The organism is Cryobacterium sp. TMT2-17-1 (assembly GCF_004402765.1).
GTDB classification, from domain to species: domain Bacteria; phylum Actinomycetota; class Actinomycetes; order Actinomycetales; family Microbacteriaceae; genus Cryobacterium; species Cryobacterium sandaracinum.
The window spans coordinates 56842-114382 of sequence record NZ_SOGC01000039.1; the positions used below are offsets into that span (position 1 = coordinate 56842).

Annotated in this window: 53 protein-coding genes and 1 riboswitch (2 of these 54 running past the window's edge); of the genes, 25 read left to right on the forward strand and 28 right to left on the reverse strand. The window is 68.1% G+C overall.

Annotated features, from left to right (window positions below):
- The 3 genes in view from rfbB to E3O47_RS11145 are tightly spaced (each overlapping or abutting the next) and all read left to right on the forward strand, a layout consistent with a single transcriptional unit that may run on beyond the window.
- Nucleotides 1-660, forward strand: the 3' portion of a protein-coding gene (rfbB, locus tag E3O47_RS11135) for a dTDP-glucose 4,6-dehydratase (protein ID WP_134420553.1). 327 nt of this gene lie to the left of the window's left edge; only the last 660 of its 987 coding nucleotides appear in the window; its start codon lies off the left edge, out of view; its stop codon occupies nucleotides 658-660.
- On the forward strand, nucleotides 660-1514 hold the full coding sequence (gene rfbD / locus E3O47_RS11140) for a dTDP-4-dehydrorhamnose reductase (protein ID WP_134420555.1): 855 nt from the start codon (nucleotides 660-662) through the stop codon (nucleotides 1512-1514). Before rfbB ends, rfbD begins: the two co-directional genes overlap by 1 nt.
- A complete protein-coding gene (locus E3O47_RS11145; protein WP_134420557.1) occupies nucleotides 1511-2656 on the forward strand; it encodes a glycosyltransferase family 1 protein in 1146 nt (381 codons plus the stop codon). The genes rfbD and E3O47_RS11145 overlap by 4 nt, the downstream gene beginning before the upstream one ends.
- Nucleotides 2657-2706: 50 nt before the next feature.
- On the opposite strand, the gene E3O47_RS11150 is transcribed toward E3O47_RS11145, so the two are convergent.
- From E3O47_RS11150 to E3O47_RS11160, 3 genes are all read right to left on the reverse strand, one after another.
- Complete coding sequence (locus tag E3O47_RS11150; protein WP_134420581.1) at nucleotides 2707-4065, reverse strand: LCP family protein; 1359 nt, start codon at nucleotides 4063-4065, stop codon at nucleotides 2707-2709.
- Entirely contained in the window at nucleotides 4065-4532 is a 468-nt protein-coding gene (purE, locus tag E3O47_RS11155; RefSeq protein WP_104100370.1) for a 5-(carboxyamino)imidazole ribonucleotide mutase, read from the reverse strand. The genes E3O47_RS11150 and purE overlap by 1 nt, the downstream gene beginning before the upstream one ends.
- A gap of 87 nt (nucleotides 4533-4619) precedes the next feature.
- Nucleotides 4620-5756, reverse strand: a complete 1137-nt coding sequence (locus E3O47_RS11160) for a 5-(carboxyamino)imidazole ribonucleotide synthase (protein ID WP_104100328.1) — start codon at nucleotides 5754-5756, stop codon at nucleotides 4620-4622.
- 120 nt (nucleotides 5757-5876) lie between these two features.
- On the opposite strand from E3O47_RS11160, the gene E3O47_RS11165 reads away from it, so the two are divergent.
- Nucleotides 5877-6368, forward strand: coding sequence for a GtrA family protein (locus tag E3O47_RS11165; RefSeq protein ID WP_134420559.1), 492 nt, complete (start codon nucleotides 5877-5879; stop codon nucleotides 6366-6368).
- On the opposite strand, the gene E3O47_RS11170 is transcribed toward E3O47_RS11165, so the two are convergent.
- Both E3O47_RS11170 and E3O47_RS11175 read right to left on the reverse strand, forming a co-directional pair.
- Nucleotides 6365-6922: a PH domain-containing protein gene (locus tag E3O47_RS11170; RefSeq protein ID WP_233191317.1), complete on the reverse strand. Its 558-nt coding sequence runs from the start codon at nucleotides 6920-6922 to the stop codon at nucleotides 6365-6367. The two genes, E3O47_RS11165 and E3O47_RS11170, sit on opposite strands and share 4 nt — an antisense overlap.
- Before the next feature lie 6 nt (nucleotides 6923-6928).
- A complete protein-coding gene (locus tag E3O47_RS11175) occupies nucleotides 6929-7771 on the reverse strand; it encodes a biotin--[acetyl-CoA-carboxylase] ligase (protein WP_104100330.1) in 843 nt (280 codons plus the stop codon).
- A gap of 194 nt (nucleotides 7772-7965) precedes the next feature.
- Between E3O47_RS11175 and E3O47_RS11180 the strand changes: the two genes are divergently transcribed.
- Both E3O47_RS11180 and E3O47_RS11185 read left to right on the forward strand, forming a co-directional pair.
- Nucleotides 7966-9570: an acyl-CoA carboxylase subunit beta gene (locus tag E3O47_RS11180; protein ID WP_134395251.1), complete on the forward strand. Its 1605-nt coding sequence runs from the start codon at nucleotides 7966-7968 to the stop codon at nucleotides 9568-9570.
- Between the two features lie 9 nt (nucleotides 9571-9579).
- A complete protein-coding gene (locus tag E3O47_RS11185; protein ID WP_241973049.1) occupies nucleotides 9580-9873 on the forward strand; it encodes a hypothetical protein in 294 nt (97 codons plus the stop codon).
- A gap of 384 nt (nucleotides 9874-10257) precedes the next feature.
- Here E3O47_RS11185 and E3O47_RS11190 read toward each other — a convergent pair whose 3' ends face one another.
- The 4 genes from E3O47_RS11190 to E3O47_RS11205 form a co-directional block, all read right to left on the reverse strand.
- Nucleotides 10258-11298: a hypothetical protein gene (locus tag E3O47_RS11190; protein WP_104100331.1), complete on the reverse strand. Its 1041-nt coding sequence runs from the start codon at nucleotides 11296-11298 to the stop codon at nucleotides 10258-10260.
- Nucleotides 11295-12593, reverse strand: a complete 1299-nt coding sequence (locus E3O47_RS11195; RefSeq protein WP_134420561.1) for an ATP-binding protein — start codon at nucleotides 12591-12593, stop codon at nucleotides 11295-11297. The genes E3O47_RS11190 and E3O47_RS11195 overlap by 4 nt, the downstream gene beginning before the upstream one ends.
- Nucleotides 12580-13266, reverse strand: coding sequence for a response regulator transcription factor (locus tag E3O47_RS11200; RefSeq protein ID WP_134342694.1), 687 nt, complete (start codon nucleotides 13264-13266; stop codon nucleotides 12580-12582). Before E3O47_RS11200 ends, E3O47_RS11195 begins: the two co-directional genes overlap by 14 nt.
- 79 nt (nucleotides 13267-13345) lie before the next feature.
- Nucleotides 13346-14659: a TRAM domain-containing protein gene (locus tag E3O47_RS11205; RefSeq protein WP_134342664.1), complete on the reverse strand. Its 1314-nt coding sequence runs from the start codon at nucleotides 14657-14659 to the stop codon at nucleotides 13346-13348.
- 45 nt (nucleotides 14660-14704) lie between these two features.
- On the opposite strand from E3O47_RS11205, the gene E3O47_RS11210 reads away from it, so the two are divergent.
- Both E3O47_RS11210 and E3O47_RS11215 read left to right on the forward strand, forming a co-directional pair.
- A complete protein-coding gene (locus tag E3O47_RS11210; protein WP_104100334.1) occupies nucleotides 14705-15358 on the forward strand; it encodes a Maf family protein in 654 nt (217 codons plus the stop codon).
- Nucleotides 15359-15467: 109 nt separating this feature from the next.
- Nucleotides 15468-17291, forward strand: coding sequence for a biotin carboxylase N-terminal domain-containing protein (locus E3O47_RS11215; RefSeq protein WP_134420563.1), 1824 nt, complete (start codon nucleotides 15468-15470; stop codon nucleotides 17289-17291).
- Nucleotides 17292-17378: 87 nt separating this feature from the next.
- Here E3O47_RS11215 and E3O47_RS11220 read toward each other — a convergent pair whose 3' ends face one another.
- Nucleotides 17379-18815, reverse strand: a complete 1437-nt coding sequence (locus tag E3O47_RS11220; RefSeq protein ID WP_104100336.1) for an NAD(P)H-quinone dehydrogenase — start codon at nucleotides 18813-18815, stop codon at nucleotides 17379-17381.
- Nucleotides 18816-19006: 191 nt separating this feature from the next.
- Here E3O47_RS11220 and E3O47_RS11225 point away from each other — a divergent pair, with 191 nt between their 5' ends.
- Nucleotides 19007-19840 (forward strand): purine-nucleoside phosphorylase, encoded by an 834-nt coding sequence (locus tag E3O47_RS11225; RefSeq protein WP_134420565.1) that lies wholly within the window; start codon nucleotides 19007-19009, stop codon nucleotides 19838-19840.
- The gene (locus E3O47_RS11230; RefSeq protein ID WP_233191320.1) at nucleotides 19837-21768 is read left to right on the forward strand and encodes a phospho-sugar mutase; all 1932 of its coding nucleotides are present in this window, start codon (nucleotides 19837-19839) and stop codon (nucleotides 21766-21768) included. Before E3O47_RS11225 ends, E3O47_RS11230 begins: the two co-directional genes overlap by 4 nt.
- A 113-nt stretch (nucleotides 21769-21881) precedes the next feature.
- On the opposite strand, the gene E3O47_RS11235 is transcribed toward E3O47_RS11230, so the two are convergent.
- The 10 genes from E3O47_RS11235 to E3O47_RS11280 form a co-directional block, all read right to left on the reverse strand.
- Nucleotides 21882-22154 (reverse strand): PTS sugar transporter subunit IIB, encoded by a 273-nt coding sequence (locus tag E3O47_RS11235; RefSeq protein ID WP_104100338.1) that lies wholly within the window; start codon nucleotides 22152-22154, stop codon nucleotides 21882-21884.
- A complete protein-coding gene (locus tag E3O47_RS11240; protein ID WP_104100339.1) occupies nucleotides 22151-22615 on the reverse strand; it encodes a PTS sugar transporter subunit IIA in 465 nt (154 codons plus the stop codon). The genes E3O47_RS11235 and E3O47_RS11240 overlap by 4 nt, the downstream gene beginning before the upstream one ends.
- Before the next feature lie 41 nt (nucleotides 22616-22656).
- Nucleotides 22657-23778 carry an adenosine deaminase gene (locus E3O47_RS11245; RefSeq protein ID WP_104100340.1) on the reverse strand — a complete coding sequence of 374 codons (1122 nt, stop codon included), beginning with the start codon at nucleotides 23776-23778 and terminating at the stop codon, nucleotides 22657-22659.
- Between the two features lie 96 nt (nucleotides 23779-23874).
- The gene (locus E3O47_RS11250) at nucleotides 23875-25188 is read right to left on the reverse strand and encodes a thymidine phosphorylase (RefSeq protein ID WP_104100341.1); all 1314 of its coding nucleotides are present in this window, start codon (nucleotides 25186-25188) and stop codon (nucleotides 23875-23877) included.
- Between the two features lie 2 nt (nucleotides 25189-25190).
- Nucleotides 25191-25628 carry a cytidine deaminase gene (locus E3O47_RS11255; protein WP_255409024.1) on the reverse strand — a complete coding sequence of 146 codons (438 nt, stop codon included), beginning with the start codon at nucleotides 25626-25628 and terminating at the stop codon, nucleotides 25191-25193.
- A complete protein-coding gene (locus E3O47_RS11260; RefSeq protein ID WP_233191324.1) occupies nucleotides 25625-26854 on the reverse strand; it encodes an ABC transporter permease in 1230 nt (409 codons plus the stop codon). Before E3O47_RS11260 ends, E3O47_RS11255 begins: the two co-directional genes overlap by 4 nt.
- 62 nt (nucleotides 26855-26916) lie before the next feature.
- On the reverse strand, nucleotides 26917-28140 hold the full coding sequence (locus tag E3O47_RS11265; RefSeq protein ID WP_241977367.1) for an ABC transporter permease: 1224 nt from the start codon (nucleotides 28138-28140) through the stop codon (nucleotides 26917-26919).
- 41 nt (nucleotides 28141-28181) lie between these two features.
- A complete protein-coding gene (locus E3O47_RS11270) occupies nucleotides 28182-29702 on the reverse strand; it encodes an ABC transporter ATP-binding protein (protein WP_104100342.1) in 1521 nt (506 codons plus the stop codon).
- Nucleotides 29703-29879: 177 nt separating this feature from the next.
- Nucleotides 29880-30974 (reverse strand): BMP family ABC transporter substrate-binding protein, encoded by a 1095-nt coding sequence (locus E3O47_RS11275; protein WP_104100343.1) that lies wholly within the window; start codon nucleotides 30972-30974, stop codon nucleotides 29880-29882.
- A gap of 212 nt (nucleotides 30975-31186) precedes the next feature.
- Nucleotides 31187-32308: a mannose-1-phosphate guanylyltransferase gene (locus E3O47_RS11280; protein ID WP_104100344.1), complete on the reverse strand. Its 1122-nt coding sequence runs from the start codon at nucleotides 32306-32308 to the stop codon at nucleotides 31187-31189.
- Between the two features lie 79 nt (nucleotides 32309-32387).
- Here E3O47_RS11280 and E3O47_RS11285 point away from each other — a divergent pair, with 79 nt between their 5' ends.
- The 10 genes from E3O47_RS11285 to E3O47_RS16590 all read left to right on the forward strand — a co-directional run bounded on the left by E3O47_RS11285 (nucleotide 32388) and on the right by E3O47_RS16590 (nucleotide 41296).
- Nucleotides 32388-33542, forward strand: a complete 1155-nt coding sequence (locus E3O47_RS11285; protein ID WP_134420567.1) for a glycosyltransferase family 1 protein — start codon at nucleotides 32388-32390, stop codon at nucleotides 33540-33542.
- A gap of 113 nt (nucleotides 33543-33655) precedes the next feature.
- Nucleotides 33656-34069, forward strand: a complete 414-nt coding sequence (gene sdhC / locus E3O47_RS11290; RefSeq protein WP_104100346.1) for a succinate dehydrogenase, cytochrome b556 subunit — start codon at nucleotides 33656-33658, stop codon at nucleotides 34067-34069.
- Nucleotides 34070-34082: 13 nt separating this feature from the next.
- Entirely contained in the window at nucleotides 34083-34535 is a 453-nt protein-coding gene (locus E3O47_RS11295; protein ID WP_104100347.1) for a succinate dehydrogenase hydrophobic membrane anchor subunit, read from the forward strand.
- Nucleotides 34536-34552: 17 nt separating this feature from the next.
- Nucleotides 34553-36367 carry a succinate dehydrogenase flavoprotein subunit gene (gene sdhA / locus E3O47_RS11300; RefSeq protein ID WP_104100348.1) on the forward strand — a complete coding sequence of 605 codons (1815 nt, stop codon included), beginning with the start codon at nucleotides 34553-34555 and terminating at the stop codon, nucleotides 36365-36367.
- A 67-nt stretch (nucleotides 36368-36434) separates the two neighbouring features.
- Nucleotides 36435-37163 (forward strand): succinate dehydrogenase iron-sulfur subunit, encoded by a 729-nt coding sequence (locus E3O47_RS11305; RefSeq protein WP_134342696.1) that lies wholly within the window; start codon nucleotides 36435-36437, stop codon nucleotides 37161-37163.
- 99 nt (nucleotides 37164-37262) lie between these two features.
- Complete coding sequence (locus tag E3O47_RS11310; RefSeq protein WP_134342670.1) at nucleotides 37263-38354, forward strand: YihY/virulence factor BrkB family protein; 1092 nt, start codon at nucleotides 37263-37265, stop codon at nucleotides 38352-38354.
- A 19-nt stretch (nucleotides 38355-38373) separates the two neighbouring features.
- Complete coding sequence (locus E3O47_RS11315) at nucleotides 38374-39300, forward strand: exodeoxyribonuclease III (protein ID WP_134342671.1); 927 nt, start codon at nucleotides 38374-38376, stop codon at nucleotides 39298-39300.
- 64 nt (nucleotides 39301-39364) lie between these two features.
- Entirely contained in the window at nucleotides 39365-40369 is a 1005-nt protein-coding gene (gene trpS / locus E3O47_RS11320; RefSeq protein WP_134342672.1) for a tryptophan--tRNA ligase, read from the forward strand.
- Between the two features lie 124 nt (nucleotides 40370-40493).
- Nucleotides 40494-41111: an HAD family hydrolase gene (locus E3O47_RS11325; RefSeq protein ID WP_241986182.1), complete on the forward strand. Its 618-nt coding sequence runs from the start codon at nucleotides 40494-40496 to the stop codon at nucleotides 41109-41111.
- Nucleotides 41060-41296, forward strand: coding sequence for a hypothetical protein (locus E3O47_RS16590; protein ID WP_241986183.1), 237 nt, complete (start codon nucleotides 41060-41062; stop codon nucleotides 41294-41296). Before E3O47_RS11325 ends, E3O47_RS16590 begins: the two co-directional genes overlap by 52 nt.
- 545 nt (nucleotides 41297-41841) lie before the next feature.
- On the opposite strand, the gene E3O47_RS11330 is transcribed toward E3O47_RS16590, so the two are convergent.
- The 4 genes from E3O47_RS11330 to E3O47_RS11345 form a co-directional block, all read right to left on the reverse strand.
- Nucleotides 41842-42732 carry a hypothetical protein gene (locus tag E3O47_RS11330; RefSeq protein ID WP_134420569.1) on the reverse strand — a complete coding sequence of 297 codons (891 nt, stop codon included), beginning with the start codon at nucleotides 42730-42732 and terminating at the stop codon, nucleotides 41842-41844.
- Nucleotides 42733-43170: 438 nt separating this feature from the next.
- Entirely contained in the window at nucleotides 43171-44685 is a 1515-nt protein-coding gene (glpK, locus tag E3O47_RS11335; protein ID WP_104100354.1) for a glycerol kinase GlpK, read from the reverse strand.
- A 68-nt stretch (nucleotides 44686-44753) separates the two neighbouring features.
- Nucleotides 44754-45518 (reverse strand): MIP/aquaporin family protein, encoded by a 765-nt coding sequence (locus E3O47_RS11340; protein ID WP_134401231.1) that lies wholly within the window; start codon nucleotides 45516-45518, stop codon nucleotides 44754-44756.
- A gap of 210 nt (nucleotides 45519-45728) precedes the next feature.
- Nucleotides 45729-47417 (reverse strand): glycerol-3-phosphate dehydrogenase/oxidase, encoded by a 1689-nt coding sequence (locus E3O47_RS11345; protein WP_241986185.1) that lies wholly within the window; start codon nucleotides 47415-47417, stop codon nucleotides 45729-45731.
- A gap of 168 nt (nucleotides 47418-47585) precedes the next feature.
- Between E3O47_RS11345 and E3O47_RS11350 the strand changes: the two genes are divergently transcribed.
- Nucleotides 47586-48554: a sugar-binding domain-containing protein gene (locus tag E3O47_RS11350; protein ID WP_104100381.1), complete on the forward strand. Its 969-nt coding sequence runs from the start codon at nucleotides 47586-47588 to the stop codon at nucleotides 48552-48554.
- Between the two features lie 58 nt (nucleotides 48555-48612).
- Here the strand turns inward: E3O47_RS11350 and E3O47_RS11355 are convergent, their stop codons facing one another.
- The 4 genes from E3O47_RS11355 to dhaK form a co-directional block, all read right to left on the reverse strand.
- Complete coding sequence (locus tag E3O47_RS11355) at nucleotides 48613-49758, reverse strand: glycerol dehydrogenase (protein WP_104100357.1); 1146 nt, start codon at nucleotides 49756-49758, stop codon at nucleotides 48613-48615.
- Nucleotides 49759-50096: 338 nt separating this feature from the next.
- Entirely contained in the window at nucleotides 50097-52547 is a 2451-nt protein-coding gene (ptsP, locus tag E3O47_RS11360; RefSeq protein ID WP_134401233.1) for a phosphoenolpyruvate--protein phosphotransferase, read from the reverse strand.
- A gap of 3 nt (nucleotides 52548-52550) precedes the next feature.
- The gene (gene dhaL, locus E3O47_RS11365; protein WP_104100359.1) at nucleotides 52551-53195 is read right to left on the reverse strand and encodes a dihydroxyacetone kinase subunit DhaL; all 645 of its coding nucleotides are present in this window, start codon (nucleotides 53193-53195) and stop codon (nucleotides 52551-52553) included.
- A gap of 4 nt (nucleotides 53196-53199) precedes the next feature.
- Complete coding sequence (dhaK, locus tag E3O47_RS11370) at nucleotides 53200-54198, reverse strand: dihydroxyacetone kinase subunit DhaK (protein WP_134342677.1); 999 nt, start codon at nucleotides 54196-54198, stop codon at nucleotides 53200-53202.
- 208 nt (nucleotides 54199-54406) lie between these two features.
- Between dhaK and E3O47_RS11375 the strand changes: the two genes are divergently transcribed.
- The 4 genes from E3O47_RS11375 to ribB form a co-directional block, all read left to right on the forward strand.
- Nucleotides 54407-55192 (forward strand): IclR family transcriptional regulator, encoded by a 786-nt coding sequence (locus tag E3O47_RS11375; protein WP_134401234.1) that lies wholly within the window; start codon nucleotides 54407-54409, stop codon nucleotides 55190-55192.
- 81 nt (nucleotides 55193-55273) lie between these two features.
- Nucleotides 55274-55405, forward strand: a riboswitch (FMN riboswitch).
- 98 nt (nucleotides 55406-55503) lie between these two features.
- Nucleotides 55504-56520, forward strand: a complete 1017-nt coding sequence (gene ribD / locus E3O47_RS11380) for a bifunctional diaminohydroxyphosphoribosylaminopyrimidine deaminase/5-amino-6-(5-phosphoribosylamino)uracil reductase RibD (RefSeq protein ID WP_134401235.1) — start codon at nucleotides 55504-55506, stop codon at nucleotides 56518-56520.
- A 7-nt stretch (nucleotides 56521-56527) separates the two neighbouring features.
- Entirely contained in the window at nucleotides 56528-57160 is a 633-nt protein-coding gene (locus E3O47_RS11385; protein ID WP_104100363.1) for a riboflavin synthase, read from the forward strand.
- A protein-coding gene (gene ribB, locus E3O47_RS11390) for a 3,4-dihydroxy-2-butanone-4-phosphate synthase (RefSeq protein ID WP_104100364.1) crosses the window boundary here: on the forward strand, nucleotides 57157-57541 show its 5' end (the start). The gene runs 878 nt beyond the window's last position; 385 of the gene's 1263 nt are visible here — the first part of the coding sequence; it begins with the start codon at nucleotides 57157-57159; its stop codon lies beyond the right edge, outside the window. Before E3O47_RS11385 ends, ribB begins: the two co-directional genes overlap by 4 nt.

Consider the following 57541-nt stretch of genomic DNA (forward strand, 5'->3'; position numbering starts at 1 on the left):
CTGCTCGACGCGGCGCTCCGCCACGACCTGGCCCGGTTTGTGCACGTCTCCACCGACGAGGTCTACGGCTCCATCGCCGAGGGATCGTGGAACGAGGAGCGCGCGCTGGAGCCGAACTCCCCCTACTCCGCGTCGAAGGCCGGCAGCGACCTGCTCGCGCGCAGCTACCACCGCACGCACGGTCTGAATATCTCGATCACGCGCTGCTCGAACAACTACGGGCCGTACCACTTCCCGGAGAAGGTCATCCCGCTGTTCGTCACCAACCTGATCGACGACTTGCACGTTCCCCTCTATGGCGAGGGAAACAACATCCGTGACTGGCTGCACGTGGACGACCACACTCGCGCCATCGCGATGGTGCTCGTCGGCGGCCGCGCCGGTGAGATCTACAACATCGGCGGCGGCACCGAGCTGACCAATAAGGAGCTCACGCAGATACTGCTCGACTCCACCGGCAAGGACTGGTCCTACGTCGACCGCGTCGCCGACCGCCTCGGCCACGACCTGCGCTACTCCGTGGATATCTCGAAGATCCAGGCCGAACTCGGCTACGCGCCCCTGGTTCCGTTCGAGCAGGGGCTCGCGGACGTCGTGCAGTGGTACCGCGACAACCGCACCTGGTGGGAGCCGCTCAAGGCCCGTGCGGCATTGAGCTGATGACCCGCTATCTGATCACCGGCGCGGCCGGGATGCTCGGACGCGACCTGCAGGCCGCGCTCGCCGGCCGCGACGTCACAGCGTTCGACCGCACCGAGCTGGACATCACCGACCGGGCCGCGGTTCTGGCTCAGGTCGTCGGCTACGACGTCATCATCAACGCCGCCGCATACACGCAGGTGGACGACGCCGAGACGAATGAGGATGCCGCGTACGCGATCAACGCGACCGGCCCCCACAACCTGGCGCTGGCCGCATCCGCCACCGGGGCGAAGCTCGTGCAGATCTCCACCGACTACGTGTTCGACGGCAGCGCCACCGCACCCTACGCGGAGGACACCGAGATCGACCCGATCTCCGCCTACGGCCGCACCAAGGCCGCCGGCGAGGCGTTCGTAATGCAGGAACACCCGGCGGGCAGCTACATCGTGCGCACGGCCTGGCTCTACGGCCAACACGGCCCGAACTTCCCCAAGACCATGCTGAAGCTGGCTGCAGCCCGCGACACCCTCAGCGTCGTCGACGACCAGGTCGGTCAGCCAACCTGGACCGCCGACCTGGCCGCGCAGATCGTCACCCTGCTCGATTCCGACGCGCCCGCCGGCATCTACCACGGGACCAGCTCCGGCGTGACGAGCTGGTTCGGCTTCGCCCAGGCCGTCTTCGCCACGGCCGGCCTTGACCCTGAACGGGTCACTCCGACCGACAGTTCGCAGTTCGTGCGCCCGGCCCCCCGGCCCTCGTATTCGGTGCTCGGCCACGATGCCTGGGCTGCCGCCGGGCTGTCCCCCATTCGCGACTGGCGCGAGGCTCTGGCCGCGGCGGCCGAGCAGGGGATCTTCGCGGACCAATGACCACACTGAGAGTCGTCCTGGACCAGATGATTGCACCGGTCCCGGGTGGCATCGGGCGTTACACCGAAGAGCTGACCCGGGCCCTGATCGCGGCGGCGCCGGCCGGTTGCGACGTCGAAGGAATCGTGTCGTCATCGTCGGCCGAGCACTACGCCAGGGTCGAAACGTCCCTGCCGGGTCTGGGCAGTCTGCACAAGACCACGTTGCCGCGGCGCGAGCTCACGGCGGCCTGGCAACTGGGCATCGCCAACAGTTCCGGGTCGGGCATGATCCATGCCCCCTCCCTGCTGGCGCCCCTGCGCAAGCACAGCATCGTCAACGACGGCACCCAGGTGACCGTCACCATTCACGACGTGCTGGCCTGGACGCATCCGGAGGCGCTCACTCCGGCGACCGTCGCCTGGACGAAGGTCATGGTCAAACGCGCCCGCAAACACGCGGATGCGATCGTGGTCCCCAGCCACGCCGTGGCCCACCAGCTCGCGAACATCGTCGACCTCGGCGACCGCGTGCGGGTGATCGGCGGCGGAATCGGCAGCGGCCTCCGCCTTCCGTCGAACTCCTCCGCGACGGAGAGCATCGCGGAACGCCTGGCGTTGCCGAACGAGTACATCGTCACCGTCGGCACGCTCGAGCCGCGGAAGGCCATCACGGCGCTGATCACCGCCCTGGGCCTGCCGGGAGCGCCGGATCTCCCGCTGATCGTTCTGGGACCGGCCGCCTGGGGTGAGCTCGACGTGGCATCCGTCGCCGACGAGGCCGGCCTCCCGTGGGGCCGGGTGCGCGCCCTGAACGGGCTGACCGACGAAGAGTTGGCCGTGGTCATCTCCCGGGCGGCCGTGTTCGTCTACCCCAGCCGGGAAGAAGGCTTCGCCGGGCCGATGATCCAGGCGTTTTACCTGGGCACCCCGGTCGTGCATTCGGACGCCCCGGCCCTGGTCGAGGCCGCCGGCGACGCGGGGCTGGTCGTCGAGCGTGAGGATGCATCCGGGTACCCCGAGCGACTGGCTGCGGCCGTCACCCAGGTGCTGAGCGACACCACTCTCGCAAACCGGCTGCGCATCTTCGGTAGCGATCGAGCCCAGGCCTTCACCTGGCGCGATTCCGCCGAGCGCATCTGGCTGCTGCACGCGGACCTGTAACAGCACCACCGAATCCGGGGCCGTTCGACCGACCCTGGACCCAACCGGCCCTACGGGGCCGGTTCCGCCGTGGGCGGCGGAACCAGGGCGGCTTCGATCAGGCTGCGGATGACGTCGTAATCGGGATCCTCCGGGTCGACGTCGTTTTCCGGCACCAACTCGACGGACTGGATCGGCAGCGCCTTCGTCTTCGACGCCAGGTGCGTGAAATAGCCGAGCATGCCCTGAGGGATGTCGGTCTTCACGACCTGGCTGCCGGCCGATGCAACCGCCTGGAACTTCGTCAGCACGTTGGCGGGGCTCGCCTGCTGCAGGATCGCCTCCTGCACCTGCCGCTGCCGCACCATCCGGTCGTAGTCGCTCGTGTCATGGCGTGAGCGCGCGTACCAGAGGGCGTGGTACCCGTCCATGTGCTGCCTGCCGGGCTCGAACCAGAAGGCAACCTCGGTGAAGGTCTCGTCGGTATGCACGGGGACACGGTGGTCGACGTTGATGTCGACTCCGCCGAGCGCGTCGACGAGGTCGGAGAATCCCTGCATGTCGATCAATACGTAGTACTGGATCGTCAGCCCGGTCACGCCCTGGGCCGCGTCGCGCATGCCTTCGATGCCCGGTTCGCTGCCGCTGCCGACAGCATCCGGGTACATCTCCGGACTCTTCACCTCCACCTCGGTGTAGATCGAGTTCAGCATGCACGCGGAGACCTCACAGCCGTCGATCGATCCGTACCCTTCCGGGTACAGGTCGGCGAGTGGCCCCGCAGAGAACGGCACGTCCTCCAGGTTGCGCGGCAAGCCGATCATGCTGGCCTGGCCGGTCTCCGCATCGATGCTGACCACGGAGATGCTGTCGGGGCGTAGACCCTCACGGTCGGGGCCGGCGTCGCCGCCGAGCAGCAGGATGTTGTAGCGGCCGTCGGAGGGCGGCTCCGTCGGGCCTGCCACGAAGACCGAGGAGAGGAACCCGCTGGCCGTCGTGGCCACGTACGCGCCGTACCCGGCCGTGCCGACCACGCCCACCATCAGCACCGTCGCGAGCCCGGCGATGATCGGGCGGGCCTTGGGGGTGGCGCGCACGAGGCGCACGAGGCGCAGCGTGTCCAGGGACAGGATCAGCCAGACCACACCGGAGAAGGCCAGCAGCAGGGCGGCCGCCCACAGGCCGATCGAGTTGGTGAACACGGTCAGAGCGACGGCAGGCCAGAGAGTGTAGACGACCCCCACGACCACCGCGAGGGCGAGCAGCGTGAGCGTCATGCCGAGGCCGAACCGGCCGAGCCGACGGTTGCCGGCCAGCACCTGCGCGGAGCCGGGCAGCACGAAGTTGAGCACGACGAGCCACCAGGCCCGTTTGGTCATGATCGGGGCGGACCCGAGATCCGGATGCCGGATCGGCGTGCGTGCACTGATCATAGTTTTGCTTGGAGGTCCAGGTTCTTCTGCTCGACTTGTGCGGCGAGCATCTCCCGATAGCCGAGCAGCTTGACCCGCAGGGAGTCGTCGGCGATGGCGAGGACCTTGACGGCGATCAGGCCGGCGTTGCGTGCTCCGCCGATGGAGACGGTGGCCACGGGCACCCCGGCCGGCATCTGCACGATCGACAGGAGCGAGTCCAGGCCGTCGAGCCGACCCAGCGGAACGGGCACGCCCACCACCGGCAGGGTGGTCACGGCCGCGAGCATGCCGGGCAGGTGGGCGGCGCCGCCGGCGCCGGCGATGATCACCCGGATGCCGCGCGCATGGGCGCTCTGGCCGTAGGCGATCATCTTCTCCGGGGTGCGGTGCGCGGAAACGACCTGCACCTCGAAGGGAACGTCGAAGTCGCGCAGGAGTTGCGCCGCGTCGCTCATCACCGGCCAGTCGGAATCGGAGCCCATCACGACGCCGACCAGCGGCACCAGGGCGGTTTCGCGCGGGGCGGTCTCGAGCTCAGGGTTGTCTGTCACGCAGTCGATCCTATTTGGTCAGTCCTGAAAAACTGCCGCTGCGGCCCGCGCCTGGTACGCGACGAGGTCCAAATCGTCCCCACCGACGGTCACGTGGCCGACCTTGCGCCCCGGCCGGGGGTCCTTGCCGTAGGTGTGCACCTTGGCGGCCGGGTAGGCCTCGAACGCGGTCGGGTAGCGCGCGGACAGGGGCTCCGACGCCGGCCCGCCGAGGATGTTGACCATGACCGTCCACGGGTCCCTGACGTCGGTCGCCCCGAGGGGAAGGTCGAGCACGGCGCGCAGGTGCTGCTCGAACTGGCTCGTCGTCGACCCCTCGATCGACCAGTGGCCGCTGTTGTGTGGGCGCATCGCCAACTCGTTGACCAGGATGCGCTCATCCGTCGTCTCGAACAGTTCGACGGCCAGCATGCCGGTGGCGCCGATGCCCTCGGCGATGCGCACGGCGATGTCGGCGGCGGCCCGGGCCAGCCTGCCCTCGGACTGGGGTGCGGGCGCGATGACCTCGGCGCAGACGCCGCCCTGCTGCACGGTCTCCACCACGGGCCAGAGCGCGATCTGGCCGGACGGGCGTCGCGCGACCAACTGGGCGAGCTCGCGACGGAACTCGACCAGCTCCTCCACCAGGAGGGCGCCGTCGTTGCCGTCTTCGGCGAGCGCGGCGAACCAGTCGTCGGCCTCGTGCTCGTGGGTGACCAGCCGAACGCCCTTGCCGTCGTAGCCGCCGCGGGCCGTCTTGACGACCCCGCGACTGTTGTGCGCGGCCAGGAACGCGCCCAACTCAGCGGCGTTCTCGACCCGCGCCCAGTCGGGCACGGGCAGACCCAGCTCACTCAGGCGCTGACGCATCAACAGCTTGTCCTGGGCGAAGAGCAGCGCGTCGGGGCCCGGGTGCACGGCCACGCCCCTGGCCACGAGCTCGCGCAGGATCCCCTGCGGCACGTGCTCGTGGTCGAACGTGACGACGTCGACGGTGTCGGCGAAGGCCAGCACCACGTCTCGGTCGCGGTAGTCGCCCACCTGCACCGCGGCCAGGTCGGCCGACATACCCTCGTTCTCGGCCAGCACCCGGATCCGGATGCCCAGGTTGACGGCCGCCGGAATCATCATCCTGGCCAACTGGCCGCCGCCGATAACGCCCACAGTCGTGTTCATCGCTCCACCAATTCCTTGGTACCGGTCATTGCCGGTACGGGTTCTCTCAGGCTGCAGGCTGGACCTCGCCGTAGACTCGGGTTCTCGACCTCTATCTTTGCCCATCATCCGGAGGGATGCATGCCGAGTACACAGCGCCGGTCAGCACGGCTTCTGGCCTTCGCCCACCAACTCGGCAAGTTCGGGGCTGTCGGCCTCGTCGGTTTCGTCGTGGACTTCACGGTCTTCAACCTGCTGCGCACCACGGTCTTCGACCCCGCCGTGGTGGAGTCCGGACCGATCTACGCCAAGGTCGTGTCGACCACGCTGGCCATCATTGTGAACTGGATCGGCAACCACTTCTGGACCTTCGGGGCCAACCGCCAGTCGCGCACGTTGCGCGAGGCGGCCGAGTTCTTCGCGGTCAGTCTCGTCGGCATGGCCATCGGCCTCGTCTGCCTCTGGGTCAGCCGCTACGGGCTCGGCTACACCAGCCTGCTCGCCGACAACATCTCGTCGAACGTGATCGGGCTGGGGCTGGGCTCGGCCTTCCGTTTCGTGCTCTACCGGCACTGGGTGTTCTCCCCGCGGCGCGCGGCGACGGCCGACTCGGAGCGGGCGCTGGCTGCCTAGCGGGAGCCCCAGCGCGCGGTCTCGTCGGCGAGTGCTGACTGTTCCTGGCGGCGCAAGCCCATCAAGGTATGCGAGGACTCCATCAGGTCGTGCAACACCTGTTGCACCAGGGTGGCGTTGGGCACGTCTTTCAAGACGAGCGGATGCTCCAGCCCGGCGTTGATCAGAACGTCACCCGAGTGGGCCAGCGACTGCAGCCAGTTCTGGCGCACCGTCACGTCGTAGCCGCGGCTGTGCAGCAATTCCTGGCGGGTGCGCACGAAGAATCCGTGCCGGAAGATGATGCGCCGGGTGGTGATCGTGTAGCGGTTGTTCAGCCACGACATCAGCGGCAGTAGCCAGAGCAGCAGCACGAGGGCGGCCGCGGCAGCCAGCAGCGCGATATTCTGCCACGGCTCCGGCAGGGAACCGTAGAAGTACCCGGTGGCCGCGGAAATGGCCAGCAGCGCCAGGGTGGGCCAGAACAGGATTCGGGCGTGCGGCCGGAGCCCGGCCACGACCGACTCGGCCGGGGGAAGCACCTCCGCCGCCGCGAAGCCCGCTGTCTTTGTCATAATCTATTAATACCGCAGGTGGGTGACATCCCCGGCGGCGACAGCCTGCAATTCGCCGCTCGCCTGGTCTTCGACGATGAGCCGGCCGCTCCGGTCGAGCGCAATCGCGGTGCCGACCAGGTCGGTGCCACCGGGCAGTTCCACCCGCACGACCCCGCCGAGTGTGCCGCACGCTTCGGTCACCGCGCGCAAAAGCCCGCTTTGGACCGGGTCGCCCTCCGCGTCGAGGAAGGCCCGGGTGAGCTGCCGCAGTTCGGTGAGGTAGCGGGCGAGCACGGCATCCGGATCGGGGGCCGAACCGGTCACCAGCAGCAGCGACGTCGAGGTGAGCGTGGGCAGGTCGTGCTCGTCGAGGGACACGTTCAGGCCGGCGCCGATAACCAGCCCCTGCGCGCCGGGCAGCAGCTCCGAGAGGATGCCCGACACCTTGTAACCGTCGATCAGCACGTCGTTGGGCCATTTCAGGGTGACCTCGTGTCGGGGCGCCTCCTCGCCGGGTTCGTCCACCCGGGCTGCCAGGCTCGCCTCGACGACCGCGCGCACGGCCCGGGTCATCGCGGCTCCGGCGAGCAGGGGGAACCAGCCGAAGTGGTCGATCGGGAGCGGGGCGGCCGAGGCCCTCGGGCGGAGCAGCACCGAGATGGCGAGCGACTTTCCGGTGGGGGCGAGCCAGGTGCGACCCAGTCGGCCGCGACCGCGAGTCTGGTTGTCGGTGACGACCGTCGACAGGTCGGGCCAGGCTGCGGCATCCTCGCCCGCAGTGTGGGCGACGAGCACGTCGTTCGTCGACCCGGTCTCGGGCAGGTACTCGAAACGCGGCACGACCTCGCGGCTGAGCGGAAACTCCATCTGGTTCTCTCTCCCTGTGGCTAACTCCTGTAATTCTGGCGAATACGAGCGCAAATGGCACAATTCCGGCCCGAATCCGCCAATCCTCAGGAGTTGGCCACAGGAAGGCAGACGCACCCGACCAGCAAACCGGCCGGTTTTTGTAGACAATCGTCAACGATCGGGAGCAGGGGCTGGCCGGTAGAGTGAACCGCGTGACTGAGAACTCGCCCCTTGCGGGCCCCGACCTGTACACGACGGCTGGAAAGCTCGCCGACCTCAAGCTGCGCTATCACGAAGCCGTGACCGCCAGCGGCGAGGCCGCGATCGAGAAACAGCACGCCAAAGGCAAGATGACCGCGCGGGAACGCATCGACCTGCTGCTCGACCAGGGCTCCTTCGTCGAGATCGACGAGTTCGTGCGGCACCGCACGCACGCATTCGGCATGGAGAAGAAGCGGCCCTACGGCGACGCGGTCGTCACGGGCACCGGCACCATCCACGGCCGCCAGGTCTGCGTCTACTCGCAGGACTTCACCATCTTCGGCGGCTCGCTCGGCGAGGTTGCCGGCGAGAAGATCATCAAGGTGATGGACCTTGCCCTCAAGACCGGGGTGCCCATCATCGGCATCCTCGACTCCGGCGGAGCGCGCATCCAGGAGGGCGTCGTCGCCCTCGGCAAGTACGGCGAGATCTTCCGCCGGAACACGGCCGCGTCAGGCGTCATCCCGCAGATCTCGATCATCTGCGGCCCCGCCGCCGGCGGCGCCGTCTACTCCCCTGCCCTGACCGACTTCGTGATCATGGTCGACAAGACCAGCCAGATGTTCGTCACCGGCCCCGACGTGATCAAGACCGTCACGGGCGAAGACGTCGGCATGGAAGAGCTCGGCGGCGCGCTCACGCACAACACGATCTCCGGTGTGGCGCACTACCTGGCCAGCGACGAGCCCGACGCCCTCGACTACGCCCGCACCCTGCTCAGCTTCCTGCCGGACAACAACCTGGCCGACCTGCCCGTCTTCGACAGCGACATCGAGCTCGAGACGACGGATGGCGACCGGGGCTTGAACACGATCATCCCCGATTCCGCGCACCAGCCTTACGACGTGAAGACCGTGATCGAGCACATCGTCGACCACGGCGACTTCCTCGAGACGCAGCCGTTGTTCGCCCCGAACATCGTCGTCGGCTTCGCCCGCGTCGAGGGACGCTCGATCGGCATCGTCGCCAACCAGCCCAACGCCATGGCCGGCACGCTGAACATTCCGGCCGGCGAGAAGGCCGCCCGGTTCGTGCGTTTCTGCGACGCGTTCTCGATTCCGATCCTCACCCTGGTCGACGTGCCTGGCTTCCTTCCCGGCACCGACCAGGAGTGGACCGGAATCATCCGCCGCGGCGCCAAGCTGCTTTACGCCTACGCGGAGGCGACAGTGCCTCTGGTCACCGTCATCCTGCGCAAGGCCTACGGCGGCGCGTACATCGTGATGGGCTCCAAGCAGCTCGGCGCGGACATCAACCTGGCCTGGCCGACCGCGGAGATCGCCGTGATGGGCGGCCAAGGCGCCGTGAACATCCTGTACCGTGCCGAGATCAAGAAGGCCGAAGCAGCCGAGGAGGATGTTGCCGCCGTGCGCACCCGGCTGGCCAACGAGTACACCTACAACGTGGCGAGTCCGTTCCTGGCGGCCGAGCGCGGCGAACTGGACGGCATCATCGAGCCGGCCACGACCCGCGTCGCGGTGACCAAAGCCCTGCGCGCCCTGCGCACCAAGCGAGCGAGTCTGCCGCCCAAGAAGCACGGGAACATTCCGCTGTAGGCGGGTGCTATGACCGATTCATCGAATGTTACGAGCGCCCCGAGCGCCCCGAGCTCAGCCGAGGAGACCGAGTCTGCGTCGCCCGAGGTTCCCCCGGTGCCCGGGCTGCGTTTCCTGGCCCGCGGCGTCTCCCCCACCGAGGCGGCCGCCGTGTCGGCCGTGCTGCACGGCCTGGTGCGCGAGGAGGGCGACAACCTGCGCCAGGCGCCGGTGCGCGGCCAGAGCGCGTGGCAGCGCAGCCAGCGCAGTGTCCGGGTGGCTCTGACCCCCGGCGCAGGCCGCTGGCGCGGATTCTCGGCCTGACCCTTCGGTTCCCAACCGTCGGGGGCTCCCGGTCCCCCTAAATGCCGACTTTTTTTACCGAACCGGTTCGACCAGTATTGGCAGTGCTCGGTGATGCTCTTAAGAGTTCACGACTAAAGCCCGTCGACTAGGGTAAGCAGTCGGGTTTTGGGGGCGCGTCAGGGTGACATTCGGGTTGTCGCCCTGGCACGAAAGTCGAAAGGGATCAACCACGGTTGGTCCCTTTCGCATTTGCCGGCGTGGCCCGGGCGTAACCCCGTCTCGAACGAATTCGACGGAGATTTTGAGGGAAACGGCCCCAAACACTCCGAAAAAGTGGTTGCAGACGAAAATCTCCGTCGAATTGGTGCGCCGTCGGCGCACGGTGTTCCGCGTGCTGACCAGCTAGCCCGGGCCGGAGGACGTCAGGACCGGGTTGCGCGGGATCTCCAGCCACAGGTGCACCTCAGGCTCCGGTGACTCCTGGCCGAGGGCGATCAGCTTCGCGTCTGCGCTGCTGAGACCCACCACGGTGACCGCGGTCGCGGACCCGTCGCCGGCGGTCCGGGCGATGATCGTGTCCGCCAGGGTGGAGTCGATCGCGGTCGCCAGAGTGTTGAGCACCGATTCCAGCTCCGCGCCGCGGATGTCGTCGATACTGCCCTCGTCGAGCAGGGTGACGATGGCGCCGCGGCGACGCGCGGCCATGATCGCGTCACGCACGGCGTCATTGAGCAGCTTCCGTCCGCGGATCTCGTCCCGCACAGCCGCCTCCAGGTAGCGGGACTCCTGACGCTGCTCGTCGTTCAGCACCCCGCCCTGGTCGATGATCCGGCGCAGCATCGGGGCCGCAAGCCGGATGGTCTGGGCGAGCCGAACCTGGCGCTCGTAGAGGTGCGCGTCCTGGGCGGCCTGCCACTCGGTGGCCTCCTGCTCGGCCAGGGCGTACTGCCGGGCGTCGCGGCCTGCCTTGGCCAGCGCCCGCGCCAGGATGACCGCGACCGCGACCCAGACCACACTGCCGATGACGCCCATGGAGCCCAGGGCAGCCGGGCCAGCCCAGAAAATCGTGTGCACGACCAGCGTCGCGGCGCCGACCCAGGCCAGGCCTGGGCGCCGGCGGGTGGCGGTAATAGTCATCAGGGTGCCCACGGCCGCGACATTCCAGGTGGCGTAGCCGTTGTCGACGGAGCCGTCGAGCTGGCTCCCCACGAGCAGCGGCAGCATCGCACAAACAGCGACGTTGAAGAACGCCAGCCACACCGGCATCCGCATCGGGCTCGTCGGCCAGAGGCTGAGCACGGTCGCCACACCGTAGACGAGCAGCGCCAGGATCGCCGGCACCGGGCTGCGCGGTTGGCCCAGCGAGTAGAAGCCGAGCACGATGTGGTAGGCGGAGAACATTGCGGCCAGGGAGAGCACGAGTCCGCGCGGAACGGTGATCACTCGGGACGTCCTTTCTGGGCCGTCGGCCACTCGATGGTGATCGTCGTTCCGCGGCCCACCCCGGCGCGCACGCGCACGGATCCGCCGGCGCTGGCCACCCGGTCCTGGATCGAGATGCGCAGTCCGAGCCGTTCCGCCGGCACAAGCTCTGGGTCGAAGCCCACGCCGGTGTCGGCGATCGTGATGGTGCAGCCCCCCCGGGCGTTCCCGCTCATCGTGAGGGCGCGGTCGGGCTCGAAGCTCGGCGTGCCGGCATGCTGGGCGCTGTTCACCATGGCTTGCACGCTCGCGGCGAGAATCGCCTCGCTCGCGTGGACCGGGAGGCGCAACCCGTCGATCTCGCACTCGTCGACGGTGAACGGCACCGGCAGCCGGTCGGCGGCGGCCCGGATCTGCGCACTGAGCTCGCTGAAGGCAACCGTGCTGTCGTCACCGGCAGGCACGATGGCGGCGTCGTTGAGCCGGGTGAGGGCATCAGAGGCCATGCCGGAGGCCAGCTCGGCCGCCTTCGGGCTGCCGGCCGCGGCGGCGGCGAGGAACGTGGCCAGCACGCTGTCGTGCACGATCGAGTCGACCTGCACGCGCTCGACCTCCGTCGCGTGCTGCCGCACGGCGTTCCCATACTGGTGCAGCGCGTTGGTCTGCGCGTTGTCGACCGCGAGGGCCGTCTGCCGCAGCATGAAGATGATGATCAGGATGACCTGGCCGAGGATTATCGCGTAGACCGTGTCCAGAGACGACAGAAGAACATCGGCGTCGCCGCCGGACGGTGTCGACCGCACCACGCCGTAGACGATCGGCACGACCACCGTGTAGATGACGGCCCAGAACACCGGGAAGGCCAGAGCGGCGCAGGCCGTTGCGATGGTGCACATGTACCAGAGCCACGGTTTGCCGTCGAGCACGGCCGCGGGGTCACGCATCAGCATGGGCCAAGCCAGCAGCGCCGCCAGATAGAGCATCGCCACGGTTCCGGCGGATGCCCGCACCCCGACCTTGGTCACGGCGGCCACCACGACCGCCGCCAGCGACAGACCGAGCAGCAGCGGCGCGAGCAAACCCATCACCGGCACCCGCACCGGGGCCTGCGCGAGCATGATCGGCATCGCCTGGAGGGCGAAGACCACGCCGACGCCGGCGACGGAACGCGAGGCCACGACTTCGATCCGGGTGCGGCTGATCGGGTTGCGCGGCTGTTTGGGCCCCACGATCGGGTCGGAATCGAGCAGCTCGGCGTCCGAGTGCGCCGCGGTGGAGCCCAGAGGGCCGGAGCCCGCGGGCTTACCCGCGGGCATCTCCGCCATCCGGGTCGAGGCCCGGCAGGATTCCGTCTTCGACGGCGCGCCGGAGCAGGTCCACCTTGGTGGGTGCCGGACGGCCGACCTCCACGTATTTCACCCGGATCCGGTCGAGGTACTCACGGGCGGTCGAGTGCGCGATGCCAAGCTGCATCGCCACCATTTTGAGGGGGAGCCCCGACGCGTAGAGGTGCAGCACGTCACGTTCGCGCCGGCCGAGCTGGGCCTTGGCGAAGTCGCGGTCGGCGTCGATGGCCGTGGCCCACTCGAGGTTGTTGAGAACGTCGCCGCGGGCCACGGATGCGACGGCCGCCATGACCGTGGTGGTGGGGGACGATTTGGGGATGACGCCGGCCGCGCCCGCGGCGAGCGCCTCGCGCACCAGGGCGACCCGATCGGCGATGCTGTGCACGAGGACCGACGCGCCCGTGCTCCGGGCACGGTGCACATTGTCGGTGACGCGGGATCCATCGCCCAGCGACAGATCCAACACGATGACGTCTACGGCGCGGCCGTCGATGCCGTTCACGAGCTCCTGCACGGTGGGCGCGGTGAAGACGACCTCGTAGCCGACGTTCTCACAGGCCGCCTTGATGCCCAGGCGCACCGACTCGTGATCGTCGGCGATGCCCACCCGCACGGGATGGCCGAGTTCGAGGGCGCCGGGAATTCCCGGGGCCGAGGGGAGAGGTGTTGCTGGCTGGTTCACGGTTCCTACATCCTCACGTTGTCGTACAGGTCAACGATAGCTACCGGGACAGGAGCGCGACGGCTTCGACATGGTGGGTATTGGGGAACAGGTCGAAGGCACGCAGCCGGCGCAGGATGTACCCGTGACCGGCGAGGAGGGCGATGTCGCGGGCCAGGGCGACGGGGTCACAGGCCACGTAGACGATCTGGGCCGGTTCCACGGCGCCGAGCAGGTCGATGACCTCCTTGCCGGCGCCGGAGCGTGGCGGGTCGAGGATCACCGTGGCGGCCGACTGGCGAGCCTTCTCGGCGGCGCTCGAATCGCGCACGAGCGCGTTCAGGAACCGGTCGACGCGGGAGGTCTGCACGCTGGCCCCCACCCATTCGGCGAGGTTCTCAGCCGCGAAGTCCGTGGCCTGCGGGTCGCTCTCGACGCTGGTCATGCGCACCACGCTGCCGAACCGGTCGCCCACGGCGGCGGCGAGCAGGCCGACCCCGCCGTAGAGGTCCAGGTTCGCGGCCCGGGGGTCGAAGGCGTCCGCGTCGATGATGTCCTGCACCGCGCGGTAGAGGGTCTCGGCGGCGCTGGTGTGCACCTGCCAGAACCCAGCGGCGTCGAGGCGGAACTCGCGCTCGCCCACAACCTCGCGGATCAGCGTTTTCGGGGTGTGCCGGCGCCGGCCCTTGTCGTCCTGCTCCGCCACCAGGATCTGCACGGTGCCCAGGCTCGGGGCGACGATGTCGACGGATGCGGCGCCGGGAAACATTTTGTCCAGCGGTGCGGCCGCCTCGAGCAGGCGGTCGGCCAGCGGCAGGTCGCCGACCGGGATCACCCGGTGCGAGCGGGCGGCATAAGGGCCGACAGAGCCGTCCTCGTCCACGTGCAGGCGCACGCGCGTGCGCCAGCCGGTGCCGTCGGCGGCGTCGCCGGGCGAGGCGTTGGGGCCGACCGGGACCGGCTCGACCATGACCTCGGACTCGATACCGGCCATCCGTTTCAAGGCGTCAGCCAAAACCTGGCGCTTCAGCTCGCGCTGGAAACCGAGCTCGATGTGGCCGAACTCGGCGCCGCCGGCGCGGTCGACGGGGTCGCGGTCGAGGGCGGCAGCGGCCCAAATGTGCGGCTGACGCTCCGGTGCCGGGGTGAGCACTTCGACGGTCTCCGCCCGCCAGAAGCTTTTGTGGCTGGCCGAGGTCAGCCGGGCGCGCACGCGCTCCCCCGGCAGTGTGTCACTCACGAAGACCACGCGGCCCTCGTGCCGGGCGATGAAGATGCCGCCGTGGGCTACGTTGGTGACGTCAAGTTCGAGTTCCGTGCCCACTTCTGCGGAGTGCCCGTTCGAATCTGCCTGAATGTCATTGCTGGAGCCCATCCTTCGATGATCCCACACCGCGTGCACCCCCACCGAAGGAAACCCATGCGCTTGTACCTGGCGTCCACGTCTCCGGCCCGGCTTATGCTGCTGCGCACCGCGGGGATCGAACCTGTCACAGTTGCGCCCGACGTCGACGAGGACGTGGTCGCCGCCGACGCGGCCCGGTCGGGCGGCGGACCGCTGACTCCCCACCGGGTCGTGGAGCTGCTGGCGCGGGCCAAGGCGGAGGCCGTGTCCCGCGTGTTGACCGACAGCGGCGACATCACCGACGGCCTCGTGCTCGGCGGCGACTCGGTCTTCGTGATCGACGACGTCATCTACGGCAAGCCGCACACCGCCGAGAAGGCGCGCGAACGCTGGCACCTGCAGCGCGGCCGAACCGGGCAGCTGTATTCGGGCCATTGGCTGATCGACCACTCGGCCGGCGTGGCCGGGCGCGGTGTCGGCGCCGTCGCCGTCGCGGACGTCACCTTCGCCGACGACATCGAGGATGCGGAGCTGGACGCCTATATCGCCACCGGCGAGCCTCTGCTCGTGGCCGGGGCCTTCACCATCGACAGCCTAGGGGCGCCGTTCATCACCCACATCAGCGGGGATCCGTCCACCGTCGTCGGGCTCTCGCTGCCGACGCTGCGCCGGCTGGTGACCGGTCTCGGGCACGCGTGGCCGAGCCTGTGGAACCGCACCGACAACTGACAGATTGCTGGTTTTCGAGGTTGTTTGTAGGCATCCGCACCTTTCTCCGGCCTCTTTTTGTGGGAGAGAACCAAAAACCCGGTCGCTCTGCCCCATAAGCTAGGGCACTGTGCCCCCAATAACGAAGGTCCTCATCGCAAACCGGGGCGAAATCGCCGTCCGGGTGGTCCGAGCCGCAAAAGACAGCGGCATTGCCTCGGTTGCCGTCTACGCTGACCAGGATCGCGACTCGATGCATTCGCATCTGGCCGACGAGGCCTACGGTCTCGACGGAACCACGAGCGCCGACACCTACCTCGTCATCGAAAAGCTGCTCTCCGTGGCCCGACGGTCCGGCGCCGATGCCGTGCACCCCGGCTACGGGTTCCTCGCCGAGAACGCCGACTTCGCCCGCGCCGTGATCGGGGCCGGCCTGATTTGGATCGGCCCCTCCCCCGACGCCATCGAGAAGCTCGGCGACAAGGTCTCCGCACGGCACGTCGCCGAGAAGGTGCATGCGCCGATGGCGCCCGGCACCCTCAACCCGGTGGCGGATGCCGCGGAGGTGCTCGATTTCGTCGACCTCCACGGCCTGCCGGTTGCGATCAAGGCGGCCTTCGGCGGCGGCGGTCGCGGCCTCAAGGTCGCCCGCACCCGCGAGGAGGTGCCCGAGCTCTTCGACTCCGCCACCCGCGAGGCCATTGCCGCGTTCGGTCGCGGCGAATGCTTCGTCGAAAAGTACCTGGACAAGCCGCGCCACGTCGAGACCCAGTGCCTCGCCGACGCATCCGGCACGGTCGTCGTCGTCTCCACCCGCGATTGTTCCCTGCAGCGCCGCCACCAGAAGCTGGTCGAGGAGGCCCCCGCGCCGTTCCTGACCGACGCGCAGCGTAACGAGATGTATCGCGCGTCCAAGGCGATCCTCGCCGAGGTCGGCTACGTGGGCGCCGGCACCTGCGAGTTCCTGATCGGCCAGGACGGCACCGTCTCGTTCCTGGAGGTCAACACCCGGCTGCAGGTCGAGCATCCCGTGTCCGAGGAAGTGACCGGAATCGATTTGGTGCGCGAGCAGTTCCGCCTGGCTGAGGGCGGTCGCCTCGACTACCCCGACCCGGAGCCGATCGGACACTCCTTCGAGTTCCGCATCAACGGCGAGGATGCCGGCCGCGGCTTCATGCCGGCCCCCGGCCCCGTGCACGTCTTCAAGCCCTCCGGGGGCCCCGGGGTGCGCGTGGACAGCGGCGTCACCGCCGGCGACGTCATCTCGGGTTCGTTCGACTCCCTTCTCGCAAAGCTCATCGTCACCGGCGCCACCCGCGAGGAAGCGCTCGAGCGTTCCCGCCGGGCCCTGGACGAGTTCGAGGTCGCGGGTCTCCCCACCGTGCTGCCGTTCCACCGCCGGATCGTGCGCGACCCCGCGTTCGCCCCCGCCGACGGTGAGCCGTTCACGATCTTCACCCGGTGGATCGAAACCGAGTTCGTCAACGACATCGAGCCGTGGAACGGCTCGCCGGAAGTGCTGACCGGCCCCGCTAAGCGCCACAACGTCGTCGTCGAGGTGGAGGGGCGACGGATCGAGGTCAGTCTGCCGGTCCGCCTGCTGCCCGGCGCCGCCTCCGAGAACACGGCCGGCCCGGCACCCCGTCGGCGCGGCGGCTCCCCCTCCGTCAGCTCGGCCACCGGCGACGCCGTACACGCCCCGATGCAGGCGACCATCGTGAAGCTGGCCGTGGCCGAGGGCGACCTCGTCGTCAAGGGTGATCTGCTGCTGGTGCTGGAGGCCATGAAGATGGAGCAACCACTGACCGCCCACAAGGACGGCATCGTCGGCAACGTGGGGGCGATCATCGGCGCGACCGTGGCCTCTGGCTTCCTGCTGATGGCCGTCATGGACGCCGTTGAAGCCGTGGACGCCGTGGAAGCCGTGGAAGCCGTGGACGCCGTGGACGCCTGACCCGCGTCACCGGCTGACACGTCAACGCCCTCGTTCCAAGAACGAGGGCGTTGTCTTTTCTTTCGTTTGTGGTGTCTCTCGAAGGCGTCAGAGCACGATGTGCATGGCGCGGGCGGCATCCGTGATCGAATGCGTCAGCGACGGGTAGACCGGGAACGCTCGTGCGACCTCGTCGACGGTGAGCCGGTGCTCCACGGCCAGGGCGAGCGGGAAGATCAGTTCGCTGGCCTTAGGGGCCACGATCACGCCGCCGATGACGGTGCCGGTGGTGGTGGTGGCGAACAGCTTCACGAAGCCGTCCTTGATGCCCATCATCTTGGCCCGAGGGTTCGAAGCGAGCGGGAGCTTGTAGATGCTGCCGCGAGTGAGGCCGTCCTCGATCTGCTTCTGGGTCCAGCCGACCGTGGCGATCTCCGGCTGCGTGAAGATGTTGGCCGCGACGTTGCGAATCTCGATCGGGTTGACCGCGTCGCCCATGGCGTGGAACACGGCCGTGCGGCCCATCATCGAGGCGACGGATGCCAGCGGCAGCTCGGTCGTGCAGTCCCCGGCCGCGTAGATGTTCGGCATCGACGTGCGCGCGACCCGGTTCACCCGGATGTGACCGGAGTCGGTGAGCTGCACGTCCGCTTCCTCGAGGCCGAGGCCCTTCGTGTTCGGCACGGACCCGACCGCGATCAGGCAGTGGCTACCCTCGACGGTTCGGCCGTCGGCCAGCGTGGCCAGCACTCCACCCACCGTGCGCACGACGGACTCGGCGCGGGACTTGCTGAGCACGACCATGCCGTTGCGCTTGAATACGTTCTCGACCACGTTCGCGGCGTCGGCGTCCTCACCGGGCAGCACGCGGTCGCGGCTGGAAATCAGGGTGACCTTGGCACCGAGGGCGCGGTAGGCGGAGGCGAATTCGGCCCCGGTCACCCCGGAGCCCACGACGATGAGGTGATCGGGTACGGCCCGCAGGTTGTAGAGCTGCGTCCAGGTGAGGATGCGCTCGCCGTCGGGGAGCGCGGTGGGCAGGATGCGCGGGGTTGCCCCGACGGAGACGACGATCGTGTCGGCCTCGATCCGGTCGAAGTCCGTGCCGGAGCCGTCTTCGGCCGTGGACACGATCACGCCGCTGGTACCGTCCAGCCGGCCGTGGCCGTGCACCAGGTTGACCCCGGCGCGCATCAGGGTGGACTTCATGTCTTCGGACTGCTGGCGGGCCAGGGCCAGGAGCCGCTTGTTGACCGCGGCGAGGTTGATGGCCACCTCGGGGCGGGCCGGCTTGCCTTTTTCGCCGCGCACGAACAGCTGTACGCCGAGCTCGGTCGCGTCGTGGATCGAGTTGGTGGCCTCGGCCGTCGCGATGAGGGACTTGGACGGGACGACGTCCGTGATCACGGCCGAACCGCCGACGCCGACACGCTCGATCAGGGTGACCTCGGCGCCCTGCTGAGCGCCGGCCAGGGCGGCCTCGTACCCGCCGGGGCCTCCGCCGAGGATAGCGATGCGCTGCTTGCGTTCGAAGTCGTAGGCCATGCTCATATTCTCCTGCCCCGGCGCGCCCGCCGCCAAACCCCGGGGCTCCGCTCCCCCGTCGACGAACCAATTCGACGGAGATTCTGCCCAAAATTGACGTTCAGGCCCCTTTTTCGCCGTGAAATCCCAAAATCTCCGTCGAATTGAACAAGGGAACGGTCCTGAAATCGGCGGGCAATTAGAGTAGGGGGATGCTGAAGACCGACAATAACTTGCTTGACGCGCCAGAAACCGATCCGTTTGATGTTGCACGGACCGCCGCTTCTGAAATCGCCGAAGCCACGGGCGTAGCCCGCCACGACATCGCCCTGACCCTGGGCAGCGGATGGGGCAAGGCCGCCGATCTCATCGGCGAGACCACGCACACCCTCGACGCGCAGTACATCACCGGTTTCAGTGCACCCGCCCTGGCCGGCCACGCCGGCACTCTGCGCTCGGTGCTGCTGCCCAGCGGCAAGCGCGCCCTCCTCATCGGCGCCCGCACGCACTATTACGAAGGCCACGGCGTGCGCCGGGTCGTGCACAGCGTGCGCACCGCCGCCGCCACCGGCGCGACGACCATGATCCTCACCAACGGTGCCGGCGGCATCCGGGAGACCTGGAACGCCGGCACCCCCGTGCTGATCAGCGACCATATCAACCTCACCGCCGACTCGCCCCTCGAGGGCGCGACGTTCGTCGACCTGACCGACCTCTACTCGCGCCGCCTGCGCGACCTGGCCCGCACCATCGACCCATCGCTCGACGAGGGCGTGTACTGCCAGTTCCGCGGCCCGCACTACGAGACGCCGGCCGAGGTGCAGATGGCCAAGGTCATCGGCGGCCACATCGTCGGCATGTCGACCGCCCTCGAGGCGATCGCCGCCCGCCAGTCGGGCATGGAGATCCTCGGTCTGTCGCTGATCACCAACCTCGCGGCCGGAATCCAGCAGGACCCGCTCAGCCACTCGGAGGTGCTCGAGGCCGGAAAGCTCGCCGAGCCCGTCATCAGCGCGCTCCTCGCCCGGATCGTGGCCGCACTGTGAGCCTCGACAATACCGACCCGCAGATCACCGGCCGGCATTCCGCCGCCGCCGACGCTGCTCCCGCGTCCGCTGCCGGTGCCGATGCCGCCACCGGCACCGGCGCCACCGAAACAGTCCTGCCCGACACGATGGTCATCAACACCATCGGCGCCGACGACGACACAGGCACCGGCACCGGCACCAGCACGGATGCCGTGAGCGGCAGCGAGACCGGCACCGACTCCGCTCCGGCCGCGGCTGCCACGCCGACCGTGATCGCCGTGGCCAATGCCTGGCTCAGCCAGGACCCCGATCCCGAGACCCAGGCCGAGCTGCGCCTCCTGCTGCGCGGGGCCGGCGACGGCGACGCCGTCGCACTCGCGGAGCTGCACGCCCGCTTCGACGAGCGCCTCGCCTTCGGCACGGCGGGTCTGCGCGGCGCCATCGCCGCAGGCTCCAACCGGATGAACCGCGTACTCGTCTGCCAGGCAGCCGCCGGCCTCGCCGCGTTCCTGACGAAGAACGCCGCCCCGGGCCGGGTCCCCTCGGTCGTCATCGGCTATGACGGGCGCAAAAACTCGCAGGTCTTCGCCACTGACTCGGCCGCGATCATGGCCGGTGCAGGGGTACGCGCCATCCTGCTCCCCCGTTTACTACCGACCCCCGTGCTCGCGTTTGCTGTGCGCCACCTCGACGTCGGCGCGGGCATCATGGTCACCGCCTCGCACAACCCGCCCAACGACAACGGCTACAAGGTCTACCTGGGCGGCGCCAACCAAGGCTCCCAGATCGTTTCGCCCGACGACGCCGCGATCGCGGCCGAGATCCTGCGCGTCGCCGCGGAGGAACGGGTTCCCGACCTGCCCCGGGCACCCTACGAGACGGCGCCCGAGTCGATCGTGCAGGCCTACATCGACGCGACGGCAGGTCTTGCCCGCCGGCCCCTCGCGCAGGTCAACACGGTTTACACGGCCCTGCACGGCGTCGGCTGGGACACCACCCGCCGGGTGCTTCAAGCCGCCGGCTTCGACCTTCCCACGCTCGTCGACGCCCAGATCGCCCCGGATGCCGCCTTCCCCACGGTCTCCTTCCCCAACCCCGAAGAACCCGGTGCGATGGACCTCGCCTACGAGACGGCCCGTGAGACCGGCGCCGAGCTGATCATCGCCAACGACCCCGACGCCGACCGCCTTGCGATCGCCATCCCGCAAGAGGGGTCCCCCGACGGGTACCGGCGCCTCAGCGGCAACGAGGTCGGGGCGATCCTCGGCTGGCGAGCCGCGGAACTGGCCGCGAGCGTCACCGGTGACGGCGGCGCCACCGGCACCCTCGCGTGCTCCATCGTCTCCACCCCGGCGCTGGAGGCCGTGGCGAAGGCTTACGGGCTGCGGTTCACCGACACCCTCACCGGCTTCAAGTGGGTGTCGCGCGCGCCCGACCTGATCTTCGGCTTCGAGGAGGCCCTCGGCTACCTCGTTAACCCCGAGACCGTGCGCGACAAAGACGGCATCTCCGCCGCCGTGGCGCTGCTCTCCCTGGTCAGCAATCTGAAGGCGGAGGGCGTCACCCTCGCCCAGCACCTCGACCGTTTCAGTGAACGCTTCGGCCACTTCGCCTCCGGCCAGATCTCGGTGCGCGTCACCGACCTGACCGAGATCGAGCAGGTCATGGCGCGGCTGCGCGAGACACCCCCGGTCTTCGTCGGCAGCATCGCCGTCGACCACATCGACGACCTCTCCGGGGGCTTCAACGGCCTGCCGCCCAGCGACGTGCTGCGCATCCGGCTGGCCGACGGCTCCCGCGTCATGGTGCGCCCGAGCGGCACCGAGCCCAAGCTCAAGGTCTACCTCGACACCAGCAGTTCCGTCGGCACGGTCGCCGAACGCCGGGCCGCCGCCGAGGCAACCCTCGCGGAGCTCGACCGGGGCATGCGCGACCTGATCGCGTAGCCCCGCGAAACGCGGTGCAGCATCCGTTCGCACGGCGCGCGGGTGTTGCGCCGTTGCGCGGGTGGCGTGCCTCGCGCGTAACGGCGCAGCTGCAGCGCACCGCCGCGAGGGCGTCAGCCCAGGGCGGTCTCCAGCTTGGCGGTGAGCTCGTCCACATCGAAGTAGTTGTCGATTACGACGATATCGGCATTGGTCTTGCCGATGGCGTCGACCAGCTCCGACGAGGTCAGGATGACCTGGGCATCCGCCCCGACCGTGCTCACCCCGGCGATGTCGGTGGCCGTGACGAAGGCTTCGATATCGAGGCGTTTGAGCGCGCGCTCGGCGTTGATTTTGAGGATGGCGGAGGTTCCCACTCCCACCCCGCAGAGTGCGACGATCTTCATGAGGGCTCCTCTGTTGCGGTCGGCACGCCGAGCAGGGCGCGGATGGCGTCGGCATCCGTGGCCGCGGCGAGCGAGGGGATGACGTGCGCGTCGTTGAAGACGTTGGCCAGCTCGGCCACGAGCAGCACGTGCTCGTCGGAGCTGGTGACGGCGAGCCCGAGCACCACACTGACCGGGTCGTTGTGCGGATGTCCGAACGCGACCGGGTCGGCCAGGGTCACGATGCTGAGACCCTCGGTGTGCACATCGGGTCCGGGTCGGGCGTGCGCGAGCGCCAGCCCGGGGGCGATGACCACGTAGGCACCGAATTCCTCGATGACGGCGATCATGCGCTTCGTGTATTCGGGGGCGGTGGCGCCGGAGCGCTCAAGGGCGTCACCGGCGGCGGCCACCGCGCCGCGCCAGTCGTCGACGTGGACGCCGATCGCGATGGCTTCGAGGGGCAGGGGCGGAAGGGGCATGGGAACTTTCACGGGGTAGGGGGTCGGCTTTCGCGAGTCGCTCAGGCGCTTTCGAAACCGGCGACGATGGCGTCCGCCAGCTCTTCGCGTTCGTCGAGCGGAAGGAACGCGGCCTGCGCCGCGTTGAGCTGGAAGACCTCGAGGTCGTCGATGTCGTAGCCGAACGCATCGCTGAGCAGCGCGAGTTCCTGGGTCAGGGTGGTGCTGCTCATCAGGCGGTTGTCGGTGTTGACCGTGACCCGGAAGCCCAGCTGGTAGAGCAGGTCGAAGGGGTGGTCGAGCAGGTCCGCGCCCCACGCGGCGATTGCGCCGGTCTGCAGGTTGGACGACGGGCTGAGCTCGAGGGCGATGTCGCGGTCGCGCACCCACTGCGCCACCGGGCCGAGCGTGACGTAGGTGTTCTCCGCGTCTTCGCGGCCGATCACGATTTCCTCGGCGAGACGCACGCCGTGGCCCAGGCGCAATGCCCGGCCGTCGTAGAGTGCCCCGCGGATGCTCTCCAACCCGTCAGCCTCGCCCGCATGCACGGTGACGGGCAGGAAGGCCTTCGCGAGGAAGTCGAACGCGTCCCGGTGGTGGTGGGCCGGGAACCCCAGTTCGGCCCCGGCGATGTCGAAGCCGACAACCCCGTTGGAACGATGCCGCACGGCGAGTTCCGCGATCTCCAGGCTGCGCTCGGCATGCCTCATGGCCGTGATCAGCTGGCCGATCCGAATGCGGGACCCGGCACCCGCGACCAGCGCGATGCCGGCCTCGATGCCCTCCTGCACCGCCTCGACGCTCTGGTCGAGGGTGAGGCCGCGGGCCAGGTGCTGCTCGGGGGCCCAGCGGATCTCCCCGTAGATCACGCCGTCGGCGGCGAGGTCCTCCACGAATTCGCGGGCCACGCGCACCAGGGCCTCGCGGGTCTGCATCACGCCGACGGTGACGTCGAAAGTCTTCAGGTAGTCGACCAGGGTGCCGGAGTCGGCCTGGGTGCTGAACCAGGAGCCGAGCGATCGGGCATCCGTCGCCGGCAGCGCCAGCCCGACCGCGCCGGCCAGCTCGATGATGGTCTGCGGGCGCAGGCCGCCGTCGAGGTGGTCGTGCAGGGAGATCTTCGGCAGTGCGTTGATGCTCGTGCCGGCACCGGGCAGCAGGTAGTCCTCAGGGCTCGTGTTCACCCCCCTAATCTACCGGCTGGGTGCTGAGAGTCACACTGCTGGCTGAGCCGGCCCGCACATCCGTTCAGATGCACGGGCCGAGACCGGCCGGGCGGTTCAGCGGCCGATGCGCTCGGCGATCAGCGGGCCGCCGTCCTGCACGGGCTCGCCGGGGTCGCCGATGCGATATGCGCCGTCCACGGCCTCCAGGGCCCGCGCGAAGCGCTCGGGTTCGTCGGCACTGAGGGTGAACAGGGGCTGGCCGGCGCGCACAGTATCGCCCGGCTTGGCGTGCAGGTCGATGCCGGCGGCGTGCTGCACCGGATCCTGCTTGCGGGCGCGGCCGGCGCCGAGGCGCCAGGCGCCGATGCCGAACGGCAGCGCCTGCTGCTCGACGAGCACACCGTCGCGCAGGGCGGTGACGACGTGGGTCTCGCGGGCCACGGGCAGCGGGGCGTCGGGATCGCCGCCCTGGGCACGGATCACGTCGCGCCACTTGTCCATGGCGCGTCCGTCCGTGAGAGCGGATTCCACGTCGACGTCGGTGATGCCCACCAGAGCGAGCATCTCCCGGGCCAGGGCCACGGTGAGCTCGACGACATCCGCCGGCCCGCCGCCGGCGAGAACCTCGACCGATTCACGCACCTCGTTGGCGTTTCCGATTGCGAGCCCGAGCGGCACGTTCATGTTGGTGAGCAGAGCGGATGTCGCCACGCCGGCGTCCTCGCCGAGGGCGACCATGGTGCGGGCGAGCTCCCGGGACCGTTCGATGTCTTTCAGGAACGCGCCCGACCCGAACTTCACGTCCAGGACGAGGGCGCCGGTGCCCTCCGCGATCTTCTTCGACATGATCGACGACGCGATCAGCGGGATCGCCTCGACGGTGCCGGTGATGTCGCGCAGCGCGTAGAGCTTGCCGTCGGCCGGGGCCAGACCGCCGCCGGCGGCGCAGATCACGCCGCCGAATTCCTGCAGCTGCGCGAACATCTCCTCGTTGGTGAGGTGCGCACGCCAGCCGGGGATGGATTCGAGCTTGTCGAGGGTGCCGCCGGTGTGGCCGAGGCCGCGGCCGGACAGCTGCGGCACGGCCGCACCGAAGACCGCCACGAGTGGCATCAGCGGCAGGGTGATCTTGTCGCCGACGCCGCCGGTGGAGTGCTTGTCGGTGGTCGGCTTGCCGAGTCCGGCGAAGCTCATCCGCTCGCCGCTGCTCAGCATCGCCATGGTGAGATCCTTGATCTCCCGGCGATTCATGCCGTTCAGGAAGATCGCCATGGTCATGGCGGCCATCTGCTCGTCGCCGACGTAACCGCGCGTGTACGCGTCGATCAGCCAGTCGATCTGCGGCGTGCTGAGCTCGCCCCGATCACGCTTGGCATGGATCAGGTCCACGGCGTCGAAGGCCTCGATACGGTTCTCGTTGGTGCTCACAGCTACTCTTCCTGATATTCGGCGAGCTGCCTCGGCCCGAAGGCGTCCGGCAGCACTTCATCGATGGTGCGCACACCCGACACCGTCTCCAGCAGCATGCCGGGCGCGGAATGTTCGTACAACAGCTGGCGGCAGCGGCCGCAGGGCATCAGCGTTCGGCCGTTGCCGTCGACGCAGGTGAACGCGACGAGGTGGCCTCCCCCGGTCAGGTGCAGCACGGAGACGAGGGCGCATTCGGCGCAGAGGGTGAGCCCGTAGGAGGCGTTCTCCACGTTGCATCCGCTGATCACACGACCGTCGGTGACCTGCGCCGCGGCGCCGACCGGGAACTTCGAGTACGGCACATAGGCCTGGGCCATCGCCGTCGTCGCGGCCTCCCGCAGCGCCGCCCAGTCGATGTCGCCGGCCGCTGGCGAGGCGCCGTGGCTCACGCCGGTCACGATTTGATGTAGGGCTTGCCGGATGCCGCCGGTCCCCGCGACGTTCCGACGAACCCGGCAACGGCGGCGATGGTGATCAGGTACGGCAGCATGAGCATGAACTCGCTCGGCACCGGCGAACCGATGACACTGAGCACGTTCTGCAAGTTGCTCGCGAACCCGAACAGGAGGGCGGCCAGCGTGGCCCGGATCGGATCCCAACGGCCGAAGATCACGGCGGCCAGCGCGATGAAGCCGGCTCCGGCGGTCATCTCCTTGCCGAAAGCGCCCACCGAACCGAGGGTGAAGTAGGCGCCGCCGAGGCCGACGATCGCGCCGGCGAGCGACACGTTCCAGAACCGGGTGCGGCCGACGTTGATGCCGACGGTGTCTGCCGCCTGGGGGTGCTCGCCCACGCTGCGGAGGCGCAGGCCCCACCGGGTGTGGAAGATGCCGTAGTACACCAAGGCGACGGCCACATACATGATGTAGACGATCAGGGTCTGCCGGAACAAGACCGGTCCGATGATCGGGATCTCGCTGAGCAGCGGGATGTTGATCCGCTCGAATCGAGGCGGCTGGTTGAGCAGGGCCGCGTTGGGCGCCATCACCTGGGAGTAAAGGAAACCGGTGACGCCGATCACGAGAACGTTGAGCACGACACCGACGATGACCTGGTCGACGAAGTACTTGATCGAGAACGAGGCGAGCACCATCGAAACGAGAACGCCGGCGAACATGGCCGCGACGAGGCCGAGGATGGGCTGGTTGGTCAGGGACGCCACCATGGCCGAGGTGAACGCCCCGGCGAGCAGTTGCCCCTCAATGGCGATGTTGACCACGCCGACCCGTTCGGAGATGACACCGCCGAGAGCACCGAAGATCAGCGGTACAGCCAGGCTGAGCGAACCGAACAGCAGCCCGGGCACCGGGATGGACTCGCCGGCGGCGGCCCAGACCAGGAATCCGATCAGGAAGAGCACCGCGTAGACGGAGATAAGCCAGATCGGCACCTGACGCCGGGACTGCACCAGCCACACGCTCACGCCCGTGATCACAAGCAGCAGCACACTGATGACGATGCCGGTCAGCCGGGTGGGCAGCAGGAGATCGGGAAGCTGGATCAGGTCGCTCGAGGTGGAGAGCCGCATGGTGCTGACGCCCTCGCGGCCGAAGGCCACGAAGAGCGCGAAGGCGACGACGGTGAAAATCGCCAGGGCGATGGGCGACTTCCAACTCTTCACGATTTTGAAGTCGGGGCGATCGTCGGCGGTCGACGATACGGGCTGGACGGCCGGGGCAACGGTGCTCACTGTGCAGCCACCTCCTGGGAAACGTTGGGCAGTGCCCGGCGGGGCGCGGAGCCCGGGGCCGGCAGTCGGAAGATGGCCCGCACGAGAGGCGGAGCCGCGATGAAAAGCACGATCAGTGACTGCACGACGAGCACGATGTCGATCGGCACACCCTCGGCCGCCTGCATCGAGAAACCGCCGGCCTTGAACGCGCCGAACAGGATGCCCGCGGCGAACACACCCCAAGGCTTGGAACGGCCCAGCAGCGCGACCGTGATCGCATCGAAGCCGATACCGGAGTCCAGTCCGGCGCCGAAACCGCTGGTCGTGGTGCCGAGCACCTGGTTGATGCCGGCCAGGCCGATCAGTCCACCCGAGAACAGCATCGCGTAGACGTAGATGCGCTTGACGCTGATGCCGGCGACGCGCGCCGCGTGGGGGTTCAGTCCCACGGCCCGGAACTGGAAGCCCAGGTTCGACCGGGACAGCAGCCACCAGGTGAAAACCGTGGCGGCGATGGCCAGGATGAAGCCGAAGTGCAGCGAGTACGTCGAGCCGAGAAGGTCGGGGAAGACCGCGGTGACCTTCGTCGCCGGGCTCTTCGGGTTGTTCGATCCGGGGGTCTTCAGGAAGCCCTCACGCAGCAGGTAGCTGACCAGGTAGAACGCGACGTAGTTGAGCATGATCGTGGTGATCACCTCATGGGCGCCGGTGCGGGCCTTGAGCAGACCCACGATCCCACCCCAGAGGGCGCCGCCGAGCACGCCGGCCACGAGGGCCGCGACCATGTGCAGGCCGTAGGGCAGGTCGACGGCGAAACCGACCCAGCCGCCGAGGGCGGCGGCGATCAGCATCTGGCCGCGGCCACCGATGTTGAACATGCCCACCCGGAAGCCCAGCGCCACGCCGAGCCCCGCCATGATCAGCGGGGTCGCGAAGGTGAGCGTCTCGGTGAGCGGCTTGATGCCGGCAGCGAAGCTCGGTCGACGGAAGTTGTAGACCGACCCCTGGAACAGGGCCGAGTAGGCGCCGGACACGGAATACCAGACTTCCCGCAGCAGGTCGCCGGGCCGGGAGAAGAAGTAGCCTGCGGCTTCCTGAACGCCCTCGTTGGTGAAGGCGATCATGATGCCGCCGACGAAAAGCGCGAGCACGACGGCGAGCACGGAGATGATCGCGTTGCCGGTGGTGATCTCGCGAAACGCCTGGTTCCAGCGGGACGGCTGTTCGGGGGCCGGGATTGACGGCGTTCCTGACTCGGTCGTGGGACCCTGTGTCGCGCTCACGCGGCAGCTCCTTCTCCGGCGGGCGTTTCGCCGGCCATCATCAAACCGAGTACGGCGCGCGGCGTGTCACCGGGAACGATGCCGACGATGCGACCGCGGTACATGACCATGATCCGGTCCGCGAGGGCTGCCACCTCGTCGAGCTCCGTCGAGATGACGATCACGGGCGTGCCGGCATCCCGGGTGGCCACGATGCGTTCGTGGACGAACTCCACCGAGCCGACGTCGAGCCCGCGGGTGGGCTGGGCTGCGACGAAGAGGCGCAGATCGCGGCCGAGCTCGCGGGCGAGCACGACCTTCTGCTGGTTGCCGCCGGAGAGCTTGCCGACCGGGGTCTCGATGCCCTGGGCGCGCACGTCGAACTCTGTGACTTTTTTTTCGGCGAACGCGGCGAGGAAGGCCCGCTGCACGTTCCACCGTTTGACGAAGGGGAGCTTGTTCGAGCGGTCGAGCATGAGGTTCTCGGCGATGGTGAACTCACCGACCAGTCCGTCTTCGTTGCGGTCTTCCGGCACGAATCCGACTCCGGCGTCGAGTACCTGGCGCACCGAATGCCCGCGCAGCGACTTGCCGTCGAGGGTGATCTCCCCGGAAACCCGCGATTGGAGCCCCATCATCGCCTCGGTGAGTTCGGTCTGGCCGTTTCCCTGCACCCCGGCGATGGCCAGGATCTCGCCCTTGTGCACCTCGAAGCTGACGTTGTTGACCAGGATCTGGCCGTGCGGGCCCAGCACGGTGAGGTTCTTCACCGACAGAACCACCTCACCGGGCAGTGCCGGGGACTTGTCCACGGTGAGGTCGACCGCACGGCCGACCATCTGGGTGGCCAGCTCGACGTTGCTCGCGGTCGGGGACGCCTCACCGACGACCTTGCCCAGACGGATGACGGTGATCCGGTCGGCGACTTCGCGCACCTCGCGCAGCTTGTGGGTGATGAACACGATGGAGGTACCGCTCGCCTTGAGCTGGCGCATGATGACCATCAGCTCGTCGGTCTCCTGCGGCGTGAGCACGGCGGTGGGCTCGTCGAAGACGAGCACCTTCGCGTCGCGCGAGAGCGCCTTGATGATCTCGACCCGCTGCTGCACGCCGACGGGGAGGTCTTCGACGAGCGCATCCGGGTCGACGTCGAACCCGAACCGTCGGGAGATCTCGCGCACGTGCTTGCGGGCCGCGGGCAGGTCGAGGCGACCGCCCGCCTTGGTCTCCTCATGCCCGAGCATGACGTTCTCGGCGACGGTGAACACCGGGATGAGCATGAAGTGCTGGTGCACCATGCCGATGCCGGCGGCCATGGCGTCGCCGGGGCCGCTGAAGTGCTGCACCACGTCGTCGAGGAGGATATCGCCCTCCTCGGCCCGGTACAGGCCGTAGAGCACGTTCATCAGGGTGGATTTCCCCGCGCCGTTTTCGCCGAGCAGTGCGTGGATTTCTCCGGCCTCGACGGTGAGGTCAATGTGGTCATTCGCGACCAGGGCACCGAATCGCTTCGTAATGCCTCGAAGTTCGAGCTTCATGTCGTCGATTCTATTCAGTGACGAGCGAAAGTTGACGCTCTTGCTCATATGTTGGCGGGGTGGCACCGTTCGCTTGGGTGTGCAGGCATCCCGGCCGACGACATCCGCCCACTGACGCAGGAGGGGAGGCCCGCAAGATGCGTGCCTCCCCGACTGCGTCTGAGTGCTGCTTCGGTGCTACTTCGGGGTCGCGGGCGACTCAACCTTGAGAGCACCGCTGATGATGTCGGCCTTGATGGCCTCGATCTCGGTCATGACCGCGGGGTCGACCTTGGACTCCCAGTCGTGGAGCGGGGCGATGTCGACGCCCTCGTTCTCGAGCGTGCCGACGTAGGGGGTGGACGAGAAGTCGCCCTCAGCGTCGTCGAGGATGATCTGCTCGGTGGCATCCGTCATCTGCTTGAGTACCGAGGTGAGGTACAGCGATGCGAACTCGGGCGTGGTCTCGAACAGGTCGCTGTCGACACCGATGATGGCGACGTCCTTGCCGGAGTCCTGAATGGCCTGCGCGGTGCCCTGGAAGAGCGGTCCGGCGACCGGGAGGATGATGTCAGCGCCGGCGTCGATCAGAGTGGTGCTGAGCGCCTTGCCCTGGTTGATGTCGTCGAAGCCACCGGCGAACAGGCCGGTCTGGGTGGCCTTGTCCCAGCCGCTGACGGTGACGTCGGTGCCCTTCTTCTCGTTGTGGTACGCGACGCCGTCGACAAAGCCGTCCATGAAGATGGTGACCGACGGGAACTGGAGTCCGCCGTAGGTGCCGACGACTCCGGTCTTGGTGGTGCCCGCGGCCAGGTAGCCGGCCAGGAACGCGGCCTGCGCCGTGTCGTACAGCACCGGCTTCACGTTGTCGAGCGTCAGCGGGCTGAAGTCGTCATTGGAGAGCGCGGAGTCGATCAGCGCGAAGTTGGTGTCGGGCGCGGCCTGGGCGGCATCGCGGGTGGCGTTGGAGAGGGCGAAACCGACGGTGAGGACGAAGTCGCAACCCTGGTCGACCATGCTCGAGACGTTCGGGCCGTACTGGTCTTCCGACTTGGACTCGGCCTGCTGGAATTCGATGCCGAGCTCGTCGGAGGCCTTGGTGATGCCCTCGAAGCTGGACTGGTTGAAGGACTTGTCGTCGAAGCCGCCGAAGTCGGAGACGATGCAGGGCAGGTAGTCGGATTCGGCACCGCCACCAGCGGTTCCCTCATCGGTCGGCGCCGGCGCACAGGCTGCGAGAAGGGCCACGACGCCCAACGTGGCAAGGCCGCTGAATGCGACCCGTCGTTTCATGATTGTCAAAATGACCTCCAATGGTCGCCCGGCGCGGGTTCGCAAGGGGCTGTATTGGTTTACACGCTATCGAATGATTCTCTGCTCAGAGGAGCAAAACGGGCCCGTGGGCGAAAGGTTATCAAGACGCGATACTGGTCCGCGGGAGGCCCGCCGGACGCCCCGGCCGAATCGGGCCCGAAAATGCCCCCGATCGGGGGGTTTGATGCCGATTAGAGCACGTCGTTGCTGCCGGACAGCTTTAGCGCGTCGACGACGGCCTTGACCTTCTGCGCGTTGGCGCTGGTGGTGATGAGGAGGGCGTCCGGGGTGTCGACCACGACGATGTCCTCGACGCCGATCAGGGCGATCATGCGCCCGGTGTGGCTGACCACGATCCCGCTCGAGGAGTCCGCAAGCACCCGGGCACCGTCGCCGAGGATGGCGAGATCGCGCTTGCGGCCGTTGGCGTGGATTTTCGCGATCGATGCGAAGTCACCCACGTCGTCCCAGTCGAACTGGCCGGGGATCACGGCGAGCCTGCCGCGGGCGGCCGCCGGTTCGGCGACCGAGTAGTCGATCGCGATCTTCTTCAGGCGGGGCCAGACGCGGTCGACCACGGCGCCGCGGCGCGGGGTATCCCAGGCCTCGGCCAGTTCGAGCAGCCCGGCGAGAAGTTCGGGCTCGGACGCCCCGATCTCTTCCAGCAGGCGGTCGGCGCGGGCGATGTACATGCCGGCGTTCCAGAAATAGGTGCCGTTGGCCAGGTAGTCCTGGGCGGTGGCAAGGTCCGGCTTCTCCACGAAGGAGTCCACCGACAGGGCGCTGGCGGCGCCGGCAATGTGCAGCGCGCCGGCGGTCTTGATATAGCCGAAGCCGACGGCCGGCTCCGTGGGCTGGATGCCGATGGTGGCGATGTAGCCGGCGTCGGCGGCGCGCACGGCCTCGGCGACCGCCTGGCGGAACAGGTGGTGTCCTTTGATCACGTGGTCGGCGGCGAAGGAGCCGATGATGACGCCCGGTTCGCGTTTCTCCAGAATCGCCGCGGCCAGGCCGATGGCGGCGGTGGACTCGCGCGGCTCGCTTTCGAGCACCACGTTCAGGTCGGCGAGCTCGGGGAGCTGCTCCTCGACGGCGGCGCGGTGCGCGCGGCCGGTGACCACCATGATGCGCTGCTCGCCCGACAGAGGTGCGAGGCGATCCCAGGTGGCCCTGAGCAGGGTCTGGCCGGAGCCGGTCAGGTCGTGCAGGAATTTGGGGGCGTCGGCGCGGGACAGCGGCCACAGCCGGGATCCGATCCCACCGGCGGGAATCACGCTGTAGAAACGATCGAGTGGTTCCGTGGAAGGCAGCATTCGGCCAGACTACCGCCCGGTCCACGCCGTTCACGGTGCGTTCACCTGCGCGCCGGAGGGCGTGCCTAGGGTCACCCTCATGAGGGTTGCACTCATCACCGAAAGTTTTCTGCCCACGGTCAGCGGAGTCACCACGAGCGTGTGCAAGGTGCTCGAGCATCTTTCCCGCACGGGCCACGACGCGATGGTCATCGCCCCGGCCGGCGTCCCGGCCGAGTACGCCGGGTTCCCCGTGCACGGTGTTCCCGCGGCACGCTACCGGCAGTTCCCGGTGGGAATGCCCAGCCCGCAGGTGCACCGCCTGCTGGCCGATTTCGCCCCGGACGTGCTGCACGCTGCGTCGCCGTTCCTGCTCGGCGCACAGGGCATCGCGGCCGCGAACCGGCAGGACGTTCCCAGCGTCGCCGTTTTCCAGACGGATGTCGCCGGCTACGCCCGCCGCAACCGGCTCGGCCCGGCCGCGCAGTCCGTCTGGCGTTTCGTCAAGTGGGTGCACGAGGGAGCCGACCTCACCCTGGCTCCCTCCTCCGCGTCGATGGCGGACCTGCGCCGCATCGGCCTGCGGCGGCTGGCGCACTGGACCCGCGGCGTCGACCTGGTCGGCTACCACCCCAACCGGAGATCCGACCCGGAGGCGTCGGCGCTGCGGAGCCGGCTGGCCCCGAACGGGGAGGTCGTCGTGGGCTACGTCGGCCGCCTGGCACCGGAGAAGCAGGTGGAGAGGTTCCGGGCCCTGCACGGGCTGCCCGGCATCCGTCTCGCCCTCGTCGGCGACGGCCCGTCGCGGCCGGCGCTCGAGCGGGAGCTCGCCGGGATGCCGGTGACCTGGCTCGGCCGCCTGGACGGGGCGGATCTCGCCCGGGCTTACGCGAGCTTCGACCTGTTCCTGCACGCGGGCACCGAGGAGACCTTCGGCCAGACCCTGCAGGAGGCGCACGCCGCCGGGCTGCCGGTCGTCGCACCGCGGGCCGGCGGCCCGATCGACCTGGTCAGCCACGGTGAAAACGGTTTCCTATTCATTCCGGACGACGAGAGAGACCTGCGCCGCTGCGTCGCCCGGCTGGTCCTGGACCCTGCGCTGCGGCGGCGGATGGGCGAGGCGGGACGACGGAGCGTGCTCGGTCGATCCTGGGAAAACGTGTGCGGCGCGCTGCTGGCGCATTACGAGCAGGTCGTCGACGAACGAGCCGCCGTTCGCGCCATGGTTGCGGTTCCGCTGTCAATGCAGCGCTAGCCGGACATTCGCGTTTTATCTCGGCACAGAGACACTTATAATTGTTCTGTGCGCGCACGGCGCATTGTCGGCCAGCTTCGTCGAGGCCGCCACACAGCCAGGGAGGGTTGGTCATGCCAGAGCAGGCAGCGACACTGACATCCCAGCAGAAGACGACATCACGTCGCCCCGCCGGAACCCTGTATCGGGGCCGTGAGGGCATGTGGTCGTGGGTCCTCCACCGCATTACGGGTGTTGCGATCTTCTTCTTCTTGCTGGTTCACATCTTGGACACCGCGCTGGTGCGCGTCAGCCCGGAGGCCTACAACGCGGTCATCAGCAGCTATCAGACGCCGATCATGGGCCTCGGCGAAACCGCGCTCGTCGGGGCCATCGTGTTCCACGCCTTCAACGGGATTCGGATCATCCTGATCGACTTCTGGAACGCCAAGTACCAGAAGGCCATGTTCTACGTCGTGGTCGCCCTGTGGGTGGTAACGATGCTCGCCTTCGTGCCGCGCCACCTGATCAACGTGTTCAGCCACTAGAACGGGGAGAGCCATGACATCCACAATCGAAGCTCCCCGCAGCCCCTACTCCCGCGCGCCGCGCTCCCGCGGCGTGAACTGGGAGAAGTGGGGCTGGATCTACATGCGCGTCTCCGGCGTCGTGCTGGTCGTGCTCATCTTCGGACACCTCTTCGTCAACCTGATGGTCGGCGAGGGCGTCAGCGCCCTCAACTTTGCTTTCGTCGCCGGCAAGCTGACCACCCCGTTCTGGATGGTCTGGGACGTTCTCATGCTCTGGCTCGCCCTGATCCACGGCGGCAATGGCATGCGCACGCTGGTCAACGACTACGCCACGCAGCGTCTGACCCGCGGCATCCTGAAGTCCGCCATCCTGGCGGCCGTCGTGATCCTGATCGTGCTCGGCACGCTCGTGGTCTTCACGTTCGACCCTTGCCCGGCCGGTTCGCCCGCCGATCTTCTTCCCTCGTTTTGCTCGGCCATTTAGGAGCTGCTAAAACCCATATGACTACGGATGCTTCAACCGCGCCCTCAGAGTCCACCGTCATCGACGGTGTGCACTACCACCAGTTCGACATCGTCATCGTGGGAGCCGGGGGTGCCGGTATGCGTGCCGCCATCGAAGCCGGCTCCGGCGCCAGCACGGCCGTGATCTCCAAGCTGTACCCGACGCGTTCGCACACGGGTGCGGCGCAGGGCGGGATGGCCGCGGCCCTCGCCAACGTCGAAGAAGACAACTGGGAATGGCACACCTTCGACACGGTCAAGGGTGGCGACTACCTGGTGGACCAGGACGCGGCCGAGATCCTCGCCAAGGAAGCCATCGACGCGGTCATCGACCTCGAGAACATGGGCCTGCCCTTCAACCGAACGCCGGAGGGCAAGATCGACCAGCGCCGGTTCGGCGGCCACACCAGCGACCACGGCAAGGCACCGGTACGGCGGGCCTGCTACGCCGCCGACCGCACCGGCCACATGATCCTGCAGACGCTCTACCAGAACTGCGTCAAACGCGGCATCAACTTCTTCAACGAGTACTACGTGCTCGACCTGGTCATGACACCGGTCGACGGGGTCGACCAGCCCTCGGCCGTCGTCGCCTACGACCTGTCCACCGGCGAACTGCACGTCTTCCAGGCGAAGGCGTTCATCTTCGCCACCGGCGGGTTCGGCAAGATCTACAAGACCACCTCCAACGCGCACACCCTCACGGGCGACGGCGTGGGCATCGTGTGGCGCAAGGGCCTGCCGCTCGAGGACATGGAGTTCTTCCAGTTCCACCCGACCGGACTGGCGGGCCTCGGCATCCTGCTCACCGAGGGCGCGCGCGGAGAGGGCGCCATCCTCCGCAACGCGGCCGGCGAACGGTTCATGGAGCGCTACGCGCCCACCATCAAGGACCTCGCCCCGCGGGACATCATCGCCCGTTGCATGGTCAAGGAGGTCGCGGAAGGCCGCGGTGCCGGTCCCAACAAGGACTACCTGTACCTCGACTGCACCCACCTCGGTGCCGAGGTGCTCGAGACCAAGCTGCCCGACATCACCGAGTTCGCCCGCACCTACCTGGGCGTCGACCCGGTCACCGAACCGGTGCCGGTCATGCCCACCGCGCACTACGCGATGGGCGGCATCCCCACCAACGTGAACGCGGAGGTGCTGCGCAACAACACGACCGTCGTGCCCGGCCTCTACGCGGCCGGCGAATGCGCCTGCGTGTCCGTGCACGGCTCCAACCGCCTCGGCACCAACTCGTTGCTCGACATCAACGTCTTCGGCAAGCGCGCCGGCAACAACGCCGTCGCCTATGTCACGACGGCCGAGTTCACGCCGCTGCCGACCGACCCGGCCCGGGGTGTGCGGGAGCTGCTGGAAGGAATCCGCACCTCGACCGGAACCGAGCGCATCGCCGTGCTCCGCAAGGAGCTGCAGGAGACGATGGACGCCAAGGCGCAGGTGTTCCGCACCGACGAATCGCTCTCCGACGTCACCAACGTGATCCACGGCCTGCGCGAGCGGTACAAGAACATCGGCGTGCAGGATAAGGGCCGCCGGTTCAACACCGACCTTCTCGAGGCCGTCGAACTCGGCTTCCTGCTCGACCTGGCCGAGGTCGTCGTGTACTCCGCACGCAACCGCAAGGAGAGCCGCGGCGGGCACATGCGCGACGACTTCCCCCTGCGCGACGACGCAAACTACCTTGTGCACACCATGGCCTACCTGACCGGAGACCCGCTCTCCGCCGACGCCGCCGACCACATTGCGCTCGACTGGAAGCCGGTCACCATCACGCGCTACCAGCCGATGGAAAGGAAGTACTGAGTTGAGTACCGCAACCGCAACCGCAACCGCAACCGCTACCGCACCGACAACTGCGAGTGCCCCGGTCGTGCCGGAGGAAATCCAGTCCTTCACCGTGACCCTGATCATCCGCCGGTACAACCCGGAGGTCGACGACGAACCGCACTGGGACGACTTCGACGTACAGATGTACCCGACGGACCGCGTGCTCGACGCTCTGCACAAGATCAAGTGGGAGCAGGACGGCTCACTAAGCTTCCGCCGCTCCTGTGCGCATGGCATCTGCGGCTCGGACGCCATGCGCATCAACGGCCGCAACCGCCTGGCCTGCAAGACCCTGATCAAGGACCTCGACATCACCAAGCCGGTATACGTGGAGGCGATCAAGGGCCTGCCGCTGGAGAAGGACCTGATCGTGGACATGGAGCCGTTCTTCGAATCGTTCCGTGCCGTGCAGCCGTTCCTGGTGGCGAACAACGCCCCCACCGATGGCAAGGAGCGCATCCAGACCGTCGCCCAGCGCGAACGCTTCGATGACACGACGAAGTGCATCCTCTGCGCCGCGTGCACGTCGAGCTGCCCGGTGTTCTGGACCGACGGACAGTACTTCGGTCCGGCCGCGATCGTCAACGCGCACCGCTTCATCTTCGACTCGCGCGACGACAACGCCGCCGTGCGCCTCGATATCCTGAACGACAAGGAAGGCGTGTGGCGCTGCCGCACGACCTTCAACTGCACCGAGGCGTGCCCCCGCGGGATCCAGGTCACGCAGGCCATCTCCGAGGTCAAGCAGGCCATGCTGCGCGGCATGGTGTAGCCGGTCCGAACCCTGGGGCCGGTCTTGTCACGACGTTTCGTCGTGGCGAGACCGGCCTTTCGCTTTCTCCGCTGCCCGGCTGCCGCTTAGGCTGAGCGGGTGAACACTCCCACGGCGATCGACCGGATCAAGACCCTCATCGCGCGGGTCATGCGCTCGCGCCCGGTGCGGGTCTTCACCCGGTTCGGTGAAAGCGGCGGCGGCATCCTGGCCGGCGGCATGTCCTACCAGGCCATCTTCGCGACGTTCGCGGCCCTCTGGCTGACCTTCTCCATCGCGGGACTGTGGATCACGTCCAATCCCGACCTCGAGCTGACGCTCTACTCCTTCATCAACCAGTCCGTGCCCGGGCTGATCGGCGAGGAAGGCGTGATTGACCCAAGCGTCCTCGCCGACGCCAGGGTCCTCGGCTGGTCCGGCGTCATCGCACTGGTCGGTCTGCTCGCGACCGTGCTCGGCTGGCTCTCGACAACGGCGCAGGCGGTGCGCACAATCTTCCGGATGCCGCCCGACAAGACCTTCATCCTCCTCGTCAAGCTGCGGGAGCTGGGCCTCGGAGTGCTGTTCGCGGTCGTGCTCGTGGTGTCGGCGTTGATCTCGATCGCGAGCACCGAGGCGCTCGGGGCCCTGTTCGGGCTTTTCGGGGTGTCCCGGGATTCGTTCTGGTTCAACGGCGCCGCCCGAGCGGTCGGCCTGCTCCTCGTGCTCCTGATCGACACGATCACCCTCGCCGCACTGTTCCGGGTGCTGTCGCGGGTGCGGATCCCCGTCCGCCAGCTCATCACCGGCTCCATTCTAGGCGCGGTGGGCCTCGGTGTCCTCAAGGTCCTCGGCAGCACGCTGCTCGCCGGCGCCGGCCGCAACCCGCTGCTCGCCGCATTCGCGGTGATCATCGGACTCCTGATCTGGTTCAACCTGACCAGCACCCTGACACTGCTCGCCGCATCCTGGATCGCCGTCGGCATGGACGACGCCGGGTTCTCACCGCGACGGATCAGCGCGGACGAGGTTGCCTCCGAGAAGCGCCGGCAGGAGGAGGAGGCGTTCCGCGTGGTGGTGCAGGCCGAGCTTCGGGAGGCCCGCCTCGCGCACGACACCGCGGCCTGGCCCCAGCGGCTGCTCACCGCGCGTCGCCTGCGCGCCGCCGAGAAGCGAGCCGCTGAGCTGACGAACGACGGCCCCAAGGCCTGAGCCAAAGTAGAATTGGGGAATGCCTTCCGCCTCGACTGCCGCTTCCACCCCGGCCGCGTCCGACCCTGCTTCCTCCGCCGCCTCCGCCGACTCCGCTGTGTCCGCGGCTTTCGCCGGCGAGCGCCTGCGGATCGCGAGCGTGAACGTGAACGGCGTGCGCGCCGCCTTCCGCAAGGGAATGGGCGACTGGCTGTCCGAACGCGACGTGGACATCCTCGCCCTTCAGGAGGTGCGTGCCTCGACCGAGGACCTCGAGGGTCTGCTCGGGCCGGGGTGGAGCATCCTGCACGACGCCGCCACCGCGAAGGGCCGGGCCGGGGTGGCCCTGGCCAGCCGATCGACCGCGGCCATCCACCGGGTCGAGCTCGGTGCCGCCGAATTCGACAGCGCCGGCCGCTGGCTCGAAGCCGACTACGAGGTCAACGGCAAATTGATCACCGTCGTGAGCACCTATGTGCACTCCGGCGAGGTGGGTACCCCGAAGCAGGTCGAGAAGTACAGGTTCCTCGACGCCATGCTCGAACGACTGCCCGAGCTCGCCGCGCACAGCGACCGGGCCGTCGTGCTCGGTGACCTGAACGTCGGGCACCGCACGCTCGACATCAAGAATTGGCGCGGAAACGTGAAGCGCGCCGGGTTCCTGCCCGAGGAGCGCGCCTACTTCGACCGCATCGTCGGCGCCGAAGACGCCCCGGACTACAACGCCGGGGCCGGACTCGGCTGGATCGACGTGGGGCGCCGGTGGTCCGGCGAAGTGGACGGGCCGTTCACCTGGTGGTCGTGGCGCGGCCAGGCGTTCGACAACGACACCGGCTGGAGGATCGACTACCAGCTGGCCACATCGGCGCTCGCGGCATCCGTCACCGGCTACGTCGTCGACCGCGCGGCCGCCTACGACCAGCGCTGGTCCGACCACACCCCCGTGGTCGTCGACTACACCATCTGACTTCCCCTTCAACTCGCGCCTTCGGCCCGGCCGGCGGCCACACGCTACGAAAAGATCTGATCCCATGACCAAGCCCCGCCTCTACTCGGGCATGCAGCCGAGCGCCGATTCCCTGCAGATCGGCAATTACATCGGCGCCCTCCTGAACTGGAAGGCGCTGCAGCAGACCCACGACGCGTACTTCTCCATCGTCGACCTGCACGCCCTGACCGTGGCGCAGGACCCGGTGAAGCTGCGGGAGAACACCCGCCGCACCGCCGCCCAATACATCGCGAGCGGCATCGACCCGTCGGCGTCGACACTGTACGTGCAGTCGCATGTCGCCGCGCACGCCCAGCTGGCCTGGGTGCTGAACACGATCACCGGTTTCGGCGAGGCCAGCCGGATGACCCAGTTCAAGGACAAATCCGCCCGGCAGGGATCGGACGCGACCACCGTGGGACTGTTCGCCTACCCAATGCTGATGGCCGCGGACATTCTGCTGTACGACACCGAGATCGTGCCGGTCGGCGAGGACCAGCGTCAGCACGTCGAACTGACCCGCGACCTCGCGGCGCGCTTCAACGCCCGGTTCGGGCAGACATTCACAGTGCCGGAGGTCGCCATCGTCACGGAGACCGCCAAGATCTACGACCTGCAGAACCCGACGTCGAAGATGTCGAAGTCGGCCGAGTCGCACGCGGGCGTGATCTGGCTGCTCGACGAGCCGGCAGTGACGAATAAGAAGATCATGCGCGCGGTCACAGATGCCGAGGGCGGCGTGGTCTTCGACCGCGAGAACAAGCCGGGCGTGGCCAACCTGCTGACGATCTACTCGGTGCTCGCGGAACGCTCGGTGGGTTCGATCGAGGACGAGTACGCCGGCCGCGGCTACGGCGACCTGAAGAAGGGTCTCGCCGAGGTGGTCACGGGCACGTTCGGGCCGATCCGGGCGCGCGTTCTCGAGCTGCTCGACGACCCGGCCGAACTCGACCGACTCCTCGCCCTCAACGCGGACCGGGCGGCGACGGTGGCCAACGAGACGCTGGCGCGCGCCTACGACCGCGTCGGCCTGCTACCGCGGCGCTAGGGCGGTGGTGGCGATTGTGGTGAGCTCGCTACTGATGGGGCGGGGCCGGCCCCTCGTCGTCATGTTCGTCATGGTCGTCGACGTCGTCGTTGACGTCGTCGTTGACGTCGTCGTCGGGTAGCGGATGTCCGCGCCCGCGCCCGCGGTCGTTCTGTTCGACCTCGATGACACCCTGTTCGCCCATCGCGGTGCCGTGGCCGACGGCATCCGCGCCTACCTCGGCTCTCTGGGCGGCACCTTCACCGACGCCGACCCCGGCGCGGCGCTGGCGCTCTGGGACGACCTGGAAGAGCGGCATTACCACGCCTACCTCGCCGGCAGTCTGGACTTCGCCGGGCAGCGCCGGGAGCGGGCCCGCGACTTCGCGGCGGCGCACGGCGTGACCCTGACCGGGCCGGCTGCGACGAGCTGGTTCGACGCGTATTTTCTACACTATCGGGCGAGCTGGCGCCTCCACACCGATGCGCTCCCCTGCCTCGACGCGCTGGCCGTCGCCTTTCCGGGCGTGCGGATCGGGCTGATCACCAACGGTGAGTCGACGCCTCAGGGGCACAAACTGGCGGACACCGGGCTCGACGTGCGGTTGGAGCACGTGATCGCATCCGGCAGCCTGGGCTTCGCCAAGCCGGATCCTCGCATCTTCCGGCATGCCTGCATGTGGTCGGGTCGGAGTCGGAGCAGACCGTCTACGTGGGCGACCGGCTGCGCACGGACGCGATCGGAGCCGCCGCGGCGGGGCTGACCGGAGTCTGGCTGGACCGGACCGCGGCCGGGGCTGGGGGTGGTGCTGGAGGTAGTGGTGCCGGGGCCGGGGCGGATGCGGCCGAGGCCGCCCGGCTGGGCATCATCCGGATCACCAGCCTCGCCGCGCTGCCCGGGGCCCTCGCGGCCCGCAGCCTCGCCCCACTGACCGCCGGCCCCCGCTGACGGCTGGCCTCCGCCCCGCTGACGGCTGCCCCCCCTGACGGTGCCGCCCCCCTGACGGTGCCGCTGGGGTCCCCCTGGCCTGCCCCGGTGTGGCCAACTCAGGACATCCGTCGCATTCGTTTCTATTTGACCAGGAAACACGCGGGTCTGATACTGCGATTCGGCAGATCTCCTGAGTTAGCCACACGAGGGTGGGTCTCGACCGCAAGGAGGTCGGGTCCGCGGGCGGGCCGCCCCGCTGCGCGCGCCGCCCGGCCACGCTGACGGCAACGCCGGGCTCGAAGCAGGCACGGCTCCTGCCTGCGTGGCCAACTCAGGACATCCGTAATATGCGTTCCTCTTCGCCCCGGAAACACGCGGGTCTGATACTGCGATTCGGCAGATCTCCTGAGTTAGCCACATGGGGGTGGGTCTCAACCGCATGACCGGCAGGTTGGGTGTCCGCCGAGCCGGACCCGGCAGCCCCGCGGGAGCGGATGTCGGCTTGCCGCGAACCGACTAGACGATGGAGGTGCGGGAGCGGATGTCGGCTTGCCGGGAACCGACTAGACGATGAAGGTGCGGTAGTGACTGGTCGACGCCAGAAGGCCGGTGAGCGCGGCGATGACGCGCTCCGGGTGGTGGATGATGTCCCGGTAGAGAACCCGCAGAGTCAGGTACCCCCGCATGGCGAGGTCGCAGTCGCGGGTGCGGTCGCTCGCGTGCGCCTCCCAGCCGTCGTGGAACTGCCGGCTGTCGGCCTCGACCGCTATGCGCCCCTCGACGATCATATCGACGCGACCGACGCCCCCGATCTCGACCTGGATCTCGACGTCGAAGCCGGCTCCCGTGATCACGAGGCGGAGCACGGTCTCCTGGCCCGATTCGCTGCGACAGTCGATGAGCGGGCGCAGGGACTGCAACTCCGCGGGCAGGGCTGCGAAGATCTGGGCCACGGTCTGCTCCGCGAGCAGTCTCTTGTACAAGGCGTTATCGAGTGACGCGATCGCGAATCTCGGTTCCTGGCACCGGAAAACCTGGACCAGCGCATCGGCCAGCCCGATACGGAACTCGGTGCCGCCGCAGGGGTCGAGCAGCTGACCCCAGTGGAGTTCCACACCGTCTCGGTTGTGAGCGTTGAGCTGCTGAAATCGATCGTGCGGCGCCCGCAACCGGGAAGCGGTGGGGTCGACATGGATGTGCGCGAAGGTGCTGTCCAGGGCGAAGATCCCGGCATTCGCAACCGCGGAGACGCAGGCGAGTCGCCCACCCAGCCGCACCGCTTCGAGGATGTGCGCATCCGTATCGGGAAGCGCATAGTGCCCTCGACGCGCCCTCACCAGATATCCACTCTCCACGGCCGCCCTCAGCACCCGCCAATTGGCGCCGGCGGCGTTCAGCGCCCCGGTTTCGGCGATCTGCACATTGTGGACGCGGAAGTACTCTGCCCAAGTCATGTCGACAGTGTGGACAGCGCGGGCCCCGTCTGCCGCGTCGGCTGCCCACCTGTGGCCTGCTCCGGTCAGCCTGTGCTGTGGAGGATCCGCGGTGTCGCCGCCGACCCGTGGCTAATTCAGGAGAAACGGCTGTGAAGCGAGGGACAAACTACACCAGTCCGGCATCCGTTGGCGCCGCCGGGGTAGATCTCCTGAGTTAGCCACACACCACCCACGGGAGCTGCCCTCCGGGAAGCGCCACGAAGGAACTGTCCGACGGGGCACGGATGCCGGCCGGCGCAAGGGGAAGACGGGGACGGGCACGGGCACGGGGAACTGGCCACGGGGAACGGGGCACGGGGAACGGATGCCGAAACCCGGCGGCCAGGGGCGGCCGCCGGGTCTCGGTGGGGTGCGTCGTACGCGCGCAGGGACGCGGGGGGAAAAAGGGGGCGCGGGCTAGATCACGTCGGCGTCGACCCAGTCCAGGGACTTGGTGACGGCCTTCTTCCAGTTGCGCAGCAGACGGTCGCGCTCGGCGATGTCCAGGCTCGGCTCCCAGCGGGCGTCCTCCTGCCAGTTGGACCGCAGCTCACCGAGGTTGTTCCAGAAACCGACCGCCAGGCCGGCCGCGTAGGCGGCACCCAGGGCGGTCGTCTCCGCCACCACCGGGCGCACGACAGACACGCCGAGGATGTCGGCCTGGAACTGCATCAGCAGGTCGTTGGCCGAGGCCCCGCCGTCGACCTTGAGCTCGGTCAACGGAACACCAGCGTCGGCGTTGACCGCGTCCAGCACCTCGCGGGTCTGGTACGCGATCGCCTCGAGGGCGGCGCGGGCGATGTGGCCCTTGTTCACGTAGCTGGTGAGGCCGACCAGGGCACCACGGGCATCCGCACGCCAGTACGGCGCGAACAGGCCGGAGAAGGCGGGCACGAAGTAGGCGCCGCCGTTGTCCTCGACCGACAGGGCGAGTGCCTCGATCTCCTCCGCAGAGTTAATGATGCCCAGGTTGTCCCGCAGCCACTGCACGAGCGAGCCGGTGACCGCGATCGAGCCCTCCAGGGCGTAGTGCGGTTCGGCGTCGCCGAGCTTGTAGCCGACCGTGGTGAGCAGACCGTTCTTGGAGTGGATGATTTCGGTGCCCGTATTGAAGATCAGGAAGTTACCGGTGCCATAAGTGTTCTTCGCCTCACCCTGGTCGAAGGCAGCCTGCCCGAACGTCGCGGCCTGCTGGTCACCCAGGATGCTCGCAATCGGGGTTTCGCGCAGCAGGCTGTGGCCGCTGGCGATGCCGTAGACCTCGGAGGAGGAACGGATCTCGGGCAGCATCGACTTGGGCACGTCGAACGCCGCGAGGATCTCGTCGTCCCACTGCAGGGTTTTCAGGTCCATGAACATGGTGCGGCTGGCGTTGGTGACGTCGGTTGCGTGCACACCGTCCTCGAGGCCGCCGGTCAGGTTCCAGAGAATCCAGGTGTCGGTCGTGCCGAACATGAGGTCGCCGGCCTCAGCCTTCTCTCGCGCCCCTTCGACGTTCTCGAGGATCCAGACGATTTTGGTGCCGGAGAAGTAAGTCGCCAGCGGCAGGCCGACCTGGGCCTTGAAACGATCGACACCGCCGTCGGCGGCGAGTCGGTCGACGATGGGCTGGGTGCGGGTGTCTTGCCAGACAATGGCGTTGTAGACGGGGATACCGGTGTGACGGTCCCAGACGACGGCGGTCTCGCGCTGGTTCGTGATGCCCACGGCCGCGATGTCGTGGCGGGTCAGGTTGGCCTTGGCCAGAGCCTGACCGATGACCTCACGGGTGTTGCTCCAGATCTCCAACGGGTCGTGTTCGACCCAGCCTGCCCGGGGAAAGATCTGTTCGTGTTCGAGCTGACCGGTCGAAATGATCGACCCGGCCTTGTCGAAAATGATCGCACGGGAACTGGTGGTTCCCTGGTCGATTGCGATGACGTACTGTGCCATTTTTAACTCCTTTGTCAATGCTGGGTACACGGGTATTTAGGAATGGAAAAAGAAGAAGCGAGCGGCGCCTACGCGAGGATCGGCAGGAGGAACGCGGAGGTCCAGCCGGCCAGCAGGCCACCGATGACGGGACCGACGACGGGCACCCACGAGTAGGCCCAGTCGGAGGAACGCTTGCCCTTGATCGGCAACAGGAAATGCGCGATGCGCGGGCCGAGGTCACGGGCGGGGTTGATCGCGTAGCCGGTCGGTCCACCCAGCGAGGTGCCAATCACGATCACGAGCAGGGCAACCGGAAGGGCGCCAAGGGCGGCCAGGCCGCCGCTCTCGCCCTGGCGCCCGCCGCCGAACGCGATGACGACGAAGACGAGCACGAAGGTGCCGATGATCTCGGTAATGAGGTTCCAGCCGTAGGAACGGATGGCCGGACCGGTCGCGAACACGCCGAGCTTGTTGGCCGGCTCCGGTTCCTGGTCGAAGTGCTGCTTGTAGGCGAGCCAGACGACGGTGGCACCCAGGATGGCACCAATCAACTGAGCCCCGATGTACGCCGCCACGGACACAGCGTTGACCGGAACCCCCGAGCCGAACTCGGTGGCCCCGGACGACACGAGTCCCAAGGTGACGGCGGGGTTCAAGTGAGCGCCCGAGTTATAGGAGACGATCACGCCGGCGTACACCGCGAGGCCCCAGCCGATGGTGACCATCAGGAATCCGCCGCCGAAGCCCTTGTTCTTGGTCAGGGCGACGTTGGCGACCACCCCGCAGCCCAGCAGGATCAGGAGAGCGGTTCCCACCACTTCCGAGAGGAATACGATACCGAGATTGTCCACGTTGACATCCTTTTAGATTATTGAAATGAAGAAAGCGAAGGAAACGGATAGTAGAAAACCTAGCGACTCGAGACCGCCGGTGGTCCTGACCTTTCTGCACGTTTGTGCAGATCAGCCTTCAAGTCTGCGGGTACGGAGCCGGGCCGGAGGGCAGGCTGCGGGCAGGCGACCGCAGCGCCCGCCCGCCCGCAGGGCAGTCCCGAGCAGTCCCTAGACGGCCGGCACGGCCGGCGTTTCCGCCGGGGCCACGTGCACGCCGTACATGTCGCGCAGTGTATTCACCGCGGTGTCGACCTCATGCGCGCTCCGGGCGGCGTCCCAGCCGAGGACTGGTGCGAGCACGCCGGCCAGCTCGGTGAGCAGCGGCAGAGTCACTTCGCCGCGGAAAGCGATGCTGGTGCGGCGCAGCAGCAGGTCCATCAGGTGCATGACCGATTCCGCCCGGGCGATGAGCTCGATTTCGCGCCGGGTGTAGCCGGGGTGCTGCATGAGCGGCGCGTCCGGTTCGGCGGTGAGCCAGGTGATCACCTCGGTGGCGCGCGTGCCGTACCGGGTCAGCAGCACATCGGCACGCTCGGCGCCGACCTTGTCGCCGTTGGCGGCAACCCAGACCCCGCGTGCGGCATCCGTCGCCGGGAAGTCTCGACCACCACCGATGGGCAGGCCGACCGTCGAGACGGTGCGCGGCAGGCCGAGCAGGGTCAGGATGTCGCCGCTCAGGTGTTCGGCCAGGGCGCGGAAGGTCGTCCACTTGCCGCCGACCAGGCTCAGCAGGGTGCCGTGCCGGGCGCCGAGCGGGCGCGATTCGATGCGGTAGTCGCGCGAGACGAAACCGGGCGCCTCGTCGTCGTGGCGGGGCAGCGGGCGCACGCCGGCGAACCGGAACACTATCTGCGACCGGTCGACGGCCACCTTTGGGAAAACGTGGTTGACGAGTTCGAAGAAGTAGTCAACCTCGGCCTCGGTGCAGCGCGCCGGCTGAGTCATGTCGTGCTCGAGGTCGGTCGTGCCGACGAGAACGCGGCCCGCAAGCGGGAAGATCAGCACGATGCGGCCGTCTTTGTGCTCGAAAAAGATCTCGCGACCGCCGGTCGCGGCGAGCAGTTCGGGGTTGTCGAGCACGACGTGCGACCCCTTGGTGCCGCCCATATAGGTGCTGGCCTGGCCGAGGGCCGTGTTCGTGAGGTCGGTCCACGGTCCGGACGTGTTGACCACGATGTCGGCCTCGAAGCTGAATTCGGCGCCGGAGACCGTGTTGCGCAGGCGCACACCCGCAGCATCCATGCCGACGGCCTCGATGTAGTTGGCGCTCCGGGCGTGGGTGCCGGCGGCCAGGCCGTCGGCCAGCACGTCGAGGGCGAGGCGCTCCGGGTCGTGCATGGAGGCGTCGTAGTAGGTGGCCGTGTACTTGAGGCCCGGGTTTATCTGCGGCAGCACTTCGAGCGACGCCTTCTTGCCGAGGAATTCATGCCGGGGCACATTGCCGCCGTCGCGGGAGAAGGAATCGTAGAGCATCATGCCGATCTTGATCAGTAGAGCTCCGCGCTCCTGGGCCGCACCCTGTTTGTGGGTGAGGAACCGCATCGGCGCCGACATCACTCCGGAAAAGGTGGAGTAGATCGGAATGGTCGTCTTGAGCGGCTTGACGTAATGGGGGGCGATCTTGAGAAGGCTGTTGCGCTCCTCCACAGACTCCTTGACCAAGCGGAATTCGCCGTTCTCGAGGTAGCGCACACCGCCGTGGATCATGTGCGAGGAGGCCGAGGATGCGCCGGAAACGTAGTCGCCCTTGTCGACGATGGCGACGTCCACGCCCTGCAGGGCCAGATCGCGGAAGGTCGCGATGCCGTTGATGCCGGCTCCGATGATGAGAACTTGAGCGCGGGGGCGGTCCTGGATGGCGGCCTGGGCGGCGGCACCACTGGACTGTGACGGTGCGGAAGATGACTGATCGGGTGTGGACAGCACTGTTCGCTCACTTCTCTGTGGGTGGAGGGGAATTGCTTCTACCCTGCTAGGTTCGACACAAACGGTCAAGAGGTTTGAACATACGTGCAAGGAGTTAAAATGGCCCATCCAGACGATCCGTCCCTGTCGGACCGAACCAGTGACGCGCTCACGGCGGCCCACTTGTATTACATGCAGGACCTGACCATGGAGGCCATCGCGCGGGAACTGCACACCTCCCGCTCCTCGGTGTCCCGTCTGCTCAGCCAGGCCAGAACCAGCGGGTTGGTCGACATCCAGATCCGGTCCCCGCTCGACGCGACGAGCCGGGTGGAGAAGCTCATCCTGAACCGCTTCCAGGTCACCGCGCACGTCGTGCCGGTGCCCGACCACGCCAGCGACGTCGATCGGTTGGAGCGCGTGGCCCTCTCGGTTGCACGGATTCTCGGCGAGTTCTTCGACTCGAACATGATCATGGGCATCGCCTGGGGCTCCACGATGAATGCGGTCAGCCGCCACGTGACCCCTAAACGCACTCACAACGCACAGATCGTGCAGCTGAACGGCGCCGGCAACACACGCAGCACCGGCCTCGACTACGCCAACGAGATCCTGCAGCGGTTCAGCAACGCATTCGGCGCCCGCCTGGAACAGTTCCCGGTTCCCACCTTCTTCGACGACCCGGCCACACGCACGGCGTACTGGCGGGAGCGCGGCTTGCGCCGGCTGTTGGAAATGCAGAGGAACATGGACGTCGCGCTCTTCAGCGTGGGTTCGCCCTTCTCCAACGTCCCCAGCCACGTCTACGTCGGAGGCTACCTGGACGACGACGAGCTCACCGCTCTTAGCGACGCCGGGGTCGTCGGCGACGTCGCGACAGTCTTCTACCGCGCGGACGGCTCGACCGACGGCATCCCGCTCAATGATCGCGGCACCGGCCCGGAACTGTCGGTGCTGCGCCGCACCCCCCGGCGCATCTGCGTCGTCTCGGGCCAGTCCAAGGTGGACAGTCTCCGCGGCGCGCTGGCCGCGAACCTGATCACCGACCTGTTCATCGACGAGAGCAGCGCCCGGGCACTGTGCGAGTGAGCAGACGGAGGCCCGCCGGCAGCCACTGAGGGTTCGTGGCGACCGGCGGGCCGACGGATCAATGCTTCTGCACGTACTTGACGGGAGCGGGCAGGCCGCGCGCCGCGCGCACGGACCGCGAGAGCCCCTCGATCGACTTGAGGGCGTCGAGAACGTCGTCTGCAGTGACCACGAACGGCATGTTGTGAATCGTCTCACCCGGCAGGGTTGACGCCGTGGCGATGGCCCTCAGCTCCTTCTCGTCGTCCAGGCTGAGACCGATCTCGGTCAGCGTGGTGGGCAATCCGACGAGAGTGGTGAACTCGATGAAGTCTTCCACCTCGGTGCGTGGCGCGCCCTCGAGGACCAGCTGGGTCAGCGAGCCGATGTTCACCTTCTGACCGTGGGTGAGACCGTGGGTCTGCGGGGCCGCGGTCAGGCCGTTGTGGATGGCGTGGGCGGCGGCCAGACCGCCCGACTCGAAACCGAGTCCGGACAGAAGCGTATTCGCCTCCACCAGCTTCTCGAGAGCAGGTGTGACCAGGTTGTCACGCACGGCATCGAGGGCCGGAAGGGCGTTCTCCCAGATGACGTCCCACGACAACTTGGCCAGCGCGGTGCCGGTCTGGGTCGGCAGCCCCCCGGCCATCGTGGTCGCATGGGCAGCCGCCGTGGCCCGGGCTTCGAGCCAGGTCGCCAGCGCGTCGCCGACTCCGGCGATGAGGAACTCGACCGGCGCGTTGGCCACGATCTGGGTGTCGATCAGCACGAGGTCGGGGTTGCGCGGGAAGAAACGGTATTCGACAAACTCGCCCTCCTCCGTGTAGATCACCGAGAGTGCGGAGGTGGGAGCGTCGGTCGACGCCACGGTGGGCACGCTGACCCAACGAATTCCAGCCAGGAAGCCGGCGGCCTTGGCCGAGTCGATCGTGCTTCCGCCGCCCAAGCCGATGATCACGTCGGCCGTGGTTACGCGGATCTTCTCGACCAGCGCGTCGACCGCGGACGCAGTCGCAAAGCGGTCGAATTCGACCCGTTCGACGCGGAGGCCGGCAGCAGCGAAGCTCGCCGAGACCTGCTGCCCTGCGAAACCCCACACGACGTCATCAGCGACGATCAGGGGGGCGGAGCCGATCTGGGATACGAATTCGCCGAGGCGATCGATCGCTCCCTTGCCTTGGACGTAACGTCCGGGGCTCATGACTGTGCGGATTGAAGTGGTCATCGTGGAACTTCTTCCTGGTCGAACTGCGTCTACATCTTTGTGGGACGGTGGCGGTGAACCGGTCTTCCGGGGCACAGATTTCACATTACGCCCGCCGATTCGACCGACATCGGCTGCCCTGCAGCGGGCGACCGTGCGAGCGCACCCTCCGAGCGGTTTCCGGCACATCCGCCCAGTCTGATGTCACGGCTCAAAGATCGGATCTGACGCACAAACACGCGCTCTTAGCCAATTTTTTGAATGCTATTCAGGATTTACAGGAAATACGTCGCTGTTTCTGAAAGCCAGCGTTGCACATTTGTGCAGATCGGACGCCCGGGAGGGGCCGACACCGGCAGCTACGCCCGTGTCGGCTCCAGCAGGAGCGCGGCGGCGGATCGCGCCGCGCCGGCGCTGCCGGCGGCGACCGCGGCGAGTGCGGCATCCCGGCACTGGTCCACCGTCACGCCGCGTAGGAACTCGGCCACGCCGCCCAGGGCTCGCGGGGACATCGACAGGCTGGTCGCCCCGAGCCCCACCAGGATGGCGGCAAGCATCGGATCTGCCGCGGCCTCACCGCAGACCCCGACCGGCTTGCCGGCCGCCAGACCGGCCTGGCAGGCCTCCCGGATCATCCGCAAGACCGCCGGCTGCCAGGGGTCGTTGAGCAGGGCGAGCTCCCCCATCAGCCGATCGGCGGCCATGGTGTACTGGGCGAGGTCGTTGGTCCCCAGACTCGCGAAGTCCACCCGTTCGAGGATGGGGCCAGCCGTGATAGCGGCGGCGGGAGTCTCGATCATCACGCCCACGTTGTGCAGGCCGTGCGCGGCACAGCGGGCCGCGAAGTCCACGGACTCGTCGACGGTCGCGATCATCGGCGCCATGACGCCGACGTCGGCGTCTTCCGCGGCGGCCGCCGCTGCGATGGCCTGCAGCTGGGTGTCCAGCAGTTCCGGCCGCTGCCACGCTGTGCGATACCCCCGGATGCCCAGGGCAGGGTTGACTTCGTCGGCCGCCGTGACGAAGGCCAGCGGCTTGTCGGCTCCCGCATCCAGCGTTCGGATAGTGACCTTCTTCCCGGGGAATCCGGCGAACACCTGCCGGTACGCGGCGACCTGTTCGTCGAGTCCCGGAGCCTCGGCGTGGTCGAGGAAGCAGAATTCGGTGCGAAAGAGGCCGACACCCTCGGCGTTCGCCTCGATCGCGGCGGCAACGCTGTCAGGCGAAGCCACGTTCGCGAGGAGCTGCACGCGGTGCCCGTCCCTGGTCCTTCCCGTACCGTCGAAGGTGATCACCCGGCGGATCTGTTCCTCGGCTCGCAACACTTGGTCGCCGGTGGGGTCCACGACGATCTCACCGGTCGTGCCGTCAACGATCACCATGCTTCCCTCGGGCAGGTCCATCGCATCGCGGGCCGCCACCACGGCAGGCAAGCCAAGCGCCCGCGCGAGAATGGCCGTATGGGAGGTGGGCCCGCCCTCGACGGTGACGATCGCCCGACACACCGTGGGGTCGATCAGCGCCGTGTCGGCGGGGGCCAGGTCCCGGGCCACGAGCACATACGGCTCCACACGATCCGGCAGGCCCGGTGCCGGTCGGCCGAGCAACTCGGACACGATGCGGTTGCGCACGTCGTGCAGGTCCGAGACACGTTCGGCGAGGAGCCCACCCTGCTCCTTAAAAACCGCTGTGACCTCGCTCACAGCCGCCCAGACGGCACGCTCCGGAGTGTGGCCCTGCCCGGTCACTCGGGAAACGGCAGCATCGATCAGCCCGGGATCCGCCGCCATCAGCGCCGTTGCCTCCAGGATCCCACGCGCCGCTCCCGACACCCGGGCCGCCTTGTCCCGCAGGGCCAGGGCTACGGATGCCGCGGCGGCCACGATCCTCTCCGCGGCCGCCGCTCGCTCGCGCAGGGGGAGTGCGACTGCCGGCCCCGGCTCGTTCACCGGTTCCTGCATCCGCACGATCGGACCGACGGCGAAGCCGGGGCTCACGCCCAGAGGCCCGCTCGACGGCGCCCCGCCCTGCGGCCGGGCCTGCGGCCGCGACGCGGAACGCGCCGGCCTGGGCGCGGGAGCGTGGGCGGCCGCGAGCTCGCCGAAGCCCTTCCCGACCAGTTCACTCACGGCCTCGAGCGCCTCCACAGCCTGCCGCCCGGCCGCCGCGACGGAGATCGTGTCGCCCTTCCGGGCGCCGACGGTCAACAGGGCAGTCGGGCTGTTAGCCGGCACCGGAGGCCGGCCGGTACGGAGGTTGGCGACCGTCACCGTCGCCTCAAAGGCGCTGATGGCAGTGACGAGCATCGAGACCGGTCTCGCGTGCAGGCCGTCGGGGTTCAGCAACGTCACCTCGATCGTGTGTTCCGCCGCCGGGCCGGAGTCGACCGGCAGGCCGGCCGGGTCCTCGTCGCCCAGGTGACTTTGCTTGGCACGAAGAGCACCTCGGGCCTCACGTTCCACTTCGTCAAGGGTGGCGCCACCCGCCGCGCGCACCACTGCCGCCATCAGGCCCTCTACGAAGGGACCGCTGCTGAGCCGGACGGGCAGGTCGGGGTCGTCCGAGAACTCCAGCGCCATTTCCGCGCTCATCACAGCCGATCCCAGATCCATCATCACGAGCACGCCCTCGGGAGAGGAAACCTCGGCGATGGCCTCGGCGACTTTGGACGCGTCCGTTCCGATCACCCCTGCGCCGGCACCGGCTGCGATCGCGATGGCCGGGCCGTTGACCCCGACCATTTCCACTGCGAGGTCCACTGCTGCCTGCGCGAGCCGGGGGCTGTGCGATACCACTACGATTCCGATCACGATCTACTCCTTGTCGAGGATCTCGGCCAGAGCCTGGAAAAGCAGCGACGTCGACGCGGCTCCCGGGTCGATGTGGCCGATGCTGCGTTCCCCCAGGTAACTGGCCCTGCCCTTGCGGGCGATCAGGGGTGCGGTGGCATCCCGCCCCGCTTGTGCAGCGGAGTAGGCAGCACGGGCCGCCGAGGAGATATCGGAGAAAACGACGAGGTCGGCGTCGAACGCGTCGAGCGCGGGAGCGAGGACGTCGAACATGGTCTTATCCCCGGCCTCGGCCTTGCCGCGGGCAACGACGCCGCCCAGCCCTGCACGAAGCGCGGCCGCCAGGCCGGGCGCGTCCAGGGTGCTGACCGGTCCTGCCGAGGTACCGATCCGCAGGAAGAAGGTGCCGTACAGGGGGCCGCTGGCACCACCCACGGACGTCACCAGGGTCATGCCCACGCCCTTGAACAGTTCGTCGACGGCCACGACCGGTGAGGCCTGGATTTTCTCGAGGACCGCATCCATGCCGCGGGTCATGTTCGAGCCGTGGTCCGCGTCGCCGATGGCCGAATCCAGTTCGGTGAGGTAGGAGACCTGCTCGGTCACCAAGTCGCGAAAACGGGTGAGCCAGCCGGTGAGCTGGTCAAGGCTGATCGTGTCATTCGTCATGGTGCTAGATTCCCCAGCGCAGCCCGGCGGTGTTCACCGGCGCATCCCACAGATGAAGCAGGTCCTCGTCGGCCTTGAGGATCGTGACGGAGCAGCCCGCCATGTCCAGCGCGGTGATGTAGTTGCCCACGAGGGAGCGGGCAACCGTGATGCCGGCGGCGTCGAGGATCTTCCTGACTTCGGCATACATGACATAGAGCTCGATCAACGGGGTTCCGCCCAGCCCATTCACCATCACGATCGTCGGGGCGCCGGTGAAGTCCAGGTCGGCGAGGATCGGCTCGACGAGCAGACGGGCAACCTCGGCGGCCCCGGCCAGCGGCACCCGGCGGCGGCCCGGCTCCCCGTGAATGCCCACGCCGATCTCCATCTCGCCTTCGGCAAGTTCGAAGGTCGGTTTCCCGGCCGCGGGAACCGTGCAGCTGCTGAGGGCCACGCCCATGGAACGGCCGGACTCATTGACCTGGCGGGCCACCGCGGTGACGGCCGCGAGGTCGCGGCCTTCCTCGGCTGCCGCACCCGCGATCTTCTCGAGCAGGACAGTGGTTCCGACGCCCCGGCGGCCTGCGGTGAAGGTGGAATCCTCGACCGCGACGTCGTCGTTGACGACCACGACGGCAACCTCGATCCCGGTCTCAGCCGCGGCCAGTTCCGCGCCCATTTCGAAGTTCATCACGTCGCCCGTGTAGTTCTTGACGATGTGCAGCACGCCCGCTCCGCTGTCCACGACTTTCGTGGCCTCGAGCATCTGGTCGGGTGTCGGCGAGGTGAAGACCGCCCCGGCGCAGGCCGCGTCAAGCATTCCCACACCGACGAAACCGCCGTGGAGCGGCTCATGGCCGGTTCCCCCACCAGAGAGCAGGGCGACTTTGCCTGCTCTGGTCGGGTCTGTCCGGTAGATGATGCGGTTGACGTGGTCGACGCGAAGTTCCGGGTGTGCGGCCGCCACGCCGATGAGGGAATCGGCGAGAACCGTCTCCGGGGAATTGATTAGTTTCTTCATGTTGAGACCTCCAGGATTATCTTCATGTTTGCTCTCCGTTGAACTTTTCGAGCTGGATCCGCGAGACACTTTCCCTCGCGACTCAAAGAAATACAGAACGCAATTCGATAATGTCGAATATCCTCCAGAGAGTGGCCCAATGTCAACACGTCGCATGAAGACGCGTTGGTGACGCGGCATACTTAAGGAATCAACCGGAGGTGCAGCTGTGATTCAAGCCATCGATCGTGCGGCGAAAGTGCTGTCGACGTTGCAGGGCGCACGCCACCTCGGCATAACCGAACTCGCCACCGAACTCTGGTTGCCGGTCTCGACCGTGCACGGCATCGTCAAATCGCTGCAGGGCCACGGTCTTGTCGCGCAGGAGCCTGGCGGCACCCGGTACATGCTCGGCCCGGCCCTGCTCAAACTCTCGAATGTCTACCTCGACACGCTCGACGTGCGCGCGCGGGCCATGCGCTGGACCCTCGAACTCGCGCGCAGAACCGGACTGTCCACACGTCTGGGGGTGCAATTGTTCGACGAGGTCATCATCATTCACCACAACCAGCGGCCTGACGGCAGCCAGCAGATGCCCGAAACGGGCCTGTCCATCCCGGCCCACGCCTCGGCAATGGGCAAAGTCCTCCTCGCATACAGTCCGGAATACGCCTCCGGACTGCTGGGGAGGCCCCTGCGCAGTCTCACCGGCGCCACGATCACCGACCCGGCTCAGCTGGCCATCCAATTCGTGTCGATCGTGAGCAACGGCATCGCCACCGAAGAGGACGAGGCCGTGCTGGGCGAGTCGTCGATCGCGGCGCCCGTGGTCGACACCCGCGGCAATGTCATAGCCGCGGTCGCCGTTGTCGTACCGTCGAGCGAGTGGCCTCCCGACTCCAGCGTGCTGAACGGATTGCGTGAGACGGCCCGGAACATCTCCCGGGAACTCGGCGCCAGCACCTGGCCGCCGCGGGCCCCCCAACCGGCCGTCGCCGCGCATCCGCAGTCGTGAGCGCCCATCGCAGGCCGCACTCTCGAACGGGAATTTTTCTATGGCCGACGCGTTGGGATATAACTAGTAGTAGTTATATGAAACGTGCTCCGGGGTCGGTGTAAGTCCGAACCGGCGGTGAAAGTCCGCGACCCGTGCCGCTCCCAAAGCGGAACGGTTGAGCTGGTGAAATTCCAGCACCGACGGTTAAAGTCCGGATGAGAGGCGCACGAGTCGATGGACCATTCCGGTCGGTCGGCGGGTTTCGCAACCCACATGGTGTTCGCCGCACCGAAAACCCGGAGTTCGTTGCACCAACGGACAGGACGGGAATGACGGACCAAGCGGCGCTCGAGGCCACCATGCGGCGTGCGCTCGCGCTGGCCGCGAATGGGCCGGCCACAGGCCCGAACCCCCGCGTCGGCTGTGTTCTCCTCGACGATTCCGGGCAGGTCCTGGCCGAAGGCTGGCATCTCGGCGCCGGAACCCCCCACGCCGAGGTTGTCGCCCTGAGCCGGCTCACCGCCGGCGCCGCCCGCGGTGCCACCGCCGTCGTCACCCTCGAACCCTGCAACCACACCGGCCGCACCGGCCCCTGCTCGCTCGCCCTGATCGACGCCGGCGTCCGCCGGGTCGTCTACGCCGTCGCCGACCCCGGCGTCGGCTCCTCGGGCGGGGCCGACCGGCTCCACGGCGCCGGAATCGACGTCACCGGCGGGCTGCTCGCCGACGAGGTCGAACCATTCCTCGCCGACTGGCTCGTCGCCGCCCGTCTCGGGCGCCCGTTCGTGACGCTCAAGTGGGCGTCGAGCCTCGACGGGCGCGCGGCGGCCGACGACGGGACCAGCCGCTGGATCACCGGACCGGAGGCCCGGCAGGACGTGCACCGGCGGCGCGCGGCAGCCGGCGCCATCCTCGTCGGCACCGGCACCGCGCTCGCCGACGACCCTGCCCTGACCGCCCGCGACGCCGCTGGAAAGCTTCTGCCCACGCAGCCGGTGCCGGTCGTGATCGGCACCCGCGGCATCCCCAACGACGCCGCCCTCCGCGCCCACCCGCATCCGCCCCTCTTCTTCGCCACCGACGATCTGCTGGCCGTGCTGCACGACCTGCACCGGCGCGGCATCCGTCACGCCTTCATCGAGGGTGGGCCCACTCTCGCCAGTGCGTTCGTCGCGGCCGGGCTGGTCGACGAGTACCTCGTGTACCTCGCGCCCACGCTGCTCGGCGGCGCCCGGCTCGCCCTGGGCGACATCGGGGTGGCCGGCATCACCGACCAGCGCCGCCTGGCCATCGACCATTACGACCGACTCGGCGACGATCTCCTCATCGTCGCCCGGCCGAGATAGGACAATCATGTTCACCGGAATCATCGAGGAACTCGGCCAGGTCGAGAAGGTGGAGCGATCCACGGATGCCGCCCGCCTCACCATCCGCGGCCCGAGAGTCGTAGCCGACGCCGGCCACGGTGACTCGATCGCGGTCAACGGCGTCTGCCTCACCGTGGTGGAGCGAACCGGCGACACCTTCACCGCCGACGTGATGGCCCAGACCCTTCTCATGTCCACCCTCGATGCCGCCCGCGCCGGCAGCCCGGTCAACCTCGAGCGCGCCGCACTTGTCGGCGACCGCCTGGGCGGCCACATCGTGCAGGGCCACATCGACGGCACCAGCACTCTGCTGGCCGTCACCCCCGGTGAGGCCTGGCGGGTGCTGCGGTTCAGCCTCTCCGCCGAACTCGCCCCGCTCGTGGTGGGCAAGGGCTCCATCGCCGTGGACGGCGTCTCGCTGACCGTCAGCAACATCAGCCCGGCGAGCGAACCGGACCAGTGGTTCGAAGTCTCGCTCATCCCCGAAACCCTCACCGTTACGACGCTGGGACAGCGCACGATCGGCGATCACGTCAACATCGAAACCGACATCCTGGCCCGCCACGTGGAGCGCATGCTCGCCCTGGCGGACGCCGGATCGAAAAGGAGCCACTCATGAGCCTCGCCGACATTCCTACCGCGCTGGATGCCCTCCGGCTCGGGAAACCGGTCATCGTCGCCGACGACGAGGGCCGTGAGAATGAGGGCGATGTGATCATCTCCGCCCAGATGGCCACGCAGGAGTGGATCGCCTGGACCGTGCGGTACTCCTCCGGCTTCATCTGCGCGCCGATGACCAACGACCTAGCCGACAAGCTCGATCTGCCGGTGATGGTGCCGAACAATGAGGACCCCCGCGGCACGAACTACACGGTGTCGGTCGACGCGGCCGACCGGCTCAGCACCGGGATCAGCGCGGCCGACCGCGCGCACACCCTGCGCGTGCTGGCCGATCCGGCCTCGACGCCGTCCAGCCTGCACCGGCCCGGCCACATCATGC

Bases quoted from the DNA above. Each gene is read 5' to 3' on its own strand.
- rfbD (WP_134420555.1), top strand. From the start codon at position 660: ATGACCCGCTATCTGATCACCGGCGCGGCCGGGATGCTCGGACGCGAC.
- E3O47_RS11145 (WP_134420557.1), top strand. From the start codon at position 1,511: ATGACCACACTGAGAGTCGTCCTGGACCAGATGATTGCACCGGTCCCG.
- purE (WP_104100370.1), bottom strand. From the start codon at position 4,532: ATGGGCTCCGATTCCGACTGGCCGGTGATGAGCGACGCGGCGCAACTC.
- E3O47_RS11160 (WP_104100328.1), bottom strand. From the start codon at position 5,756: ATGAACACGACTGTGGGCGTTATCGGCGGCGGCCAGTTGGCCAGGATG.
- E3O47_RS11165 (WP_134420559.1), top strand. From the start codon at position 5,877: ATGCCGAGTACACAGCGCCGGTCAGCACGGCTTCTGGCCTTCGCCCAC.
- E3O47_RS11170 (WP_233191317.1), bottom strand. From the start codon at position 6,922: ATGACAAAGACAGCGGGCTTCGCGGCGGCGGAGGTGCTTCCCCCGGCC.
- E3O47_RS11175 (WP_104100330.1), bottom strand. From the start codon at position 7,771: ATGGAGTTTCCGCTCAGCCGCGAGGTCGTGCCGCGTTTCGAGTACCTG.
- E3O47_RS11185 (WP_241973049.1), top strand. From the start codon at position 9,580: ATGACCGATTCATCGAATGTTACGAGCGCCCCGAGCGCCCCGAGCTCA.
- E3O47_RS11195 (WP_134420561.1), bottom strand. From the start codon at position 12,593: ATGCCCGCGGGTAAGCCCGCGGGCTCCGGCCCTCTGGGCTCCACCGCG.
- E3O47_RS11205 (WP_134342664.1), bottom strand. From the start codon at position 14,659: ATGGGCTCCAGCAATGACATTCAGGCAGATTCGAACGGGCACTCCGCA.
- E3O47_RS11210 (WP_104100334.1), top strand. From the start codon at position 14,705: ATGCGCTTGTACCTGGCGTCCACGTCTCCGGCCCGGCTTATGCTGCTG.
- E3O47_RS11220 (WP_104100336.1), bottom strand. From the start codon at position 18,815: ATGGCCTACGACTTCGAACGCAAGCAGCGCATCGCTATCCTCGGCGGA.
- E3O47_RS11225 (WP_134420565.1), top strand. From the start codon at position 19,007: ATGCTGAAGACCGACAATAACTTGCTTGACGCGCCAGAAACCGATCCG.
- E3O47_RS11235 (WP_104100338.1), bottom strand. From the start codon at position 22,154: ATGAAGATCGTCGCACTCTGCGGGGTGGGAGTGGGAACCTCCGCCATC.
- E3O47_RS11240 (WP_104100339.1), bottom strand. From the start codon at position 22,615: ATGCCCCTTCCGCCCCTGCCCCTCGAAGCCATCGCGATCGGCGTCCAC.
- E3O47_RS11270 (WP_104100342.1), bottom strand. From the start codon at position 29,702: ATGAAGCTCGAACTTCGAGGCATTACGAAGCGATTCGGTGCCCTGGTC.
- E3O47_RS11275 (WP_104100343.1), bottom strand. From the start codon at position 30,974: ATGAAACGACGGGTCGCATTCAGCGGCCTTGCCACGTTGGGCGTCGTG.
- E3O47_RS11280 (WP_104100344.1), bottom strand. From the start codon at position 32,308: ATGCTGCCTTCCACGGAACCACTCGATCGTTTCTACAGCGTGATTCCC.
- E3O47_RS11285 (WP_134420567.1), top strand. From the start codon at position 32,388: ATGAGGGTTGCACTCATCACCGAAAGTTTTCTGCCCACGGTCAGCGGA.
- sdhC (WP_104100346.1), top strand. From the start codon at position 33,656: ATGCCAGAGCAGGCAGCGACACTGACATCCCAGCAGAAGACGACATCA.
- E3O47_RS11295 (WP_104100347.1), top strand. From the start codon at position 34,083: ATGACATCCACAATCGAAGCTCCCCGCAGCCCCTACTCCCGCGCGCCG.
- sdhA (WP_104100348.1), top strand. From the start codon at position 34,553: ATGACTACGGATGCTTCAACCGCGCCCTCAGAGTCCACCGTCATCGAC.
- E3O47_RS11315 (WP_134342671.1), top strand. From the start codon at position 38,374: ATGCCTTCCGCCTCGACTGCCGCTTCCACCCCGGCCGCGTCCGACCCT.
- trpS (WP_134342672.1), top strand. From the start codon at position 39,365: ATGACCAAGCCCCGCCTCTACTCGGGCATGCAGCCGAGCGCCGATTCC.
- E3O47_RS11325 (WP_241986182.1), top strand. From the start codon at position 40,494: ATGTCCGCGCCCGCGCCCGCGGTCGTTCTGTTCGACCTCGATGACACC.
- E3O47_RS11330 (WP_134420569.1), bottom strand. From the start codon at position 42,732: ATGACTTGGGCAGAGTACTTCCGCGTCCACAATGTGCAGATCGCCGAA.
- glpK (WP_104100354.1), bottom strand. From the start codon at position 44,685: ATGGCACAGTACGTCATCGCAATCGACCAGGGAACCACCAGTTCCCGT.
- E3O47_RS11350 (WP_104100381.1), top strand. From the start codon at position 47,586: ATGGCCCATCCAGACGATCCGTCCCTGTCGGACCGAACCAGTGACGCG.
- E3O47_RS11355 (WP_104100357.1), bottom strand. From the start codon at position 49,758: ATGACCACTTCAATCCGCACAGTCATGAGCCCCGGACGTTACGTCCAA.
- dhaL (WP_104100359.1), bottom strand. From the start codon at position 53,195: ATGACGAATGACACGATCAGCCTTGACCAGCTCACCGGCTGGCTCACC.
- dhaK (WP_134342677.1), bottom strand. From the start codon at position 54,198: ATGAAGAAACTAATCAATTCCCCGGAGACGGTTCTCGCCGATTCCCTC.
- ribD (WP_134401235.1), top strand. From the start codon at position 55,504: ATGACGGACCAAGCGGCGCTCGAGGCCACCATGCGGCGTGCGCTCGCG.
- E3O47_RS11385 (WP_104100363.1), top strand. From the start codon at position 56,528: ATGTTCACCGGAATCATCGAGGAACTCGGCCAGGTCGAGAAGGTGGAG.